Origin of the sequence: Vibrio sp. NC2, from assembly GCF_025195005.1 — a bacterium.
GTDB classification, from domain to species: Bacteria; Pseudomonadota; Gammaproteobacteria; order Enterobacterales; family Vibrionaceae; genus Vibrio; species Vibrio splendidus.
In genome coordinates this window covers 115,343-173,013 of sequence record NZ_JANVFC010000008.1, presented here as the reverse complement: position 1 = coordinate 173,013, position 57,671 = coordinate 115,343, and the positions used below count along the sequence as shown (strand labels likewise).

Here is a 57,671-nt window from a genome sequence, read left to right as displayed (position 1 = left end):
GACCAAACAGCATGGTTTTACCACGCGCTTCCGGTGAGATTTGAGTGAGCGCCTCCATATGGCCCTTCTCCATCACCAAGATCAAATCATACTGAGCGCAAAGCTGTGGCGTGACTTGCTGAGACTGATGATTTTCAACATCGACCCCATTTTCTGCGGCAATTAAAATCGCGGTATCGTCTGCTGGCTTACCAATTAAACGACTTTTCTCGGCTGCAATACCGGCAGAGGCCACTTCTTTGTTGAGGAGCAGCTTTTGAAGAACGCGCTCTCCCGTCGGAGAACGGCAAATATTACCCACGCAGACGACTAAAATTTTATTAAACATAACGGACTTCTAACTGTAATGGGCTTAACGAGATTCAAGTACTTATAAACATAAAAATCAGGTCACACGTAAATGTGACCTGATGACTGCTCTACCTTAGCCTATGGCCAAGTACGGACACGTAACACGCCTTCGGTTAAATCATTGAAGCCGGTAATGGTTGGAACCAATTGTCCAATCACACGGTTCCAACGGCTAATAGGTGCTGCCGTGACATAAACAATGTCATAAGGTTTTAAATCAAACTCGGTGCCAATCACCAATGCTGAAGCATCTTCCATATTCAGTTGGTAGATATCGGCCATGCGTTCTGATTTGTCATCAGAAGTACGAATCACAAACACACCCGTTGCATCGGCTGAAAGTTGGTTGATGCCCCCAACGTTGCTTAACGCTTCTGTTAAGCTCATACCAACGCGATCAATTTTTAATAGTTTAGGCTCATTGACCTCACCCATTACAAATACTTTCTGATTGTCATTACGCGGCACGTGAACAATATCACCGGCTTGCAGTAAGCGGTTTTGCGTTAAGTCACCACGTTGCATCAAGCCATACAAAGACAAACGTTCTTCCACACCATTACGCGTTAGTGAAACATTACGCCAATCAGCGTCTTCAGATAAACCGCCAGAACGGTTCACAGCATCGAGTAACGTTAAAGGGATGTTGGTGATTGCTTGCTGGCCAGGTTTTGACACCTCACCCGTAATGTAGGTTTTCTTAGAGCGGAAAGCCGCGACGTTAACATCAACCTGAGGGCTTTCGATGTACTTTGCTAAGCGATTAGCAATATCAGCACGCACTTCACGAACGGTTTTGCCCGCGACTTCTACTGTACCAATGTAAGGGTAAAAGATGGTGCCGTCTGCATGAACCCAGTTACCTGCTTCTGTGCTGCTACGGTAAGAACCGGCAGGAATCGTCAGTTCAGGGTGATCCCAAATGGTAATGTTTAAGATGTCACCGATACCCACTTGGTATTCATATTTGGCGATATCAATATCAAGCTCAGGGTTGGCTTGTGAAACCGACAAAACATTAGTTTGATAACTCGATACTGACTGAGCCGTCAATGGGTAAAGATTAACCACATCAGAGATGTCAGATTCTTGCTGTTCTTCAGAAGGAAGAATCACATTCTTATTGTCGGTAGAAAGGTGGCTCCCTGGAGTGGTACACCCTGCCAGTAATGCAGGAAGGAGCGCTAAAAGGAGGCGATTTTTATTAATCTTCATGTTTACCAATTCATAGAAACGGAATGTGTCTGGCGCCTAAAAGGACATCCAAAGAATAGAGGTATTTTGATTTCATCAGTTACACAAGAGGGAGTTCGGGGGAAGTAGCAAGATATGACTCCCATTTCAATAAGTGGGGGAAATGCTACCGCCCTTTGATAATCCGCGACATCACACTGCGTAACTTATTTGATTTACTCACTTAGCTGGCCCAAAAAGACGCTGAAAATTGAACAGGGCTATCTAACTAACTGAGCAACTAAACGTCGCAAAAAATACCACTGCACACGGTTAGTTTAATTCGTGAACATTATCCACAATTTATGCTTATTATCAACCTAGTTGAATGGTTTTAGGTGTAGATAAGAGCAGATTCGGGATACGAGATGCGAAGAGCTTAAGAGCGCAAGAGCAGATGCGGGATGCGAGTAAACGAAGAGCCAAGAGCAGGTTAAACCGTAACGGGATGCTTTTAGCTCCTCCCCTTTATCACAGGTGCAGCTTGGCAGAAAATACCAACATAAGGGGAGGCTGGGAGGGGTTGGTAACACATAGTTTAACATCCCCCTCTAACTCCCCCTTTGATGAACATCACCGCTCACAAACGAAAGGCGCTCAAGGGGGAGAACCAAAAGATAGGCTTTCGTAGGCTCAATTTCTCTCACCTACCTTGAAGCTCTTCAAGACCCGATCACCCGAATCTCGTTGCTGATTTTTAGATCTTTGTACCCGTTACTCGATAACCCGATACCGCTCTTTCCCTGCTCTTCGTATCTCGCTACTCGTTACCCGAATCTATCTTTTCTCGCTCTTCGCTACCCGTTTACCCGCATCTCGATACTGCTCTTTCCGCTCTACTTAACGCTACTTGGTCTTTGGAACCAAGGTGAGCGAGCGTCGGTTTGGTCGAACAAGTTGTATTGCTTATTCAAGACTTGTCCACCATCACGAGTCAGCGGTTGCCATGTGAATTGTGAACGGCTTGAGCTCGGCTTAACCGTGATTAGATCGAATGGGATCGATACGTAAAAGCCTTTGGTGTAACTGCCTTCACCGTATTCTTCAGTGGTCATGTCGGTTAAGCTAACAAAGGCACCAGCGATAACACCGCTCTTGAACTGCTTAGAGAAATCAATACGAGTACCAATATCTCCCGCTAAGAATTTACCCACACCCACTTTAAATAAAGTGTCACTTAAGAAATCCCACTGCGGCATGTAGTAGCCGGTAACAAATCCAGTGGTGCCTTTATCAATCACCTTGTAGTAAGCCTGATCTTTTTCATGGTATTGCAGTTCTTCATCAAACGTACCAAACCAACTTTCTGGGTCTCGCTGGCTGATGGCTGTCGCGTCGGCACCAATTGCCCAGTTACTGTTGTATGGGCGGTAAAGTATTTCACCACCTACACCTGCAAACATGCTCTCTAGGTAACCACCGTAAGCCTGAGTGTAGATACCACTGCCATAGTCTTCAAACCACGTCAGCTGCAAGCGGTCTAAACGAACAGGCTCGTCAACGTAAGAACGGAAAAGCGTTCGCACTCGTGGCGTTTGCGCAGTGCCATCTGTTGGAATTTCATAATTAAACTTATCGTAGTTGTCGATCAAGTTGATATACAAAGAACCAGACAGCTCAATGTTGTTGGTCGCCCAGAAAGACGCATTAGTGTATAAGCCTAGAGCATATAGGTAAAAATCTTCCGCTGAGCCAAAAGATTGTGCCAAGTTAGGCGCGACAGACACATCGAAACGTTCTCTGCCGTCGTGATAAGCGATCGCCGATTTCGATTCGACATCACTTGGCTGTGCAGCGTCTTGAATATCCGAGTCCAAATACTGGTATGTAGCGACTTGCTTAAATTGATTGGCATCGATAGCGGTTTGATTTAACTCGCCAGCGTTGCTGGTTTCAACGATCTTATAGGTGTCAATATAGTCAGGGACATGGTTAGCAATAACCGTTGCCCCACGTTCCAGCGCGACCTCTCGATTGCGGTATTTCACCTGCTCGCCTTTCACAATCAACGTATTGTCGTCGACTAAGATCTGCGCTTGCTCATAACCCGCGACGGTATCAAGCTCCTGGGTCAACTGGGCCAGTTCAACGTCATCCATGCTGCTTGCTTCGCTTGGTCGCAAAGTGGCCGCTTCGGTATCTCGCCACACCGAGGCTATTTGATTAAAGTTGGTGGTTAAGTCAAAGCCCATGGTTAAGGTGTCACCACGCTCATAACTCACTTTTGCCGTTGCCCAATCAGTAAAACGGTACACAGCACCCACGTTCCATGGCGTATGTTGTGTCATTTCGACACCACCACGCATAACTGGGAAATCTTGTGAATAGTCATTGCTGTCGTATTCAAGCTTGAACGTTAATGGCTTGTAAGGCGTTTGATATTCTAAACCACCATAAATCGCCGCATCGCCTTTAAACCAACGCTCAAAATCGACCATCCCTCCGTTACCTTTCGTATCTGACTCACGCTCACAGAATTTATCACTGGCTTTACAGAACGGATTGGTAATATTACCACTGGTGCCCATGTAGCCCCAGCCCATGCCTAACGTGACATCAAGTGGGCCAAATTGCTTGCTCGCCGCAACAAATTCACCATCAAACAACCCTGTGCCACCAAAGTCACGCACTCCGACAGAAAGCTCCGGCAAATAGTAGCCTTCTTCCATTAAGCGAACTTTAAAATCGATGCCTTTATCAGTGTACTTAGTACAACCACTGAATGAGTTTTGCGAGCAATCTTGATTCCCGCCACCGCTATAAAGCAGATCTTGAACTTGCGTATAGCGAATGGTGGTTTCTAACCAAGGCATCAATTGCAGGCTAACGTTATAAAAATAATATTCGTTATTGAACGATGCACTTAGGTTGAATTCACCCTCCGGAGCCATACGTGCGGTAGGCATTTGCATTAAGCCCACCCCCCCAAAGTCCGATTGAGAGTGTTTTAGCGTTGGCGCACTAAAGCCAGAAACCTCGACTTGAGAAGGCTGCTCTTGCGTGGTGGCAGAAAAGTCTCGCATGGTGGCAGAAACGTCTTGCGCATTAACAGCAAAACTGCTGACAGCCAGTAAGGTACCCGTAATCGAACTTGCGAGCAGGGTTAATGGAAATGATTGAGTAGCCGACATTACAGATTAACCTTATGACGTAGAAGTTCGACAATGTCTTGATTCAAAGTGGAAAACTCAGAAGGGAGCGAATCAAAGGCGATAAAAATAATAGCACCGGGAGCAAAATAAGCGGGCTTACTGTTCCAGTAGGCATAACTGATTTCATTCACTTGCCCATCGGGTTGGATGACAAATGCCGTGCTGTTATCAGCAATATCTAGCAGCTGGCCTTTTGGCAACCGCGTTAAATAGTTATCTAGCTGAGCGTGTTCAACCAAAGGCAGCGTCTGAGCTTGCTTTACTGCACCAACTACATTCACAGAGGTTGGGCGAGCGGTTAGATATAACTCAAAGTGCTGATGTTCCGCTGATTTAGGCGAAGCTGGCTTTTTTAATGCCGTAGCTTGTTGTTTTGATGCCATAGCTGACTGTTTCGACGCCGTAGCTAGCTGTGTTGATGCCATAGCTGACTGTTTCGATGCAACAGTTGGCTTTTTTGAAACCAATAAGGGATTCTTATCTGCCTGAGACATCACTGCGTTTTGGTCTAACTCAACAAAGTAGCGTGCTTGATAATCAAAAGATTCGAGCTGCTTAATCACAGATTTTGCTTGTGGCTCTTGTAAAGAAAAATGCTTGAGCTTATCCAACACCTGTTGTTTTACGTTCTCTACCTGCGGTTGAGCATTGCGATCAAATAACTGGGCAGACAGCGGGAAGTACCCTAGCGCGCCATTCGTATTGGCATCCGTTAATACTTGTTCTAAGCGCGTAGGTTGCGAATATTGCAGCGTGATACCTTGTACCGGTAACTCGACCGTAAGCACTGGAACTTGGCTTTGAGCCATGACAAGCGGTGGCACTAGAACGCTACAAACCGTAAGTACTGCTGTATACCCTAGTTTTTTTAAATAATTCATTTTATTCACTCACCACTTTGTTCTTTAATTTGATTGGGCTTTGACTTCTTCGTTTGATAAGGCTTTAGCAAGGTCAGCTCTAAACGGGTCATCTCAGGGCCAAGGTATTGAACCGTTTTGACGACCTGTCCCTTGTTGTTTACCCAATATAAATTCTCAATATCTTGTCCTAGGGCCGGGTAACGGATCTGCTCGACAAACTTGCGCGTTGCAATGTTCGCAATCGGGGTTTGTACGGTTTCGTCATTAAGATATGTTCGAACGATGTTTGCACTGTAGCCAAATCGGTAATCGGGTTGCCAATCGTAGGTAGCTTGCCACTCTTGAGCCTTGGGCGTTGCCGACAAATCAAAACTTGGCACCAATGCATTGGCCGGTTTAACGGTTAAACCAGATAGATTTTCATAAGGCAGTAATAAGGTTTGAACCACTCGTCCATTTTCCGTCACGATCATGGCTTTGTCTGATGACATCCATTTGAGTTGCTCAACCCCTGTTGCTGGGTTTTGACCAACAAAAGCCAACACCATGAAAATCTTACCTTGGTCGTTAATTTCGGCATAGATACTAGCGTAAGGCAGATCTTGAATATATTCGGCCGTGGTACTGACGTCGGCATCACCAAAGAGAGCTTCATTGAATGTGGAATTAAGATCTTGGAACTGTTGTGAGCAACCAGTAACTAGCAGCCCTAAAAATACGATAAGCGGTTTGATCATGATTATTTTGCTTCCTAGCGAGGCGATTTAGGACACACTGATATAAAAAAACCATTTTATGCTTTCACATAAAATGGTTTTATACAGACTACAAATAAGAACTATTTAGTTGTAGTTGTAGTTGTAGCGCCGCCGTCGTTAGAAGCAACAGCAACTGCTGCGCCTACTGCGACTGCTGCAGTTGTTACTGCTACTGTTGTTGCTGTACCCGCTGCTGCTGTTGATGCGCCAGCACCTGCTGCTGCACCTTCTGTTGCTGCAAAAACACCGCCAGAGAAGCTAACAGCTAGTGCTGCCGCTAAAGCCATTTTTTTCATAATGATTCCCATTAATATAAACGTTTATATGCTGAGGTTAAGAATGTCCTCAACTGATTGTTCAGCTTAAACAATCAATTGATAATATTAGTGAATAAATGTGTTCAAGTAAATGCATAATTTGTAGGCAGATATCATTTTATATATCCCCTGCCATCACAACCCTATGCTTCCTCTGTATTCTCCTATCCTTTATCGCTATACTCCTGACCTATAGTTTTTCGCCCAATAACGAATAAGAGTTCAAGATATGCAAGAGTTAGTGCCATTTGTTCAAGAGAATATGATTTTAGCCATCGTATGGATCGGCTTGGTTGTTGCCATCATTGCGAACGTTATCAAGACATCAAACGCAGCCTACAAAGAGATCACGGCCGCGCAAACCACACACATGATTAACCGTGAAAACGGTATTGTGGTTGATATTCGTACTAAGGATGAGTTCAAAAAGGGCCATATTACGGACGCAGTTCACATTTTGCCGTCAGACATCAAAGCAAATAGCTTTGGTAGCCTTGAAAGCCACAAAGCAGACCCAATCATCGTAGTATGCAAGACAGGTCAAACTGCTCAAGAAAGCGCTAACCTACTGGTTAAAGCAGGTTTCGAAAACGTAAGCGTACTGAAAAGCGGCTTAGTGGCTTGGAGCGAAGCTAACCTTCCTTTGGTTAAAGGCAAGAAATAGGTTAAAGGCAAGAAGCGGCTGACCGATAAACTAACTTTCAGGCTCTGTTCGATAAATACAATGAACAGAGTCTAATTTAAAATTTTTAAGGACAAGAAAATGGCTGAAGCAGCACAACAAGACGCACAACAAAACTTCGCAATCCAACGTATCTTCCTAAAAGACGTATCTTTCGAAGCGCCAAACTCTCCAGACATGTTTCAAAAAGAGTGGAACCCAGATGTAAAACTGGACCTAGACACTCAAAGCCGTGAGCTTGGCGAAGGCGTTTACGAAGTCATCCTACGTCTAACGGTTACGGTTAAGAACGCAGAAGACACTGCATTCCTTTGTGAAGTTCAACAAGGCGGCATCTTCTCTGCTAGCGAAATGGAAGCTGGTCAACTGGCTCATTGCCTAGGTGCATTCTGCCCGAACATCCTGTTCCCATACGCTCGTGAAACGATTTCTAGCCTAGTGGTTAAAGGTACGTTCCCACAACTGAACTTAGCGCCAGTAAACTTTGATGCTTTGTTCATGAACTACCTACAAAACCAAGCTCAGCAAGCTGAACAAACTGAAGGCGAGCAAGCTTAAGTTTTCAAATAGAGCTTAGGTTTTCAAATAGAGCTTAAGCTTTCAAGTAGAGCTTAAGTTTCGAAATAGAACTACTCTGACTAATGCTCAAATCGCTTATTTTTAAGAAGCTGGGCTTTTATTAGATAGCTAGTTTTCGTTAAATAGTTAGCTTTTAAATGCACATCGTAGCTTCTGCGATGTGCATTTTTTATTTACACTGTACTTTGATAGAGAGATTTTTCTTCTTAGTAGAGCTCTTTTTCTTCTTAGTAAAGAGTTTCTCCCGAACTCCTCGATTTCCCTCATTATTTTTAGGTGGAAGCATGACAGAAACAACTCGCCCGACTCACGCGAAAGACGCTTACGGTAAAGATAGCGCTTACGGTAAAGACAGCGCTTACGGTAAAGACATCGCTATGACAGTGATAGGCGCAGGTTCTTATGGGACATCTTTAGCGATCTCTCTAGCGCGTAACGGTGCCAATGTTGTTCTTTGGGGACATGACCCTGTTCATATGGCTCGCCTTGAATCTGAGCGTGCGAACAATGAGTTTCTACCAAATATCGCTTTTCCAGACAGCTTAATTATTGAGTCAGATATAGAAAAAGCCGTGACTTCAAGCCGAGACCTTTTGGTTGTCGTTCCAAGCCACGTGTTTGGTATCGTTTTAAATAGCCTTAAGCCTCACTTAACAGAGAACTCTCGCATCTGTTGGGCAACCAAAGGCTTAGAGCCAGAAACAGGCCGCCTACTTAAAGATGTCGCGCACGATGTGCTTGGTGATGGTTACTCTCTTGCAGTTCTATCAGGACCAACCTTCGCCAAAGAGTTAGCGATGGGCATGCCAACGGCTATCTCTGTCGCTTCACCTGATGAAGTATTCTTAGAAGAGCTGCAAGAAAAGATCCACTGCGGCAAAACATTCCGCGTATACGCAAACTCAGATTTCATTGGTATGCAGCTTGGCGGCGCAGTGAAGAATGTTATCGCAATTGGCGCAGGCATGTCGGATGGTATTGGCTTTGGTGCCAATGCACGTACCGCACTTATCACTCGCGGCTTAGCTGAGATGAGCCGCTTAGGTGCAGCTCTTGGCGCACAACCAGAAACCTTCATGGGCATGGCCGGGTTGGGTGACTTAGTACTCACCTGTACTGATAACCAATCACGCAACCGCCGCTTTGGTTTGGCACTTGGCGCAGGCAAAGATGTAGATACCGCACAAGAAGAAATTGGCCAAGTCGTTGAAGGTTATCGCAACACCAAAGAAGTTTGGTTATTATCAGAACGCATGGGCGTTGAGATGCCAATTGTTGAACAAATTTATCAAGTGTTGTATCAAGGGAAAGATGCACACTTAGCAGCACAAGATTTACTTGCACGAGACAAGAAGTCAGAAAGATAGAAGAGCAGATACGGGATTCGAGTAATCGAGATACGAAGAGAGTAAAAGCAGATTGAGCGCTTAATTAAAAAAGGCTGCTTTTCGTTACTCGCATCTCGCTACTCTAATCTGTTCTTGTCGCTCTTCGCATCTCTCATCTCTCATCTCGCTACACGTATCTGGTTTAAAGGAATGGATGGTAAAATGAAACACTGTGAACAACAAAAAGTTTGGCAATGCATTGTTAAGGAAGCTCGACAGCAGTCGGAGCAAGAACCTATGCTTGCGAGTTTTTATCATGCCACGATCATCAACCATGAAAGTTTAGGCGCAGCACTCAGCTACATTCTGGCAAACAAGCTTAAAACAGCTTCAATGCCTGCAATGGCTGTGCGTGAAGTAGTTGAACAAGCATTTAAGCAGGACCAATCTATTATTGATGCTGCCGCTTGTGATATTTGCGCGACGGTAAATCGAGATCCTGCGGTCGAGATGTACTCCATGCCTCTGCTTTATCTGAAAGGCTACCACGCCCTTCAAGGTTACCGAGTGGCTAACTGGCTATGGAAGCAAGGCCGTATCGCACTTGCCACTTACTTACAAAACCAAATTTCGGTTGCTTGCCAAGTTGATATTCACCCAGCAGCTCGTATCGGTAAAGCTATCATGCTCGACCACGCGACAGGTATTGTGATTGGTGAAACAGCCGTCGTTGAAAATGATGTATCTATCCTTCAAGACGTAACCCTTGGCGGTACGGGTAAAGAAGGTGGCGATCGTCACCCTAAAATCCGCGAAGGCGTAATGATTGGTGCCGGCGCTAAAATACTCGGCAACATTGAAGTGGGTGAAGGCGCGAAGATTGGTTCTTGCTCTGTGGTTCTTCAGGCAGTTCCACCTCATACTACAGTCGCTGGCGTTCCTGCAAAAATTGTCGGAAAACCGAAAACAGACAAACCCTCTTTGGATATGGATCAAGGGTTCAATGGTCGCTCTCAGAACTTCATCCATGGTGATGGGATTTAAGAGCAGATACGGGATGCGAGTAACCGAGATACGAAGAGCTTAAAAGCAGATTCGGGATTCGAGTAACCGAGATACGAAAAGCTTAAAAGCAGATGCGGGATTCGATTCAGCGAAATTCGAAAAATTAAGAGCAGATGAATACAACTAAATGACGATAATGATGAAACAAATTCGAGCCATTAGCCGGACTCTTCTGATATCTACCAGCCTTTGTGTTGCTCTGTTATCTACATCGTCATTCGCCGCCTCTCAGGGGGAACTGAAAGGCGTATCGAGCGAAATATCTCGCCAACAAAAAAACCTTTCCTCACAGCAGAAAAAACTCGATAGCCTACAGGCAAACCTCAAGAAACAAGAGCTGTCGATTGTGTCGCTTGAAAAGGCGATTCTAGACAGTAAAAAACAACTCAATACGGCCAATGCAAATCTTGCCAACTTAGACACCAAGATTAAAGCGCTTACGGCTCAGAAAAAAATCCATACCGACAAGTTAGAACAACTGATTCAAACTTACTACATGACAAGTCGAGCTAAAGCGTCTTCTCACATCCTCAACACTGGTGTGGAAGAAGATCGCATCAGTCACTACTACCAACACCTTGCCAAAGCGCGCTCCGCAACAATCAAAACGATTGAACAGACGCAACTTGAACTAGAAGAGAGCCATAAGCAGCGTCAACTTGAGCAAGAACAGATAGCAACATTGTTAAAACAGCAAACCACCAAGCGCGATAAGTTATCTCAGACTCAAACGCAGCGTAAGAAAACGGTTGGCAGCATCAAGAAAAACATCTCGGGTGATAAGAGTTACTTGGCGGAGCTTCAGCGCAATGAAACTCGCCTAAAAGCTGAAATAGCGAAAGCGGAAAAAGCTGCTCGCGAGAGACGTAATGCAATCCCTATGGATGGGTTAGCCAAACGTAAAGGCAAACTGCCTTGGCCAATCAAAGACAAAGTTCTGCATAACTACGGCTCACGCCAAACGGGTCAAATTAACTGGAAAGGCATGGTGATCAACGCCAAGTACGGTCAGCAAGTTAAGTCTGTTTATTCAGGTACGGTGGTATTTGCAGAGTACTTGCGTGGTTATGGCTTAGTGGTACTACTTGACCACGGTAAAGGCGATATGACGCTCTACGGCTTTAACCAAGCACTTTTAAAGAAAGAAGGTGACAAGGTTAAGGCGGGCGAAGCCATCGCGCTTGCTGGTGACACTGGCGGCCAAACGCGTCCATCACTGTATTTTGAAATTCGAAGAAACAGCCAAGCTCAGAATCCAAAGAGTTGGTTAGTTCGATAAAGAGCAGATACGGGATGCGAGTAATCGAGATACGAAGAGCTTAAAAGCAGATGCGGGATGCGAGTAACCGAGATGCGGAGAGCTTAAAGCAGTTGCGGGATGCGAGTAACCGAGATACGAAGAGCTTAAAGCAGATGCGGGATGCGAGTAGCCGAGATGCGAAGAGCTTAAAGAGACGCCGGGTTCGAGTCACTTGAATACGAAAAGCTTAAAGCCGACACAAGGTCAGAGTAAAACGTGACATGAAAAACGCTTGCCTAGTCGCCGCTCTACCCTGCTTTTCGTTTACTCGTATCTCGCTACTCGAATCTGCTCTTTCCCGATCTTCATTACTCGCATCTTTCTACTTAGAGTTCAACGCCCTTACACCATCTTCCAATAATGTCAGCTGCTCAAAACCTTGCGCAGTCGCAATCGGTTTAACGGTAGCAATCATCTGTAGCATCCCTTGATGTACAACTTGCTCTGTAATTTGGGCTTTTGGAGACATCGCAGATTGATAAGCTAACCAACCCGATGCGATCAAGTGAAGCGACGTTACCATCGACTTCATTTCCGTATCCGTTGCTTTGAGCAAGTTCAACTCAACGAAGGCTCTCATAATATCCACAAGATTCGTTTGCAGCTTTTCTTGTACGGCCATGTAATCAAGGTGGAGTTTTTCATCACGTGACAATATTTCAGGTAGGTTCGCATAGAAGAATCGGTACTTCCACATCAACGTGAAGATAGAATCTAAGTAGCGCTTTAGTAGCGTCAGGCTTTCTTGTTGCCCTTGAATCGGCGTGAACCTTTCAAGCAACTCTGTTGAATAGAGCGTAAAGATGTCACGTACAATTTCTTGTTTGTTACGGAAGTGGTAGTAGAGGTTACCAGGGCTAATCTCGATATGCTCAGCAATATGATTGGTCGTAATACTACGCTCACCGTGCTCATTAAAAAGCTCTAGAGCAGCGTAAACAATCTTGTCACGTGTTTTCATTAGTTATTAGTATCCCTATCCGTTTAGTGGTTCAGTATATCGCCACTAAGCGGATAGATCGAGCTGATAACATCTGGTCTGCGAAGCTCAATATTCATCCACTCATAAGTCGCTCACCATCTTTATCTTAGACGTCGCATTGGATAGCTAAATTCATGAAGTTAATTCATATACTAATGAATGAGTAACCTGGGTTTGCACTAGCCCGTATTGTTCATTCCTTGCTATACTCGCGATAGTTTTGTATTCAAAAGAGTAGGAAAAGTATGATTATCGTAACTGGTGGTGCTGGTATGATTGGCAGCAATATTGTTAAGGCGCTAAACAAAGCTGGCCACAACGATATCCTGGTCATCGACAACCTCAAAAATGGTAAGAAGTTTAAAAACCTTGTCGACCTAGACATCACTGACTACATGGATCGTGACGACTTCCTAACTCAAGTTATGGCTGGCGATGATTTCGGCCCTATTGAAGCCGTTTTCCATGAAGGTGCGTGCTCTGCGACGACTGAGTGGGATGGCAAATACATGATGCTCAACAACTACGAGTATTCAAAAGAGCTGCTTCACTACTGTATTGAGCGTGAAATTCCCTTCCTATATGCCTCTTCAGCTGCCACTTACGGTGAGACAGAGACTTTCATCGAAGAAAAAGAGTATGAAGGCGCATTAAATGTCTACGGTTACTCTAAACAACAATTTGATAACTATGTTCGTCGCTTAACAGCAGATGCTGTAGCGCATAACGAGACGTTACCTCAAATTACTGGTTTCCGTTACTTCAATGTTTACGGTCCACGTGAAGATCACAAAGGCAGCATGGCCTCTGTTGCTTTCCACCTAAACAACCAAATGAACGCTGGTGAGAACCCTAAACTGTTCGCAGGTAGCGAAACATTTAAGCGTGATTTTGTTTACGTAGGTGACGTAGCAGCCGTAAACCTGTGGTTCTTAGAAAATGGTGTTTCTGGCATTTTCAACCTAGGCACCGGCAACGCGGAATCTTTTGAAGAAGTAGCAAAAGCGGTGATTAAACATCATGGAAAAGGTGAGATCGAAACCATTCCTTTCCCTGAACACCTAAAAGGTGCATACCAAGAATTCACACAAGCAGACTTAACCAAGCTTCGTGCTGCTGGCTGTGATATTGAGTTCAAAACGGTTGCAGAAGGTGTTGCGGAATATATGACTCTGCAAAACCAATAATCACTCTCTTACTTTTCAATGACTGAGAGCTTTCAATGACTGAGAAGCGCAACGACTTCGATCCAGCGGCCTACAATCCCACCTTCAAGTGGGACTTTCTTGCTCCTAAATATTGGGGAACTTGGCTTGGTGTTTTCGTGGGGATACCATTAGTGTTTTTCCCACAAAAAACAAAGTACTGGTTAAGCTGCAAGCTGGCAAAGTATGCGATTAAAAAGCCAAGTCGCACCATTAATAATGCTTGGATTAACTTCGGCCTCTGTTTCCCAGAAAAAAGTGATGAAGAAAAAGAGCAACTACTTGAGAAAACGTTAATCACAGCTGTTTCATTTTTGCTTAACTTCGCATCTTTATCACTGCGCAGCCAAAAGTGGTTAACCCAAAACACAACCATTCATGGTATTGACAATATTCATGAAACGCTGGAGCAAGGGCACAAAGCTATTCTATTAGTGCCTCACAGTTGGGGGATTGATATTCCAGCTATCTATCTGGCATCTCAAGGTTTACCTGTCTCTGCGATGGCGAAGAGACAGAAGAACCCTGTGACGGACTGGTTAATGCATAAACAACGCGTTCAATACGGTGGCCGAGTATACGAACGTGACAATGGCATAAAACCTTTTATCAAATCAGTAAGAGATGGCTACTTAGGTTACTACTTACCTGACCAAGACCACGGTCGCGAGCACAGTATCTTCGTTGATTTTTTCAATGTATCAAAAGCAACGTTGCCGGGGCTTGGCAAGCTTTCTAAAGTAAGTAGAGCAAAAATCATTCCTGTATTCTCAAACTATGACGCTCAAACGGGTCAATTCAGCATTGATGTACTCCCAGCTTGGGAAGATTACCCTTCACAAAGCGATCATCAAGATACACAAAGAATGAATCAGTTTATTGAAGGTGCGGTAAGGAAACGTCCTGAGCAATACATGTGGGTATTGCGTTTTTTGACGACTCAACCCGATCCAGAAAGTACCTATAACCCTTACGAAGACAGAGAGCTGTGGCTCAAGACGTATACACGATGAAGAAGATTCTGATAATAGGTCCATCTTGGGTGGGCGACATGGTAATGTCACAATCGTTGTACATTACACTCAAACAACAACACCCAAATGCACTGATTGACGTAATTGCACCCGGTTGGTGTAAACCGATTCTGGAGCGTATGCCCGAAGTCAATCAAGCGATTGAGATGCCTCTTGGCCATGGTGAGTTCAATTTACTTGGGCGCCGAGCCATTGGTAAAACGCTTCGTGATACGAAATATGACCAAGCTTTTATCTGTCCAAACTCAGCCAAGTCAGCATTGATTCCTTGGTTTGCAAACATTCCAAAGCGTACTGGCTGGAAAGGTGAAATGCGCTACGGGTTATTAAACGATCTTCGCCCAAATAAGAAATCCTTCCAATACATGGTTGAGCGCTATGTGGCTCTTGCTCATCCAAGATCAGAGATGATCGACTCCAGCTCCCTAGGCGGGCTAGAGCATTTGCCTAGACCTGCTCTAACCATTTTGAAAGATGAACAGCTGTCTACGGCTAACAAATTCGAACTGACTGTAGATGCTGCCATTACAGGGCTTTGCCCAGGCGCAGAATTTGGCCCTGCAAAGAAATGGCCAGAAACTCATTATGCAGAAGTCGCAACGGCTATGAGTAAAGCGGGCAAGCAAGTATGGTTGTTTGGCTCTCAAAAAGATCTAGAGACTTGTGACAGCATAAAGGCACTTGTTCCTGATGAGTTACAATCAAAGATTCATGTATTAGCCGGTCAAACCAGCTTGATTGAAGCCGTTGATCTGCTTGGTGCCTGCCAAACTGTCGTTGCTAATGATTCGGGCTTAATGCATGTCGCTGCAGCCGTTGGGTGTAATGTTGTTGCCGTTTACGGTTCAACTTCACCAAAATACACTCCACCCTTGGCTGAAAAAGTAGATATTGTCCATACGGACATCGAATGTCGCCCTTGCTTCAAGCGTGAGTGTGAATTTAAGCATTTAAAATGTCTAACAGAGCTATCACCAAAGCAAGTCATCGAGAGCATCCACAAGTTAGAAGCGATTTCGGTAAGTGCATGTTAATCCGACTTTTCTATACGCTGCTTCTTGCGCTTGTAGCCCCGCTATTATTATTTGGCTTATATAAAAGTAAGCCAAATAAGCCGAAGTTTGGGCGCCGTTGGAAAGAACATTTTGGGATAACACCCCGGATCAAATCGAACCAACGCCCTATCTGGATTCATGCCGTCTCTGTCGGCGAGAGTATCGCGGCTGTACCTCTGATCAAAGAGCTCAAAAAACAAAACCCAGACCAAACTATTGTCGTCACAACGACAACCAGTACCGGTGCAGAGCAAATTGAAAAATTAGGTGAGTTGGTTGAGCACCGCTACATGCCCATCGATTTTAGCTTTGCTGTTAAGGGCTTTCTAAAAGCGGTGAACCCAACACACATGCTGATTATCGAAACCGAGCTTTGGCCGAATACACTTCATCAAGTATCTCAATTTGGTGTGCCAATAACGGTCGTGAACGCAAGGCTATCTGAGAAATCTCGAAATAATTACTCTAAGTTTCAACCCGTCTTCAACATCATCGAGCCTTGTCTGACCAACATACTTTGCCAAAGCCCATCCGATGCTGACCATTTTGAATCACTTGGCGTGCCGAAAAGTAAACTTGCTATCACTGGCTCCATCAAATTTGATATTCAAATTTCAGATGAAGTGAGAGAACAAGGCAAAACACTAAGGAAGGAACTCGGCGAAAGTCGCTCGGTTTGGATAGCGGCTAGTACTCATGAAGGAGAAGATCAGATAATATTAGATGCCCACAAGCATGTTTTAAAAGACCAGCCCGATTCTCTTCTCATCCTTGTACCTAGGCATCCCGAACGATTTGATAGCGTATTTGAGCTTTGCCAAAGTTCAGGGTTTATAACAACTCGTAGAACAAACGCTGATATTGAACCCGATAAACAACCACAAGTTTATGTTGGCGATACAATGGGAGAGATGCTGGTTTTAATCGGATCTGCTGATGTCTGCTTCATGGGTGGAAGCCTAATTGGAGATAAAGTTGGCGGCCATAATGTATTGGAACCAGCAGCTTTAGGTGTACCGACAATCACAGGGCCTAGTTATTTTAATTTCAAAGAGATTACAGAAAGGTTGTTGGCTTCAAGAGGCATATTGATTTGTGAAGGTAATATCTTGGGATCCAAGGTCACCCAATTACTCGAAGATGAGCATAGTGCCACTAACATGGCTAACCAAGCCCTCTCGATCTTTAAAAGAAACAAAGGCTCTTTGGAGCGTTCAATTCAATATTCTGAATTAGGTTAATGAACAAGGTCTTTTATGAACGTATTTCTCGTTACATCCCCATTCCAATATATCTGTGCAAATGAAGCTAGAGATGCTTATCAAACCAACAATAATATCTTGGTATTAGTTCAGCAAGACACAGAAAAAGGTAAACAGCACCTAGCTCAACTGTATGACGAAAATAAATGGGATCATATCATTGAAGTTGGTCGCTCAAATCGTACTTTTGTTATCCCACGAATTCTTAAAGAAGTGAAAAAGCTAGCAAATGGAGAATCGATTGAGCATTTCTTTTTCTCTGAATATACATCTTGGCGTACTCGTATGTTCCAAAGAAATCTACCCGCAAAGAAGCTGGTATTCATTGATGATGGAATGGGCAATCTATACGAATACTTCAAATATATTAAAGACAAAAAAATATTTAGCAGAACACGCTTTCTACAAGATTTCTTGATTCAGCTTCAGGGGTGCAAAAAAATTGGCACGATACCTTATGCTGAAAACTTCGAGATGTTCTCTATTTTCGATATTGAGAATCCAGTGTGCCCCCTAAAACTCAATACGCTCGAGTCTATTAGAAAAAACATAGGGGCTTCAAATTGCTACGACCCTATAGCACCAATTGCTTTTATCGGTGAGGGTGCTATTGGAGATAAGAACCAACCAAGTGTTAGCGCTTATATTTCAAAATTAGAACAGGTTATTGCAAAGAAGAATGTGCCTGTGATCTATTTTCCGCATAGAACCGAATCAGAAGAAGTGACAAGTGCAGTTAAGGCATTACCTAACCTTACCTATCATAAAAGTGAATCTCCTATCGAACTGGAGCTAGCCAATAAGCATATCAAAATATCGTCAATTACAGGCGTAACATCTACAGCGTTATACACTCTTTCTCTGCTTTACAAAGAAGTCCCTATCGATGCGCACACCTATGATTCGCATATAGGTAACGACATGGCTACGTTTCTCGTCAATCACTTTAAAAAACGCGCTCAAAATTTTGATATTTAAGCGCGCATGCTTAACTGATTGATTGCTCAAAGGCTTAACGGCTTAACGGCTTAACTAAGCACTTTCATACCAATGACTTATAGAAGCTTGTTTATCTTTAGGTAAATCATTGGTATCTAGACGAGGTAACAAAAGGGGAGCATCGCACGTTAAATCTGCAACCCGCACCTCTGTGGTAAATGCAACCTTACACCCTTGCTTTTCAAGCTCAGACACCACACTGTCGCTAGATGAGCCATAAGGGTAACATGCTGTCCAGTTCCTCATATCACAACCAATTGAGGCTAAAAAGTCTTTAGAGCGAGTGAGCTCAATCTCCAAGGATTTTTCATCCAATTTATTCCACCAATAATGATCATACCCATGGCAACCAACATGCATCCCGTCGCGAACTAATTGCTCAAGTTGGTACTTGTCCATGTACAGCTCTCGACAAAACGCAGTTTCATCCATACCCACATACTCAGCAAAAAGCTTATCAGAAATAATATTTCTAAGTTCCTCTGGCAATGCATGCTGCAGCATTCTCTTAACAAAAATCACATTCTGGCAATCAAACCTATTCGCAACCGCAAACTCCGCGTAATATTCTTCGAATGACTTTAAGTTGTAATTGCTTTTATAGCACTCAATTTCTATCTGAAGAGAATCTACAAGCTGTTGAATATTGGAGGTTGAAGCCAAGATAAAGTGAATTTTGTTCACATCTAATACTTTGTGTTCGAGTACAGTTTTTGCCGGTACATAAAATGAGCCCTGCATACCCATTTTCTTCAAAATAGGGTAAACGTGTGTAAAGTGTTCGGCATATGCATCATCAAACGTAAGCAACAAAGCTTTCTCGGGCAAAGTTTGGTTGTCGTATTTTGCGGATAACACCTGTTCCATCGTCACAACATTATAGTGCTTTGAAAAGAACTCTAACTGTTCAACAAAAAGGTCGAGTTCTAAGCCTTTAATCTCTGGATATCGTGACTCTTCGATTCGACGAACATAGTGGTACATAACAACGGTTATTGGCTGAGACATGTTGTTCCTCTACATTATATTGGGGCGGTCTTGATCTGCATCGCCTTTGAATAACACGAATGACAGCTCGTCTTCCTGGCTTTGGCGTGCAAAATGAATAGGGATATTTTTTTGTACAAATGGTTGAAAATAATCAGGAATAATTAATTCCCCATCAGTGTCGACCGGCACGAAACCAGCATCGAAAAGGCTCCCTTCATCCATACCATATTGCATGATATCTAAATACTCATGCCCTTCCGTAACAAGTAACTCATATAAATGAGCCGTCACACGACCAATCGAAGTCAAGTCTCCTTGAATATCCACCACTCGCAAGGCGCTAGATTGATTATGAACAACTGAACGAACAACAAGAAAACTCTCTAACTTGTCTCTATTATAAACCCCAAGAAAGCGATACTCGAACTTAGGGTGCTTCAAGAAACGAGTAACAAAATACTGTCCATCTTTCTGTGATTTATGTTGGTATAAGCCATCCTCTGACAACACAGAAACAACCTGCTCTTTCGCAATGTCTACCACTTTATACTGGTCGTTTTTCTGACATCTAGAGAACGTTAATTGCTCCGGAACCTTAGCTATTTGATATTCTGGAAGAGTATTATTGACTAATGCTACTTGATTCATTTTTCCCACAGTAAAACCTAGCGTTTCATACATAGGGAAAACAATCTGGCTGATTCCAATTGAACATATATTCTTTATCGCGAATTCTCGCTTTAAAAAGTTGAGGAGCCCCAAACCTAAACCAATGTACTTAGGGCCTTCGTTTACTTTCCAAATAGCTAACCAAACTTCTTTCTCTGACTCAAGAGCATCAGAAAAATGAGACGTCGGAATAAAACCAAGCACACCACATATCTCACCACTTTTATTATGTCTGGCCATAACAAAATTATAGTTACCTGTATTCACATTTTTATGTTGCCAATCTAATAACTCTCTAGAGGTAACAAGAACGTGATTTTTAGCCCAGTATTCATCAATATATTTAACAAGTTCACTAACCTGATCTTGCTGACAAATTTCAAATGTAAATCTAGCCATTTCAATCTTCCAAAACAACGAAAGCACCTAAAGTGCTTTCGTTTTAATTAAACTGGGCCACCAAGTGATACCCAACGAACTAGGCGATCTAGCGCAAACAGTCCATCCCAAGGTGAATCAAAGTGCGTCATATACCCAATATCAGGGCATCTCATTGCACCTTGCATTAATATTTCGTTGGCAAACTGTAGTTTCTTCTCACCATGCATAGCCAGGCCCACCGTTTGAATGTCTTCATGCACACTATCGATAACATCAAATATGTTATCGACAGCTTTAACGGTGATCACTCGCTGATATGTCGGCTCAACCAAGTCAGTGCCTTCATCAAACAATACAGTCCAACGCAGATGACGATCATTCCAAGATTCACCAATAAAGCCGTATTCAGCAATTTTTGAGCGTATCTTATTTGCCTGCCCAATATCTGGTACTTGTGTTGGTAAACGAACAAGAGCTTTGTCCATGGCTGCCGCTAACTTTTCTGCAAATTCTTTCGGTGATATCTCGCCACCTTTTTCAACAAAAATAGTGTGAGGCGAAGCGCATGCAAACTGATCAAATACACTTGAGTCCGTTGCTGCTCGTCTTATTAATTTTCGAATGGCTTTCTCTGAGTCTAGAGCTTCATTGCCAATAACCATCATCGAGAGCTTAGGGCCAAAAAGTATATCTTGGCTATTATACTTTTTCGGTAAAACACTAACCGCTTCTATTGCTTCTCGTCCGCCCCAAGCAATACGAACATCGGCACTAGCTGAAAATCGCTCTGCTATCTTATTTTGATGACGGTCAAAGTACACCACAGCTAATGTTTCTAATAGATCATCACCGTGAATTGTATAACCTCCAGGCGTGGTATAGCTGATGCCTTTGAAAGTATTCAACAGCATCGGAAGCGCTTGGGATTCATCTGCCGATACTTTAAGAACATTGGCATTCTTGCTCAAAATGCTTTGCACTAGGGCAAACATACCAAGCAGCGGCACATTACCGGATAACCAGTGAGAAACAATACCCCTTGGCATAGCTTTAAGTGAACTGTGACTAATGTCTTTGCGAGGCATAAAGTTGTCGAGGAAGCCTCGCTGCCCATGCAGCGCTGAATCAAGTAAACTGCGTAGACGATTCGGTTCACACCAATCCGCTAAGAAATTAAGACCAGTATGACGATAAGGATCTAATCCTGGATTCTCAGCCCAAGTCTGACGCGCTGTATCGAAAAGACCGAGTATGGCTTCTGCAGGCTGTTTCGCTAACCACTTCTGCTTCAACTTAAGGTGTGAAAGAATGACACTCAACTGTTCAGAAGGTGAATCAGACTCATCCAAATCGACTGGAGAGTGATACACTACCATGTGCTCAGGTTGCTCTAAAGATTGCTTAGACGCTGTCTTTTTAGTGACTTTTTCAGACATCACATCGCCACAACCACGGACTTCTGCTTTTTTAGCTCGACCAATCACCTTAAATCGCTTTCCAACCTGACCACACTCACACGCAGACTCTTCTACAACACCAAGGTCATCCGTCAACACAACGTTGCCAGGGTAAGAGTGCTGTAATGGACTTACAAACTCCAATAATCCCACCACACCATTAGGGCTAGGCGATAGATCCGCTTCATCTCGAATGATAACGTCAGAGTAAGCGTGCACGTGTTTCCAGCCCGCCTTACAATCTGGGTAATTCAATCCCATTTGCTCTGTAAAACCATAAATATCAACAACATTATCAGGAGGAATGCCCAGTACTTGTGCGATATCTTGATTAAACGTTTTCTTGTCTACTTTTTCAGACTCCAATTTTTTCCAGCCACCAATGTGGATGACTTGCGAACCTTCGGGAAGCTTAAAAGAGACCCCCTTTTCTTTTAGGCTCTTGAAAACCGTATGATATAGAACGAAAGTAAAACCAAAAATCACAAGAGGCTCATCACTGTCCAGTTCATTTAAATGATCAACAAATTGTTGCTCCAAGAACTCTAGTGGTGATGAAGGGCTAGATGCATCAATGAAATAATGGGAAGATGACGCAAAGTTCAAATAACCTTTGACGGCTGCAATACGAGCACCTAAGTTACTTGCATTTGGGCTAGTTGGGTCAATATCCATGATACAAAATGGACGTCTCTTCGGCCCTAAAACTTCTTGCATCACTCGAGCCATTGCTCTCGTTTGACGACGAGCAGTGACTTTATCAAGAAGAACAGTGCTGGGTACGCCACTTGTTGCTGAAGATTGAAGCTTGGTCTTGATCGCCGTTTCGCTGACAGACGCTAACTTATGGCCTAAAGCTTTAAAGATGTGTACTGGAATCGCTGGTATTTCTTCCAAGCTCCCACTGAACTGCGTCGGGTTGAACCCATTTTTCAAGCAGAACTTACGGTACATTTCATTGTTGTTATAGTGATGTACTAGTTCTTCAAGCAAATTCTGTTTGAACAATGGTTGCTTTTGCGCTTCAGATAACTCGAAAGGGCGCGCATCCAATACGCTCGTTAAGCTTTCATTCTTTATAGGCATTTCTTCACTATCTCTTTAACGTCATCTTCAACGAAAGCGACTGGGTTTGTCGCAGCTGCAGGGTCAAGCAATGCATTCTTTGCAATGCTGTCTAGCTGTACATCCGATAATTTCAAAGAAACACCTTGCCCCATAGTTAAGCCTTCAAACAGGTCAAGAAGAGCCTGCTTACTCGGTAGACCAGCGTTCTTAATCAATTGTTCATATTTTTGTGCAGTCAACTGTTTTTGATAATTGAATTCAATAACAGCTGGCATCAAGAGCCCGTTTGCTAAGCCATGCCCGATATTAAAGTGACCTAATTGATGGGCGATAGCATGTGAAAGACCCACGACGCAATGATTTTGAACCCAGCCCGCGAGCATTGCTGCATGTTGCAATTCAGAGAGCATATCAACATGCCATTCATCTTGCGCGAGCTGTGACTGATAACGATAAACAATCGATACGGCTTGCTCAGCAAATGTCTCCATTAATGGGTGAGGAATTTTAGAAACATAGCCTTCAATTGCATGTGAGAGAGCATCTGCGACAGTTGTTCTTAAAATACTTAATGGCACTTCAGACACAAGTTCAGGGTCCAAAATCACTAAATCTGGAAGGAAGTCGTGAGTGACGACTGCCTTTTTACTTTGAGTAGTTCTGTCTAACATCACAGCCGCAGACGACACTTCTGACCCTGCCCCTACTGTAGTCGGAATAGCTGCAAATTTTGCTCGTCCACGTAATGGTGGTATTGCAAATGGTCGGAATAAAATATCAGGATCAATTGTTGGACATTCATAAAACAGCCACGCTAGCTTTGCACCATCGATAATGGAACCACCACCAAGGGCTACAATATAATCAGGTTGAAATGACTCAAGTTCACCAACGACACTTGACAGTTCATCTACCGTCGGTTCGCCCTTCCAAGACTTCTCAATAACACGAACGCTTGTCGCATTGACTAAGCGAATAACTTGCTCAAAAAACTTTGACTTGCGAAATGATGGACTGATTATTAATGCGACACGATTTGCCACAAGGCCTTTGAGTGCCATTCTTGCGTTCTTTCCGTTCGCAATTTCATGAGCATTACGAAATACGGGCAAAGGAAATCGAAGTTTTAACATGAAGCTCTCTTACATTTTAGTCAGGTGTAAACGTTGAATTTTACCTGTGGATGTTTTTGGTAACTCATCAATTACTTGGTATTTTTCTGGACGCATATGGACAGGGAGTCGTTGCGCAACACTCGCCCTTAGTCGCATTTCTAGAGTATGGATTTCATCACTAATCGAAGGTTCAACAACGATAAACGCTTGAACTACCTCTCCCATACTAGGGTCTGCATGTGGAACACAGGCCGACTCTATCACACCGTCATCAGAATTCAGCACTTCTTCAATTTGGTAAGGGCTTACTTTCTTACCCCCTACATTGATGATCTCTTTAAGCCGTCCTGTTAAGAATAAGTACTCGCCTTCATGCTTACCTAAATCACCGGTTCGAAAATAACCGTTAGCAAATGCTGCAGAGGTTAAGTCATGATTCTGATAGTACTCTGTTAGCATCCATGGTGCCTTAAATGCAATTTCGCCAATTTCACCCTCAGGTAAGAGCTGTCCATCCTCACCAAGAATAACGAATTCAGCGCCTCGAGAAACATGGCCCACTGCATCTAAGTTGTCGGTATGGAAATGGGTGAATACCGCGCGAGAAATTTCTGTCAAACCATAATGCATAACGATGTGGGTCGATGGGAACCATTGCGTCAAGAGTTTCTTATCTTCAGGAGACAAGTGTGCACTCCCAAACTCAATATAGTTTAGTTGGGATGCATACTTAGTGATACGATTTTTAGACATTGTTGTAATAAATGCCCAAGCTGAGGGAACTAGCCCCAAACCTGTTACCCTATGCTCCTCGATCGCCTTAAAAACACTTTTCAAGCGCTGAAGTGGGTAGCCCAGAACTAATGTACCACCGGAAAAAAGAGTGGTACGCATACGCCCCATTCCAAAAGAATGGCTAAGAGGCATTAATAGAAGCTCTATATCGTCAGATGTATTTCGCACTTCATCTACAATATGCTGAGTTGCCGTGAGCAACTGCTGATGACTTAAAGCGACACCTTTAGGTTCACCAGTGGTACCACTTGTAAACATAAGATCAGCGATGCCTGAAGAAACGTTACTAATGACTTCTAACTCTATCATTTGGTCATTAACATCAGCAATATAGGCTTGGCAATCTTCAATCGATAAGCTCGGATTAACCTTACTATCGATGAACTGCTTATAACTTTCATCTATGTCGGCAGCGAGGTTAACCACTTTTGCACCAATATAATGGATCGCAAAATAAACAGCCACGAAAGCGTAGCTGTTAGATGCAGTAACAAGTACAGCATCTCCTGGTTCTACGTCTCTCATTAATTTAGAAGCAGTGCGTTTGATAGTCTCAGCGAGCTGTGTGTAGGTAACAGCAGTGCTTTTCTCATAGAGAGCTATATGTTGAGGACGAGATGCTGCGTGAGCTAGTATTGTTTCGACTACCGACATAAAGAGTTACTCGTTATTTAAAACTGCGTCAACAATGTCTTCTACATCTTCAATATCTAACGTCTGTTCAATATCTAACACTACGCCTAGATCTGATTCCAATGCAGCAATGATGCGCATGTGAGCAAGAGAGTCCCACTCAGGAATATCACCAACTGCCAACTCGTCATCAATAACATCAACTGACACGTTTAGGACCTTGGCAATAAGTTCTTTTACTGACTCTTTAGTATTCATTTTAGAAATCTCGATATGGAATGTAGTTAAAGCGTGATTTTAACACTAGGTTAGGCGTATGGCGATATATAGGACTTTATTAGAAACAATAATACAATCGTTGTATTGAAAGCATTTAAACCAACTACACATCTATGTTCATAGCCCTATAAGTATGGGCGACTATTCGACAAGGAATAGTACATGAGATTGGCACTCTCAACACCAAACAGCCAGTAGCCAGTAGCCAGTAGCCAGTAGCAAATATTACTTTAATTTGAACTTGAAAGTGCTCACATTTTATCATCCGCTAAAAATATAAGCGAGACTCGATAGCATGCAGTAAGTTATCATTAAGAAAAAGTCCCCCTCCAAAGACACCCTAGCAGGTAAGGCCGTTATGACAGATTACAACCTTTCACAACACGAACGAGCAACCTTAGATAAATATGGACATCTACTTGCCAAACGTCGAGTGGGAAAAAAAACGCTCAATCCTTACCATGCTATCAAACTCAACTACATGAGGAGAAAACTGTGTCGTGACCAACACGGAAAGTTCAAAGAAGGTTATCGTTACATTTCAGAAAAACTTTTTGGCTTTACCGTAGGTAAGTATTCTACAGGCTATGAACAGTTTTGGAGTCAAACACGCTTAATTGAATCTATCGGAGCGTTCTGCAATATTTCAGCAGACAACGTTACTGTCGCTGGGAATCACCCCCTAAGCATGGTATCGACAAATACTTTCACATATAGCAAAAAACCAGGCTTTGTGTCTGAAGATATATCTATTTCTCACATAGCCAATACCCAAAAAATCGTTATTGGAAATGACGTCTGGATGGGAGCTAATGTAATTCTTTTACCCGGAATTGTTATTGGAGATGGCGCAGTAATTGCTGCAGGGGCAGTCGTCAGTAAAGATGTGCCACCTTACGCTATTGTTGGTGGAGTTCCTGCAAAGATAATTAAACATCGTTTTTCTGATGATATCATTGAAGGGCTATTAGACACGCAATGGTGGAATTGGGACGACGCTAAAATCAAAAGCCACATTCCATACATGAACACTCCTGAACAATTTTTACAACAGTTAAAAACGACCAGCAAGTAAAACGACCAGCAAAAAAGGGCCTGTGGCCCTTTTTATTGGTCGTTAAAGACTAAACCCATCATCAACGACAATATTTTGCCCTGTTACATAACGGGACTGCTCAGAAAGTAAGAAGAGTACAGAACCAACGATCTCCTCTACATCCAGCATACCTGCACCATGTGTGTTGCTCTTATAAGCCTCCAAAAAAGCTTCTGGTTGATGATCAAAGATCCCGCCAGGGCTGACACAGTTAATACGAAAACGGCTGTCATTCACATATGCTGCAGCGTATTTGCTTAAATGCTGAATCGCTGACTTAATAGCTGCATACTCAACGGGCATCGTCATTGGAGTATTGTCATAGATATCAAACTTCGGAGCAACAACACCATATATCGATGAAATATTTACCAGTGATAGAGAATGTTCAGTACGTTTAAAATAAGCTGCTGCTTGCTGAACAAACAGAAAAGCACTCCCTAAATGTAGAGATAGGTTGTCATTGAAACTCTCGAAACTCACGTCAAAAAAGTGCTTGCCGTACGCTTTATTTCTTGGGTAGGTTGTGTTTACAGCGCCATCTAATGGTGTATTACAGCCCTCGAAGAAAGCCTTAACTGAGTGCTCACTTGTCACATCCAACTCAATTAAAGACAGATCATCATTATCAAGCTCAACACCCACACCTTCTAAGCGCTGTTTCATCGCATCGACATTGATATCAGCAGCAACCACTTTTGCCCCCTGAGCAAGTACCGCTGGAACCAAGCGAGAACCTAATAAGCCTCCTGCACCAGCAATCAATATCGTCTTACTCTTTAGCAGTTCATTCATTGATCTTCACCCATAACAATAGCTTCAGCTAACTTAAAATCATAAATATCATCGATATCTACCGCTCTTTCCTTCGGCACTTCGATACTGGTGACCTTGCCGCTGAATAATCCGTAATTATCCAAGACAAAGCGGGGGGTTGTTGCGTAAACAACGGTCGTGATATCGAAAACTTCTGGCGCATCCTGTCGTCTCGCCACCTCACCGTTTGGCCTATTAACTAATTCAACAAAGCCTTGTTCATCTTTCTTTACCATATTAAAAAATGGACTACGGCTTGCAGGAGTGACTGAAATACAGATGTCAGCATATTTTTTTTGCAGTTGTAGAATAGACGACTCTACATCTTCAACGCTACGTAACGGGCTAGTCGCTGGCAAGCTAACAAAGTGAGCAAAGTCGCCATACTTGGCTTGTACCCACTCAACCGCATGACGCCATGAAAGCCATTCAGGGCTCGTATCTGTTGCCAGTTCTGGTGGGCGTTCAATTAATGTTGCACCACATTCCACTGCGACCTTAGCTATTTCGCTATCGTCAGTTGAAACAAAAACATCACTAATCGATGCACAGGCTCTAGCTGTCTCAATCGAATATTGCAATAGAGGTTTTCCAGCAAGTGGTTTAATATTCTTACCAGGTAAGCCTTTAGAGCCCCCACGGACAAAAATAAATGCATAGTTTTTCATGGGAAATCTAGCCTTGGGTTTGAGTGTTAGCATGCTGCTTAATAATTTCGATTAACTCTACAGTTTTAGTCGCTTGTTGTAGGTCGATGCAATCATGCTTATTGCCTTTCGTCATATTGATAAAATCTTGCAACATATTGAGGTACATTTTGTTTTTATCCCAAACAGGGTCGCTATAGACAATATTTTCAACTGTATGAGTGATCTGCTTAACCTCATTTTTTATGAGGTCCCATTCAATTGTTCCTTCACTACCAACAAAGCGACAACGTCGATAAGCTTGACGTTGCAAGAAATCTAAATGGATATTGATCAATGCTCCACTCTCGGTGGTTGTGACAATATCGACTAAATCTTCTACTTCCAAACCTAGTTCATCTGAAGAACGTAGATGTGCGTGTTGTAACGTTAAATTTCCAAGAAGCCACTGTGCATAATCTAACTCATGGCTGAGCTCTAACAATGCTCCACCACCGAGCTCTGCGTTAGCGGATACACTGCTTCGATAGTCTTTACTTGGGCGCCAATCGGGTAGGTACTGCCCTATCTCAATGCGCGCATTGTAGATCCGTCCAATTGCCCCTTTATCCAACAATGCCTTTACCTCAAGGCTTGAAGGCAAATACCGTAAGCAATAACCCACGGTAACCGGAGTTTGCGTTTTTTCAACAACAGCTTCTAAACGCTTGGCCTCTTCAACACATGTAGTCACTGGCTTTTCAATCAGTGTTGGAATGCCCGCCTTAAGCAAGGGAATAGTATGCTCAGCGTGAAAAGGGGCTGGGGATGCAACAATGACAAGTTCGGCGCTTGAGCGAATGATCTCATCGATATTAGAGACGACTTCATCGCAATCAGAGACAGGCGCTGTTGGGAACCTTCCACTCGCCGACATTGCCAGTAGTCTGCAGTGTGGAAACAATAGCTTTAAATTTCTTCGATGTCGGGTAGCGATATTACCCAATCCAATGACTGCAACTGTTCTCAAAACTTAGTCCAACCCTAGAGTATGAATGTCTGCTTGCGCGCGATTAAAATCATCCATGCGACCAATGTCCAGCCAATATTCATGAATAGGGAACATTAAAATGTTATCCCGCTCATTCATATGCACTTCAAGCAGTGTCGGCATATCAACTCGATGATTTTCAGGCACCGAAGCAATCACTTCAGGTGACACCACATAAATACCAGCATTCACAAAAAATCGTTGAATTGGCTTTTCAACCATGCTGGTGATTTTATTGCCTTCACCATTAATTACCCCATAAGGAATCTGATAATCATACTCACGAACACACATTGTCGCGTCAGCTTGGTTCTCAGTGTGAAATTCTAACAGTCGTTGAAAATCCACTTTCGTCAAGACATCACCATTCATCATAATCAATGGGAGGTCTTTAGGTAGACTATCTGGCAACAAACCAAGTGCACCGCCTGTGCCTAGAGGGGATTCCTCATACACATAAGTAATATTGATACCTAACTCAGAGCCATCACCAAAATGTTGCTGGATTTGTTCTGGCATGTAGTGAGTCGAAATGTAAAAGTTAACAAAACCTGCTTTGATAAAACTGCGGATCACGGTTTCTAAAATTGGCTTATTACCAATATGCAGCATGGGTTTTGGACACGTATCGGTAAGCGGTTTAAGACGCGTGCCAAATCCACCTGCCATAATAAACACTGGGTTCTGATGTTTAGGCTGGTGAAGTGCACCATGCAAAGTCTCTAGGCCGATAACTTTGCCACTTACGTCAAGTAATGGAACCGACAAAATGTCGAGACTTTCCATCAGACCAATCAGCTCTTCTCGAGAAGAGCCTTCTAGTGCCGTCGTTGGATTAGTGTTCATCACCTTTGATACAGATTCACTCAAAGGCAGGTTGTTTAGCAAACCTCGACGAATATCCCCATCAGTTACAACGCCCAATAAAGACAGTTGTTCATCGACAACCAACACCACTCGCAACGCTTCGTTATTAATGATTTCTAATGCGTCTCGGATTGTGTTGTCTGGTTTAATTAGCACGTTATTCCAACAATGACTCATGGCACACCTAATTTTAATTTCTTGAATGCTTGGTAATTTACAGCAAGCTAATATGGCTTGATTATGCTTCTAAAAGGATAACATATGCTTTGCGATGGTAGGGGCTTCGTTAAAATAGCGCCCGCTCCAACAATTGAGAACGCACCTAAAGTGATACCTTGTATCACAGTCGCATTCGCTCCTATATAACAACCATGTTGGGTTTCTACTTGACCACACAAAGTCGCTTTAGGAGCAAGATGGTTGTAGGCGCCAACCAGGCAGTCATGCTCTACAAGCACACTTGTATTGATAATGCTATGTTGCCCTATGAACGCACCGGTTTGTATAACGGCTCCTTCCATAATTTGAACACCATTTTCTATAGTTGCATACTCAGAGACAAATGCAGTTTCAGCAATTACGTTTTCAAATCGATAGCCTAATTCAATGAAGTAGCTCGCTATTTTTTCCCGAAAATTAGATTTAGGCATCGCGCCAACACCCAACACGAGTCTAACGTCATTGGGAGAAAACTGTTCTACGTCGCTATCTTTGATAAACTGCTTAATCCCCGAGAAAACCCTACGCTGGGAGACATCATCAGGACAAATCACCGCAACTATCTCACGCCCTTGGCGAAGCAATATGTCTGCAAGCACGCTCGCATGTCCTCCGCCTCCAATGAGCACAATAGGCAACATAGAAGCAGCATTATTCAAAGATCAGCTCTCCGGCTTGATAAGCTTTAGAAGAAGAGCGTTCAAGCATATCCCAATAGCGATAAGGTGACATGCCATGACCCGGTCTCTTAATGGTGATATTTTCTGACGAAAACTCCTCACCTTCGGCAATATCACACGCAGCGACCAGGCTTTTCCTTGCGACCGCTTTGTTTTTCACTTCTGATACCGTTGGTGTTTTTACGCGACTTCCTAATGCCAACTCGACCTGTCGAATTGCGCTGACCATGGCCGTTAAGTCTTGAGGTTCAAGAGAAGCTTTGTGATCCGGTCCTTCCATGTTGTTATCTAGCGTAAAGTGCTTTTCAATCAACACCGCACCGCAAGCGACAGCTGCAATAGGAATCGTAATACCTTGACTGTGATCTGAATAACCTGCAGGTAGGTCAAACGCACGACCTAAAGTGTCCATTGCTTTAAGGTTAATCTCTTCCATTGGTGCTGGGTATTCAGTCGTGCAGTGCAAGATTGTGACCTTACTCTTAAGCGCTTGTTGACCTTTATCAGAGGCATAAGCTTCCTGGAAGGCCTGTACTGAAGGTATGTCGTTGTCACCAGCAGTGTAACCAAATGCAATCACACCCAGCGCGATTTCGATTTCCGATAGTGTCGCCATACCAGTGGAGACAATTAAATCACACCCTGTTCGAGCATGTTCTAGTACGAGAGGGGCATTAGTAAGTTCACCAGAAGGCAACTTCAAGCGAGTTAACCCTAGATCGTTCACTAAAAAATCTAGGCTTTCTGAATCAAAAGCGGTTGATAAAAACTCAATACCGAGTTGCTCACAATGCTTAACCAATTGATGGTGAGCATCATAAGAGAGCTCTAAGCGACTAAGCATAGCTAATTGCGACTCTTGTTTCTGCGTGTTGGTAACCTGATATTCCGCCTGTTTCGCGTCTTCAGTTACCAGGTTTTTTGCCTTAAACGTCTGAAACTTTACAATATCAGCACCCGCTTGATAGGCTGCATCAACAAGCTCAAATGCCAGTTTTTCATCACCATTATGGTTTACGCCTGCTTCGGCAATAATCAGAGTCATACCGCTCTCTCTTTCGTTATTTGTTACTAAAAGCTAAATGTATAGCTCTCAGTTTGGTAAATCGTGGAAGGTTTTGCATGGATTGAAATCCAGAGTTTTGATCATCTCGATCACTTTTTCACTGGTGTTTCCTTGTCCGTACGGATTCTCTATCTCTTCCACAGTTTCCTTATACTCACGTTCATTCGCAGATCTGATAGCTCGCTCAATATCAGCTCTGTTCGACTCACAATGCAGCACGCTTTTTGCTGCCAAGCGACCTTTCTGGCGAGATCCAATATTAACAGTGGGAACATCAAATGCCGGTACTTCAATAATACCGCTAGAAGAGTTGCCAATCACAGCCGCTGCATATTTAACTGCACTGAGGTAACGCACTTGCCCAAGCGAAGGAATTGCTAATACGCGATCAGGTTGGCTCGCGGCGTAAGCTTCTAGCATTGGGATAATGCGGCGACCACCATCATCAGCATTTGGGTAAGTGAGGATAACTTGATGCTCTGGGAAACAGTTTAAAGCATCCAATAAAGCTTGGAATGCCTCTTCAGGTGCTTCATTGCCGAGTGTCACCGGATGATAAGTCACCAAGAAAAACGGTTTAGTCAAAGAAAAGTTGAGAGATTCCCCCAACTCGCCCAATGACATGAAGTCAGCACGTTTAAGGTGGTCAAGGCCTATTGCACCGACATTTCTTACTCGCTCAGGTGCCTCACCCAATTGAATCACGCGCTGACGATATTCGTCTGTCGACGTACCATGCAGGTAGCTCAGTTTGGTAATTGCATGACGAATCGCATCATCGTATGCGCCTTCTGTAATTTCACCACCATGCAAGTGAACAATAGGAATACGCAAAATCATCGCCGTTTGAGCAGCGGCTAATGCCTCAAAGCGATCGCCAAGTATAACCAATACATCAGGCTGTAGACGAGCTAAAGAGTCCGAAAATCCAAGGACACCAAGGCCCATACTTTTAGCTGTTCCTACGGCAGAATCAGACGAAAGCAGGATTTCAATTTTTTCATCAATCTTAAATCCATCTTTTTCTATCTGCTGATAGGTCTCCCCAAACTCCGGCGAAAGGTGCATCCCCGAAACGAGAAGCTGCAGTGTTAAATCGGGATCACTTTGAATATCTTTCAAAAGCCAAAAGAGCAGACCATACTCTGCTCTTGTTCCAGTAAAAACCGCTACTTTCTGAATTTTGTTTTCCATTAAGCGCCTTTAGACAGTTGAATGGGTGTGCTCGGAATGTTGATCAAATGCGCTTCAATAAACTCAGACTGCGTCAAGTCACCACGCAATGCGTTCTCGAACATAGGAAGACGATGCATCAACTGCCAAATAGGACGCGTCATGACACCCGCAGAGTTGGTTTCTTCCAAAATTTGTGCTCGTGATGCTGTGTCTGGGCAAATAATCGCATTCAGCCAATAATTCGATGTCGCGTATTCTGGCTCTGTCACGAATGTAAATTCTGAACCTGAGAAAAAATGTTGGTATTGTTCAGCCAATTGGCGCTTCTGAACTAGGTATGATTCGAGCACTTCCATTTGTGCACAACCCAATGCGGCATTCAAATTTGGCATTCGATAATTGAAGCCAGGCTCATCATGATAAAACTCAAAAGGGTGTGGGACCTTAGCTGTCGTGGTCACGTGCTTAGTACGAGCACCCTGCTCTTGAGTTTTACACAGAACCATACCACCGCCACCGGTTGTAATAACTTTATTGCCATTAAAGCTGATCGCAGCATAATCACCGAATGTACCTGTATGTAGGCCTTTATAGAAAGAGCCCAAACTTTCTGCTGCATCTTCCACTAAGACCAGTTGCCACTTTAAACATACGGCGACTAACTCATCGAGTTCGACAGGGTGGCCGAAAGTATGCATCGGAACCACAGCGCGGATGCGTTGTCTTGTTTGTCTATGGATACAACCTTTTTCAGTCAACTCAGCGTGTTGTGTTAGATAGTGGTCAACCGCTTTAGGGCACAAGCCTAAGCTTACCGGAGATATATCAACAAAAATTGGCTCTGCACCCATGTGATACAGGGCATTGCAAGTCGCAACGAAGGTCAAAGCTTGTGTAACAACCAAATCACCGCGTTGTACGCCCGCCATATAGAGTGCTGCATGTAGAGCTGCAGTGCCATTGACAGCAGCTACCGCCTTAGCACTTCCGGTGTAAGCTTCAATCTTCGATTCAAACTGATCCACAAATTTACCAACACTTGAGACAAACGTACTCTCAATGGTTTCTGTGACGTAAGCTTTCTCGTTGCCATTGAATGTTGGCGCATGCAAAGGAACAAACTCATTGGTTTGGTAAGTATCACGAACAAATTCAACTAATGATGCAGGTTTCATGTTCTCTCCTACATTTTACTGTCTAGATATTTGCCTGTTTCTTTGTGTCCAAAGTCAGGAATCATGGTAAAGAATAGCTCGACGATTTGCTCTTTGCTCCACTCTCGATCTGATTTCATTTGACCAATTGTACTTTCAAATAAATTCAGTAACTCTTGCTGATACAAAGGGTCGTTTTTAATAATGCCTAGGTTTGCAAAACGCTCCATATCGAGTGTTTCTTTATCGGTAAAAAACTCTTCAAAGTCTTTCTCACCAGTAGTGTCACTAGACGTAAACAAACAAGGCCACTTGCCTTGTGATGGAAGTGTTTTCGCCAACTCACGGGCTTCATCTTCGCTTTCACAAAGATGAGGTTCGTAACCGCGTTGCTCAAGGTACTTCACAGCAATATCTGCAAATGAGATTAAGTGAAGCGCTTCACTAAGTTTAGGGAAGAAGATGTCTCTGTTTTCACCAAAAATACACGACATTAAGCATAACTCACCAGACTCTTGAGGCGTGACGAAGTAGCGTTTAATGTCATTTGGCGCCACGATAGGTTGGTTTTTCAATAGGCGTTGGTTAAAGCCGTGTAATAGGGAACCATCAGAGAATGCCACGTTAGCAAAACGTGCTGTCGAGATAGCCATCTCTTCACTTTTACGCATTAGGAACATCTCCATAATACGCTTTGATGCTCCCATCATATTCACTGGATTTGCCGCTTTATCTGTCGATACGCAAAAGTACTTCTTCACACCTGCATCGATAGACTGTTGAATGGTCTTGTCAGTATTAAACACATTCACATCGATCATACGCATTAGTGTATACGGGTCTTTTTCACTACGGACATGTTTAAGTGCCGATAGGTTCAATACATAGTCATATTGTCCATCAGCTTTAATAAACGCATCATACTCAATCGAACCAATATCTAGAGCAAATGTTTGGAAGTCACCATTGATGTAACCAAAAGAACTACGAATATCTCGTACCACTTCAACCATATTGTTTTCACTGATATCAACAACATGCAACTTCTTAGGGCTACGTTTAAAGATCTCTTTTGTTACAGCTTGGCCGATCGAACCAGCGCCACCTAAAACAAGAAAGCGAGATTCAGAAACAATGCGAGATAGCTCAGCTTCATGCTGACCAATGTCCTGAGTAAACAAAGCATCGGTACGACCGATGAGAGGCAGAATTGAATTCATATATGGCTACTTTTGTTAATCATAGTAGGATTTTAAACTAAGGTTACGAATGACGAAACCTCAGTTCCTGTAAAAAAACAATTAAACAGGGCTGGATCATTTTACGCAAATACTTATCTAGGGTGAATCCTGAATTCACTGTTCAGAATAATCAAAAATATGCGTGCGTGGTAAAGTACATCGACAAGCTTAATCCATCCTTTCCGCAGAAACCACGTAAGTGATCTTACAAATCTCATGCTGATCGATCAGGATTTACCACTTTTGCATGATATCGCATTGCAATATCAATTTCCCCTTGGGTAGAGACCTAGATCTTATTAGGGTTCGGTGATTAGAATACGGTGTTCATGATACGCATCTGGACGCATCTTCTTGTGCAAGTAAAAAATCAATGCGGACGACATATGACGAACTCTTGAACGATATATTTTACAAATAAAAAGTTAGTTAATTCAAACTATTGTATATAATCCCTGTCATTAACAATCCTGAAATGGATCGGAATTATTGGAAAACGATATATCCTAGGTAGATATAATAATTACATCATCCACTTATTAATTCTATAGACAAAATTTAAATAGTCATTTTAGCTAAAAACCATTATGAAAAATAAAGTTTTCTTAACACATCTATCGAGCGTTTTTCTTCCGCTATGGTTTTTCCCGCATTCAATTGAACATCTATCTGTGAGTTCAACATTCCTAAAATTAATTCATCAGAAGATTCAAAACTAACGATATCTAGACCTAATGCATCTTTAAATCCAAGTTCATTCTCAGAGTTTGTTGGGACACAAATAATACCTTTACCTAATTTCAGATAAGAACGAACCGTACTCGCTCCACCTCGGCGCTGGAGTACAATATGTGAACATGACGAGATAAGGCTAGTATATGCAACAGGAGATAAAGCAGTAACGTAAGAGATATCTATCGTTTGCCTTTTTATATGACGCAACCATGTGATATACAGGTCAAGTAACATTCTCTGCTTCCTGTGCTTCTTATGCCACATAAGGAGTATTTTGTGACTGTCTCCTGCGTTATATCGACAAAGTGAAAGCAAAATCGATTTAATTTCATTTAAATTAAATGATTTTTGTTTTGTTCCAATAAGGATTTTTTGCTCTTTTCCTGCCGACAGTTCACTCTTTAATATCGCGTCATTAAGGGGGGTTATAATATGGCTAGATAAAGTATCAAAAATCACACCAGCATTAATGAACTCAATATCAGTTCTCCCAAGTGCCGTTGTAACTCTCGTATAAAACGTCTTTTCATGACCAATAAAATTAATAATACGCTCAGAGACATATATATCATTTTTCGCAATCGCCAACTTCTTCGACGGTACAATTTTACCGTGTTTATCGATACTACGATGCCAACGATCAATTTCGTCATCTGTAAGGAATATATACGTTTTTTTCAGAAGGGCTGCCGAGTAATCAATAACGTTTCTTACCATCGTTGAATTGACTTGGTTTAAAGACATGAACGTAATGGTTCGAGCCTCGTCAAGCGAGCTTAAGGTTTTCTCATCATAGTTGAGGTAATCAACACCCGGAACTTTATCAATACTTCCATTATCCACACAGTCAAAAACTACAACTTTAATGCACTCAGGTGCAATGCTGGCCTTATTAATCAGAGCGTCAGCATAAAGATAGAAAAAGCGGTCGCTCTTAGTAATAAAAAATACGTTCTGGTCTTTAAACATCATTGCTTTTTTGACTCCGATAGGATGTTAATGATTTCTTGATAGACCAGTGTTTGCTCTTCATCTGTCAAAGAATAAAACAGTGGTAAGCGCAGCAATCTTTCACTTTCCTGGGTTGTGAACTGATCTTGACCATCAAACCTTCCAAGTTTTACCCCTGCTGGTGATGAATGTAACGGTATATAATGAAAGACTGCCATTATACCGTGACGGCTGAGCTCATTAATTAACGTTTCACGCTGAGTTAAGTCGTTTAATTTAATGTAAAACATATGTGCGTTGTGTACACAATCTACTGGAATCAGAGGTAACTCGATAACCCCAGAATTTGCCAAGGGCTGCAAAGCCTTATAGTAATTATTCCAGACTGACAAACGCTTTTGGTTTATTTCATCAGCTAATGTAAGTTGTCCCCAAAGATAAGCCGATTGAATTTCACTTGGTAGTAAGCTACTCCCAATATCAACCCACGTGTATTTATCAACCATACCTCGAAAGAACTGACTTCTATTTGTGCCTTTTTCACGAATTATTTCTGCTCGTTCTACCAACTTTTCATCATTAATAAGCAGTAAACCGCCTTCACCCCCACTGGTATAGTTTTTAGTTTCATGAAAACTATACGCAGCTAAATGACCAATCGAGCCTAGCGATCTTCCTTTGTAAGTGGACATCACACCTTGGGCAGCATCTTCGATCACATAGAGTGAATGCTTGTCTGCAATCGCCATGATCGTATCCATTTCACACGCCACACCCGCGTAATGAACAGGTACAATCGCTTTAGTTCTTGACGTAATGGCTTGCTCGATAAGGTTTTCATCAATATTCATTGTATCCGGGCGAATATCGACAAATACAATTTTTGCACCACGTAGAGCAAACGCATTGGCAGTGCTCACGAAGGTATAGCTTGGTATGATGATCTCATCACCAGGCTGAACATCAATGAGAAGTGCAGCAAGTTCTAGAGCATGAGTACATGAAGGCGTTAAGAGAGACTTTACACAACCGGTTTTTTCAACAAACCACTGCTCGCATTTTTTTGCGAAGTAACCGTCTCCTGACAACTTACTTCCTGATAAAGCTTCCTGTATATATTGAATCTCTTGACCAGTCACAGGGGGCTTATTAAAAGGGATCATAATTATACTACTCATAATGGGTGTTGAGTTTATCAACGCATAACTCGTGAAAAACGATATTAATAACTGCTATTATAACAGCATCTAACTATGCTGGCATAAACCTAATCATAATGAAAACAAACATCTCTAACGTATATCACTTTTCACTGCGTGAATGGGACTCTCAGTTTTTTAGCAAAAAAATTGGTGATGTTCAGTGGGGTATTGAAAAGACTCAACTCGCTTCCGCAAACAGTTACGACCTCATTACGACTCGCGTTGGTTCTTTAGAACATACAAAAATCGAAGTGCTTCAAAATCATGGGTTTGTATATTGTGACGGTGATGTTCAGCTGACCAAAGATATCCATTCAAATGATTCTGAAATAGACTTTCAAATGGCTACTCAAGAACAGTTACCTAAACTCTTAACTATGCTTGATAACATGTACCAGATCAGCCGCTTCAAAGCACCTTGGTTTGCGACACAAGATAGAGATAGGTTTTATAAAGAGTGGCTAACTAAAGCGGTATACGGCACATTTGATGATTGCTGTTTGATGATTGCTGAAGAAGATAAGATATGCGGCTTCGTAACCCTTAAAGAGTTCTCGGATTACGCACAAATCGGCTTGATTGGTGTTGGCTCTGAGTATCAAGGAAAAGGAATAGGAAAGAAGTTGCTCTCTGTCGCCGAGCAATATCTAAAGCAACGAAACTGTACAACCTTAAATGTCGCCACTCAAACAAGTAATATTCACGCTTTGAATTTGTATACAAGATTTGGTTTCCGATTAACGGAAACCAATCTTTGGTTCTACAAGAGTGACCAATAGTTTAATCACTCACAACCATGTTATTTAGGTAAGACCCATAGTCATTTTTTAACATAGGTGCGGCTAGCTTCACCACTTCACTATCAGTTAACCAACCATTACGCCAAGCAATCTCTTCTAAACAAGCAACCTTCAATCCTTGCACATTTTCAATAGTTTGAACAAACGATGATGCCTCATGAAGACTAGCGTGAGTCCCTGTATCTAGCCACGCAAAGCCTCGCCCTAATAGCTGAACATTTAGGTTACCTTGCTCCAAATACATTTGATTCAGTGTTGAAATTTCTAGCTCACCACGCTCGGAAGGTTGAACTTTTTTCGCTAATTCAACAACATTGTTGTCATAGAAATAAAGGCCAGTCACAGCATAATTCGACTTCGGATATTGTGGTTTTTCTTCAATTGACACTGCTTGCATCGATTCATCGAACTCTACAACACCAAAGCGCTCTGGATCCTTCACCTGATAACCAAATACGGTAGCACCAACATTGCGGCTAGCGGCTTTCTGCAGAATAGGAGTAAAACCTTGTCCGTAAAAAATATTATCACCAAGCACCAAACAAACTGAGTCATCACCGATAAACGCTTCACCAATAATAAAGGCTTGCGCCAATCCATCAGGAGAAGGTTGAATTGCAAACTCTAATGAGACACCAAAATCAGAACCATCACCAAGAAGACGTTTAAAGCCATCTTGATCTTCTGGTGTCGTGATAATCAGAATATCGCGAATACCAGCCAGCATGAGTACTGACAGCGGGTAATAAATCATCGGCTTATCGTAAACAGGTAACAGTTGCTTAGATACACCACGTGTTAATGGATACAAGCGGGTTCCTGAGCCACCCGCTAAAATGATCCCTTTCATTAACTACCCTGCCCTAGTCGTTCCATACTGTACGAGCCGTCTAATACTCGGCTCCACCAAAATTTGTTGTTCAAGTACCACTCAACAGTTTTACGAATACCCGTCTCAAAGCTCTCTTTTGGTGTCCAACCGAGCTCGCGCTCAATCTTAGATGCATCAATTGCGTAACGAACATCGTGCCCTGGACGATCGGTTACATAAGTAATCAAATCTTGATATTGGTTCACACCTTCAGGCTTATTCGGTACAAGCTCTTCTAGTAGTGAACAAATCATTTTCACTACTTCAATATTGGCTTTCTCGTTATGTCCACCGATATTGTATGTTTCACCAACTTCACCTTCAGTGGCGACTTTATAAAGCGCTCGAGCATGATCTTCTACATACAACCAATCGCGAATTTGCATACCATCGCCATACACTGGCAACGGTTTACCATCGAGCGCATTTAAAATCATGAGCGGTATTAACTTCTCTGGGAAGTGACAAGGACCATAGTTGTTTGAACAGTTGGTCACGATTGTCGGTAAACCATAGGTTCTTAACCAAGCGCGAACAAGATGGTCACTAGAAGCTTTGGAAGCTGAATACGGGCTAGAAGGCTCATAAGATGTTGTTTCGGTAAACAGGTCATCAGTGCCTTCTAGGTCACCATAAACTTCATCTGTTGAGATATGATGGAATCGAAACGCTTGTTTTTCAGCATCTGCTAACTGAGACCAATAGACTTTTGTCGCCTCAAGTATAGTGTAAGTACCGACAATATTAGTCTCAATAAATGCCGCAGGACCATCTATAGAGCGATCAACATGAGACTCTGCCGCCAGGTGCATCACGGCATCAGGCTTGTGCTCAGCAAATACACGTTCAAGTTCAGCACGGTTGCAAATATCGACTTGCTCGAAAACGTAACGGTCGCTAAATTCGACATCAACAAGAGAATCTAAATTACCGGCATATGTGAGTTTATCGACATTCACTACCGAGTCAGATGTATTTTCAACGATATGTCTGATAACTGCAGAGCCAATAAAACCCGCGCCACCAGTGACAAGTAACTTCATTCATTTTCCTTATCTCACTAGAGACACAATCGACGTGAGATTCTATTTCTTAAGGTTTTTAGTTTTAAGCTCATCTTGTTATTGGGGTGTGAATTAGTACCTCACCCCCAATTAACTGGCTACTTACTAAATCGACTTATCTGCTCTAGAGCACCTTGAAGGTGAGCAAAATTAGGCTGCTCCTCTTTGACTTGACGATTCGTTTTATCCATAAATTGATACTGACCACCAGCACCAACTTCTAGAATATGATCATCCGAGATGATCGCATAACCACTGTAATTAGATGAGATGATCCAGTCTCTTTCAACGTGGTCACTCAGTAGGTCTTCCCCTACAGAGTAGTCTTTGATGTCATTGGTTACACCTAAATAGTGCTTCATTAGCGTTGGCACAACATCTTGGTGACTCGTTAAGTTTTCAGGAGACCATTTGATATCTGATTTATTGATACCAGGTCCAAAAATAGCAAACGGCACCTTAACTTGAGCATCGGTAAAGTTGCCGTTGTGTCCCCAGAAATTCAGCTTGTTATCATTCAATTCTTGGCCATGATCACCCGTAATAATTACAACTGTATTCTCTAGGTCGCCAGTTTCCTTAAGTTTGTTCAAGACCTGTGCAGCAACAGTATCAACATAGCGCACGCTTGTCTTATAGCGGTTGAAGAATGGCTGAGGATTGGTTTCATTATTCAACTTCAAGTAGTTAACTACTTGCAGCATTGGCTCATAACGAGGTTCAAAGCCTTTAGGAAAGTCATAACCATGTGGTGCATCATAAAATAGGAATGAAAATGCAGGCTTCGATTGATCTCTGTTTTCATACCATTCAAGCCAATCTTTCGTTAAATCCGCATCAAGGGCTGAAGGGCGATTACCCTTTGAACCAATGCGAAGGTTCTTAACATTAGTAAAAACAGTTTGATCAAACTCGGGTTTCTTCAACTGAGCTGCGGTAAATATGCCCAAGTCGTAGTTCAGCTCTTGTAAGCGATCGATAAAAACAGGGCTCTGTTGATTTGCCAAGAAACCGTGCCAGTACGTCCCCGGAACACCATAGAACAACCCAAAGATACCAGTACGAGTCGCATTACCTGTCGCAATATGGTTGTTAAATACCAAACCAGATTGCGCATAGTTCCACATTACTGGAGTATTATCAGCATTGAATGTGTCATATCTCCATGAGTCAACAACCAAAAACATGATATTTACTGGTTTTTCAACATCTAGTGTCTTAATTGGAGAAAGTGGATAATTAAGATCACTCTTGCGATCTAATGTTAATGCTTTTTGTCGAGCTATGGCTTCTTCATCAATCCAACCATACTTTTTCATCATGCTATTTGAAGTCGCTGGATAAAAAAGTGGTAGATAACGTTTAATCATAGTAACCGGCTGATAAGCATGAGCAGCGGACCAGATATGGATACTATGTGTTGCTAATAGAGCGAGGAAAGTAACACAAGTAAACTTACGCCCAAGTCGGTATGAACGTATTGGTGCACCACTTTCTAACCAACGAATTAAACCCCATTGGAATCCTAATAACAACGCGATACCACCAATCACCATAACCCACGTAATAAGTGGGAAGCTGACAATTTGTCCTGAAAGCACTAGCTCAAGAACGACTGCATTGATATGAAAACGATACTGCGCAAAAACAATCGTATCAATGAAGAGTGTCGCGACACCAATTGAAGCAATCACTGCTTGTAAGAGGTTTCGCGGGCTCTTTGGTAAGAGCAGGCTAGGTAAAGAGATAAGACCAACTAAAGCTGCAATCAATGTCATCTGACCAAAGATGGACACTACAATGAAAATAATCGCTAAAGGCTCAGATGGAAATTCAGGCAAAAATGAGAAATAACGACACGCAACCAACATGGCAACGAGAGAATTGACGAGAATAAACCACCCGTGTGCGTGCAGCCTCTGTTTCAAAGACATATTTACTATCCTAACTAATTTTATAAGCGATTATTTCGTTGAATAACCATTGTATCCCTCAAGAAGAATATTGAAATCCTCTTCTTGCCAATGTATCTGACGCTTGTTGAGTTCCTTTACAAAAGAACGCTTCAAGCGATCAAGGTTTGATTGTTTCCAATAACTTCCTTTACCGTAACCGCATTTATCAAAATCGATGAGCCAAACATCCTCACATTTATCAATGAGTATGTTATGAATATTTAAATCGGTATGATTGACTCCTGCCTGATGCATGATGGCGATTTGATACCCAACCTTTCGGTACAAGTCAGCAGAGATAGACTCACCAGATAGAATATCAACAAGGTCTGTCGCATCCGCAACTTTTTCACTTAACAAGTCCGCTTTATATGTGGTTCCACTTTTGACAGCTCTTGCCGCAATAGGTTTCGGTACATTAACACCCGCTTCAATCAGTTCACTAAGAAGCATCATTTCCATAAAGCTACGTGTTTTTTCCCAACCACTAAACCAGTAGCTATCTTGAATTACCTTTCCAAATAGCCCACCACGTCGATAATGCCTAAAGGCTGCGGGAAGATGACCAGTATCAACAAACCACGTTGTGCCACGCCCGGTTGCACTGCCAATTACACGGTTTTGAGCTTGCCAGTATCTAATATCAAATATCTGCTCCGGCGGATGCTCTAATAGTTGGTCGTCAAACCAAATTACAGAGTTATTTGATTGGATAGTTTTGATCATTAGTCATTGTTACCAATAGTGATTGAACAGAATAAAAGCCCAAGTGAAACTGGCAAATAACAATGCAACTAATACCGCAGCCGAACCAATATCTTTCGCCCTACCACTGAGCTCATGATGTTCAACGCCAACCCGATCGACAACCGCTTCTATCGCAGAATTAACCAACTCAATAATCAAAACCAACACAACAACGCCCAGCATTAGAATTGCTTCTATCATGCTAACATCTAACCAAACTAACGAGACGATCGCGGCGCACAACAAAACCAATTCTTGCCGAATTGCAGCTTCATGTTTGAAAGCAGCTTTTAAGCCCTGAACGGAATAACCCGTTGCTTTCAGGATCCGGTTAAGGCCGGTATTTCCTGGTTTTCCTTGGTTTTCTGTCGTCATATGTGAGTCATCTGCTATTTGGTAAGTATAAAACGAGCACTATTTTACATTTATCGGCGCTGTCTGCATAATCTTAGACAATTAAGTTTATGAGCGTTTTTTATGCCCCTTTTTTCTCAACCACCTGAATCTGTTTGTTTTTTGCGTTTGTCAGCGATTGGTGACGTTTGCCATGCGGTAGCAGCTATACAAGCTTTGCAAAAACAATGGCCTACAACGAAGGTCACCTGGATTATCGGAAAAATTGAAGCTCAACTGTTAGAAGGGCTAGAAGGCGTCGAGCTGGTCATATTTGATAAAAAGGCTGGGCTATCCGGAATGCAATCCGTATGGAAGCAACTATCTGGTCGAAAATTTGATGTTTTAGTTCATATGCAACTCGCCTTAAGAGCTAGCTTGCTCACTCTAGGAATCAACGCAACGTATAAGGTCGGCTTTAACTTTAAACGAGCAAAAGAAGCTCAGTGGCTATTCACCAATAAAAAGATAAATGATAGCAAATCTCAACACGTTCTCGACAGCTTCTACTCTTTTATTGAATATCTTGGTGTGCCGCATTCTGCGCCCGAGTGGAGCTTACCAATCAATGAAGGAGACACTCTGTTTGCAAAAGAATCTCTAGGTTCAACCCCTACAGTTGTCATTAGTCCAGCAGCAAGTAAAGATGAGCGCAACTGGTTACCAGAGCGCTATGCAAAATTTGCGGACTACGCTGTATCTCAAGGTTATCAGGTCGCAATTTGTGGCTCTCCGGCTGAACGAGAGGTAACCTTAGCGAAATTGATCACAGAAAAGATGACTCAACCAGCTCTAAACCTTGTTGGAAAAACCTCGTTAAAACAACTAACGGCTATTCTAAAAGAAGCAGCTGTTGTTATTGCTCCCGATTCAGGGCCCGCTCATATTGCCACAACTCAAGGAACGCCTGTCATAGGTTTATATGGGCATAGTAACCCTTTGAGAACCGGTCCCTACAACAACTTATCCTCTGTCGTCAGTGTCTACGAAAAACACGTTGAACAGCAGCATAAAAAACCTACCTCTGCGTTACCATGGAGTACTCGGGTCAAAGGCGACCATATTATGGCAGATATTTCTGTCGCATCTGTTGTGCAATCTTTCGAACAAATTACACAAGGTAAATAACATCATGCCAAGCTCAACAAAACCAACATTAGCCGTTGCTTTAATAGTGAAAAATGAAGCAAAAAACCTCGATGCTTGTTTGAAAACTGTCGCCGACTGGGTGAATGAAATTGTTATTCTCGATTCGGGTAGCACAGATGAAACAGAACAAGTTGCTCGTAAATATACAGATCAGTTCCATACCAATATTGATTGGCCAGGATTTGGTCCACAAAGGCGAATCGCCCAACAATATGTTGAATCTGACTTTGTTCTGTGGCTTGATGCCGATGAACGTATCACTCCTGAATTACAAAGCAGCATCCAAGCCGCAGTTGCTGAAAATGAGCCGAATACCCTCTATAACATCTGTCGATTAAGCTGGGTGTTTGGCCGTTACATTCGTCATTGTGGTTGGTACCCAGACCGTGTTGTACGTTTATACCCGACGCAACTGACTCAATATGATGATTCACTCGTTCATGAGAAAGTTGAAATTAATGCCGACATGAAAGTAAAAGAGCTTTCTGGTGATGCTATTCACTATACCTATAACGATTTGCACCATTATTTAGTTAAGTCTGCGGGATACGCTAAAGCTTGGGCAGAGCAAAGAGAAAAACGTGGTAAGAAAAGCAGTATTTTAGAAGGCATGGGGCATGCGATCGCCTGCTTTGTGAAAATGTATATTATTAAAGCGGGCTTTTTAGACGGAAAGCAAGGCTTCTTACTTTCAGTGTTATCAGCGCACTCCACCCTTGTGAAATACGCAGATCTTTGGATCAGGACAAGTACTGATAAGCCCAAGGATTAAGCTTTTCTAGAGTCGTATCTACACTGATACGGCTCATATCTGCTTCTTGCTCAGCACCCCCGCCTTTCGGTGGGCAAAAGGCTAAGTGACGCCCATCAGAGTTCAATGGCAACCAGCGAAGTGGCGTTGATGAACGTTTGCTTGGAAAAAAGCCTACTGTCGGAACATCAATCGCAGCTGCAATATGCAATGGTCCTGTTGAACCAGCAATAAACAAACTAGCGCAAGCTATCGAGCGAGTGAAATCAATCAACCCATCATTTTTCGAGTAGACCACACCATTACCATTACCATTACCATTACCATTACCATTACCATTATTAACGAGTTCTAGTAGCTGTTGCGCTTTTTCTTCTTCTCCAGGCCCCGCGGTAATAATAAGTTCATGCCCATAATCTAATCCAACCAGCATCGTTGCATACTGTTCTAACGTAAGGTTGTTTGCCGAGCCTCCCGTTCCTGCATGCACAAATAACCACGGTTTGTTTTGATCAAGGTGGAGCAAATTAGTTAGCTTCTGTTTCTGTTGCGCCAATTCGTCCTTAGGAAAAGATAAATAAGGTGCTTGAGGTTCAACCACTGGAATGGATTGATCACTTAAAAAAGCTCTAATGAGATCTAGATTATATTGATATTCTGCTTTTTCAGACAAAGAACGCCTTTGTTTTATTCGGCGGTTATAAAATACTTGTGCGAACTTGGTTGCCGGGGCAAGTCGATATTTTATTCCAGCTTTCCAGACGAGAAGCGCATTGTATGTCGTTGAGAATAGATTTATTGATGCATCAAAATTTCTAGATTTTATCTCAGCGACTAACGCTTTTTTTTGAGATTTGTCTGCATTCGCTGTGTAATCAACGATCACATCATCAATCCAAGGGCACAGTTTAGCGAGTTGGACTGTATATTGGGGAACTAAAGCCGTAATACGACATTGAGGCATCGATAACTTCAGCATTGCAAAGCTTGGCCAAGCTAGCATAAAGTCACCAATCTTATCATTACGAATAACTAGAATTTTTTTCATTTCAGTGCATACCATCTATTTCTATCTCTCAATCATACCGACTAAATTAGTGAAATAGGAGGGTATTTGTTAGCATTGCAACAGATTAATTATTTGAGAAAAAATCGTGTCTAATAAAACTCTATCACGTGTAGTTTACCCAGGTACCTTTGATCCACTCACAAATGGACACCTTGACCTGATTGAGCGAGCATCCAAGATGTTCGATGAAGTGATCATTGCTGTCGCAGCGAGCCCTAGTAAAAACACTATGTTCACTCTCGAAAAGCGCGTTCAGTTCTGTAAAGAAGTGACTCAGCACCTTGATAATGTTACCACCCAAGGATTCAGCGGGTTAATGGTGGACTTTGCAAAAGAAGTGGAAGCGAATGTTTTGATTCGTGGATTACGAACCACTGTCGACTTTGAATATGAGTTCGGTCTAACGAATATGTACCGAAGACTGATGCCGGGGTTAGAAAGTGTCTTTCTTACTCCTGCGGAAGAGCATTCTTTTATCTCATCTACCATTGTACGAGAAGTCGCCATTCATGGAGGAGACGTTACGCAGTTTGTCCCAGACATAATCGCCGAAGCGCTTCACAGTAAAAAACACGTCTAATTGATATCAACCCTCAGGTTGAGAGCTGCTATCAATTATCGTTATTCCTGGGCAGAAGTGACCTGATAGCGCAGGAAGTAGTTTTGTAGTTTGCGATACTCTTGGGCCCAGGTTAAATCTGGATTTTCAATAGAGCTTGCTTCATTTAACTGTTTATCATCAAACCAAGGATATAACTGGCTTGGATCAGAGTTTGAAAATGCTCCCATTTTCGTGATTGTACGAGAGGCGTTGTAGCCAACATCAATCACACCTTCTTTGGATAAAATGTTCTCCCCGCCTAAAGATGTATATTCTTGGTTCGATAAGCTAAAGTGATATAGCGTTGGATAGATATCTCGATGTGAACCAATTCGATTCTGATCATATTCGTAACCTGTATTATCTAAAATCTCTGCCGGAACATACATATAGAAAGGTACACCAAACGTAAGACCGAACTCTTCCATAGTATCCGTCGCTAGATAGCGAACACGATGATCTCCCGAAGCCGCAATCACCGTTTTCTTACCTAAACTAGATGACTTGACCCCATCAATAAATTTGCCCAGTGAATCATTAGCATATTGATAAACTTGAAGTAAATCTTCTGCTTGCTCCTCCATTGGCCCTAGCAAGTCTTTCAATCTACTACTTACTTGGACAGGTTGCGGTTTATAGCTTGAAGGTACTCTAAATGGTGAATGGTTAGTCACCGTCATGATATAAATCATCAGCGGCTTGTCAGCTTCATCTAGCAACTTGCGCGCAAACTTGAACGTGAATTCGTCCGGCACTCCCCACGTATCAGCTTCCTCTCTTGCTTCAGGAAAAGCCTTAATAATGCTGTTTTCATCGTAAACCGTATCAAACCCTTGACGTGGTAAGTAGTTCGCTAAGTTGCGCCACATGCTGTTTCCACCATATATAAACACGACATCATAACCGGCTTCTTTATAGGGCAAGACAGCTGAACTTGGGAACTCGACTCGTTGTACACTGGAGTGGCTTATCGTTGGTACATCGCTATGAAATAACATCATAACAATGCTATCTATGGTGGCTGATGTCCCAGCCATAAAGCGTTCAAAGATAAAGTCTTCCTTAAAGTGTGGTCTTAGAGATCCCAGCAAGTCATTACTTATCGCGTCATCTTCCACGAGAACATTGTTTCCAAGCCCTTCCATTAATGCCATTACAACATGGGGTTGATGAGAAGCTAGATAATCATTGGCTGGTGTCGTATATACTGGTGTCGATTGCCCTAACACCTTCATCATTTGTTCTTCTACTAATTGCGCTGAAATGGGTTCGAACCTAGACTGTTTGTTATAATCACTCTTAGCCCAATCAAGTGCCATAAACGCATTCGGGGTAATATTATTTAGAGGTGCGTATTGTGAAACATTTGCATGATAGCGCTTCAAAGGTAGCGTCCCGATAGAACCACGAGCTATCACCACCGTGACCCCAATGACCATAACGACTGACACTACAACTTGCCACCATCTACGACCAGCCCACTTTTTCTCATTAAAATAGGTGGTTAATTTACTTGAACCCAAATAGCCTAACAATCCGGCGAAGATAGCGGTAAGAAAAGAGCGAAATATCGGATAGTCTGCCCAAGCATTCTCAAGAACGGCCTCTGTATCGTCATCTACAAGACCAAAAACAAAGACATCAATATAAGTCCCATAAGTGACATAGTAGTAATAGTTGGCAATAGACATTGCTGAAAGTAGAAAAAATATCAATGCGCTGTAGCTAGGTATAAACCGGATGAATTTTTGATATAGATAAGAAAAACTAGAAAGGATAAGTCCAACAAGTAACAGTGGTGCAAAACCTATTGCAACAACTTTAGCATCAAAACGAAAACCAACCCAAAAGGCGCGCCAGACATCCGCCTCAATACCTATCAGTTCTGAAGAGTCAACGATCTGAAAGTAGAACATTGCACGAGAAAGCGATAAGAGTGCAATGCCAGTAAAAAAAAGCACTATGAGGGTGCGAGTTAACTTACGATAGTTTTGGTCAAAATCCATATGATATGCTTGTGGATAAAGTGGTTTGAAATATAACGGAGCATGTTACCACAGCCGAGTTCTACACTCGGCTCATTAATCAAAAAGTGACCTTTCCAAAACAGCTAGCTTTGACAGTGTTCACAAAAGAACGTGTTCCTCTGCCCTATTTTTAACTCTTGGATTAGCTCTTCACAATTAGGGCATTTTTCACCTGCTTTCCCATAGACTTGCAGCTCTTGAGCAAAATACCCCGGCTTACCATCCGCTTGTGCGAAATCTTTTAGCGTGGTGCCGCCTTGTTTTATCGCAGTCGCGAGTACTTGTTTTATCTCTTTGGTCAGTAAAATCCACTCGGCTTGAGTTATCTTGTTAGCTGGGCGCAAAGGGTTAATACGTGAAGAAAATAGTGCTTCATTGGCATAGATGTTTCCCACGCCCACCACCACTTTATTGTCCATAATAAACTGTTTAACAGCGACTTTTCGTTTTGCGGCTTTTTCAGCAATGTAGTCAGTGTTGAAGTCATCAGTTAATGGTTCTGGACCTGACCCAAGTAACACAGGATGGACTTCATTAGGAGCCGACCATAGCCAAGCACCAAAACGACGCGGATCGTTGTAGCGCAATACTTTGCCATTGGTGAGTTTGAGATCCACGTGATCGTGCTTTGCTGCAGGAAAATCGGCATCTAATACGCGCAGTGAGCCAGACATACCAAGATGAACAATGGCCGTTCCCATACTGGTTTCAATCAAAAGATACTTAGCACGGCGTGAGATAGAACGAATCACCTGCCCTTCTAATCGCTTAAGTTCTTGAGGGATATCCCAGCGCAGCTTGGGGGTACGAAAGGTAAGCGTTTTAATCATCTCGCCAACTAAATGAGGCGAGATCCCCATGCGGCTTACTTCAACTTCGGGTAACTCTGGCATATCATTCTCTTTTCATTCATTGCACGCTATTAATTATATCTGATCTATCCTGAATAAATTTACAACTCAAATGTTAAGCCTAAAGAGAGCCACATTAATTCCTCTCCAACTTTTGCTTCAGCGAAATATTTATCATTGTTGTAACCTGCCAAAATAGACGCATCATCTTCGACCAAGGCCGTTGTAGTCGTATCAGTCGCCACTTCAAAACCAAAGTAAAATGGGTAATCCTCACTTTCTAAATTGTATTGATAACGAGCAATAGCAAACGTCCCCCACTCACCATTTGTGATGGCATTTTGATGGTTTGGGTCTAATACTCTATCATCTACTTCATACTGTTCTTTTGCATACAGGCCTTTGTATTCAGCAGAAATCCAATGTTGACCATTAACCCGATAACGAACACCACCTACATATGTTTTTGAATCACGAAAGTCTGAGTTCCCCATTGCGTACCTAGCAAATATATCCCAGGTTTCCAATTCGTATATAAAACGAATACCTAAGCCTCCCTCAACGCTATTTTCAGTGTGGTAGAAACTAGGCTCTCCAACATAAGTACCATCTAATAGGTTAGTGCTGACTTCAAAAGTGTGTGCCTGAACTAAAAATGGTAAAAAAGTCGATAGAGTAAAGGTAAACTTCTTCATGTTACTACTCTCAAAAATTAATTCTGAATCTAGAACTCTTATTTAAGTGTAGGAAGAAAACTCCATTCTCAGCAAGATAAATTGCTAAAACTATTAGTGTTCTGAGCCAAAGCTTGGAAACAAGTAGCTCTCTTCAATAGACACCGCCAACCACTGATCATTCCAGTTTTTTAGCAGCCAGAACTGAGGCAGTTGATAATAGGTAATGCGTTGTGGTTCTTCTTGATCTTGATACCACACCTCGATGGTGTGCGGGGTATTCAGTTGTGGTGAGAGGTCGGTATAGGTTTGAGAGTCGACTTCGGTACCCACAAGCTCTTTCCATCGCTGCGACAACTCTTGTGCACTGGTAGCTTGAGGAAGTGTTGTCTCTTTAAATTGATAAACCCAATGATCGTCTTCTAGCACAACTGACCAATGAGCAAAGTGCAAAGCTTGAAGCTCAGCTGCTGGATTTAAAAGAGAAGGATAAGGACTGCTGACCGTAACTTCAGGTTCGGGCTCGATCAAATAAGCTTTGATCAATGTTGGAAGGTTTAACACCCCAATAAAAGCAATCACACTGAACATGAGTATGTTGTTCCATCGGCGTCCACGATATCTCATCTGATTCTGCTCATCTAACCTATTGAGTGTTCAGTATATCGTGAAAAAGGCGATGCTTTCTATGTTGCGCTATTTTCTATCACATAAGCCCATCGGCAAGTGTAATGTCTGTGCGGTAGGTGCCAAATTGAGCCAATGAAACTTACGTCTATCAAAAACACTTAGTCTTCTCGAAAAAGCTTAGGCTTATCAAAAAACCTTAGACCTCTCAAAACAATGGGGCTTCCCAAATTTTGGACATAAAAAAACCCAGCTATAAGCTGGGTTTTTAATTTATTCTTCTATAAAAGAAGAGACAAAGGGGCTATCAATTACTTGATTTTAGCTTCTTTGTACATAACGTGCTGGCGAACTACTGGATCAAACTTTTTGATCTCAAATTTGCCTGGCATGTTACGCTTGTTCTTGTCAGTTGTGTAGAAGTGACCAGTTCCAGCAGAAGATACTAGACGGATTTTCTCACGAATGCCTTTAGCCATTGCTTAATTCCTCTTAAACGTTTTCGCCACGTGCACGGATATCAACAAGAACAGCATCGATGCCTTTCTTATCAATAATACGCATGCCTTTAGCAGTTAGACGTAGTTTAACAAAACGTTTTTCGCTCTCTACCCAGAAACGGTGAGTTTGTAGGTTCGGCAGAAAACGACGCTTGGTAGCATTGCGTGCGTGTGAACGGTTATTACCCGTTACTGGACGCTTACCAGTTACTTGACATACTCGGGACATGAATGTCTCTCCAAATCGTTTCAGCTCGATATCAACCTTGGTGGCCGAACCTCTCTATCAATTCTGAAAATAGAGGTAAAAACCATAATGGAAAATCCATTCAAGGCTATCAAAGGTCGCGTATTATACTAACTTGACATGCATTGCTCAAGACCCGAACAGATCCTTTTTAAGGATTTCGTGATCTTTTTTTGAACAGGGCAGCTATTTGAGTAATCAGAGCTGATTTAAGGTTCTAAAATGTGGGCGGAATGATAGCAGATTTAACGCAACTAACAACCTAAAATGTGATTCAAATCCATCCGCGTTCTGCAAAAGAGATAACTTCGCCATCTCCAACCACAAAATGGTCGAGAATTCGGATGTCCACCAGCGCCAATGCGTCGGTTAATCTGCGTGTAATTCGCCTATCTGCTTGGCTTGGCTCCGCAACACCAGAAGGATGGTTGTGCGCTAGGATTAATGCTGCTGCATTATGATGAAGTGCCCGTTTCACTACTTCTCTAGGGTAAACTGATGCGGCATCGATGGTTCCTTCAAACATCACTTCATCCTTTATTACCCTGTTTTGATTATCTAGGAACAAGATATAGAAGGCTTCTCGCTGGCGATCGCGCAATATACTCGAAAGATACAACTTGGTATGGCTTGGGCTAGTGAGTGCATCGCCTCGAGATAAAGTTTCGGCCAAATAACGTTGCGTCATCTCTAAAACGGCCTGCAACTGGACATATTTCGCCTGCCCCATCCCTTTATGAGCACAAAACTCAGTCTCGGTTGCAGAAAAAAGTTGGCGCAACGAACCAAAATCTTTGATCAACTTGTCAGAAAGCTCTAAAACGTTCATTCCTTGTGTGCCCGTTCGAAGAAATATCGCTAACAACTCCGCATCACTTAAAGAATCTGGCCCTCGACTCAGTAACTTTTCTCTTGGCATCGACTCAACAGGCATCTTACTTATAGGCATATAAAGGCTATTTAGGGTCATGAATACGATCCGTCAGCTTAATGAGCTTGCCACCAGAGATCCTTTGATAAAGAGAAAAGGAAACGAGTCGCTAGCAAAACCGTGTAATTGATAAGTTTGATAACACCAATTTGATGAGCATCAAGTCTGTTCGAATTCTGCTTCTAGGCACTAATCCTTTGTTCTGATATCGTAAGTCCCAGAGAAATTAAGGAACAGAATCATGCAAACATTGGTTAATCAACTGGATAACGCTGACCTACAAGGCCTAGCTGGGAAAAAAATCCTACTTGGCATTAGTGGTGGTATCGCTGCGTATAAATGTGCCGAACTGACTCGACGCTTAATTGAACGTGGGGCGCAAGTACAAGTCGTAATGACGAATGCAGCCAAGGAGTTCATCACTCCTCTCACCATGCAAGCCGTCTCTGGAAGGCCCGTGTCTGATAGTTTGCTTGATCCTGCGGCTGAAGCTTCCATGGGGCACATTGAGCTAGCAAAGTGGGCTGACTTAGTATTACTAGCACCAGCAACCGCTGACCTGATTGCTCGCATGACGGCAGGTATGGGCAACGACCTGCTGACCACGCTGCTTTTAGCAACCGATGCGCCAGTTGCGGTATCTCCGGCAATGAACCAACAGATGTACAGCCACCCGGCGACTCAAGAGAATATCGCGACGCTAAAACGTCGTGGCTGTGAAATCTGGGGCCCTGCCGCAGGCGAACAAGCGTGTGGTGATGTCGGCATGGGTCGTATGCTAGAACCAATGCAGCTCGTGCACCGTTGCGAAGACTTCTTCCAACCTAAGCCGCTTGCTGGCCGTTCGGTGTTGATTACTGCGGGTCCAACTCGTGAAGCCATCGACCCGGTGCGTTACATTACTAACCATAGCTCAGGCAAGATGGGCTATGCACTGGCTGAAGCGGCCGCTAAACAAGGTGCAACAGTGACTCTAATCAGTGGCCCTGTTTCACTTGCGACGCCAAACAAGGTCACTCGCATTGATGTCGACAGCGCACAACAGATGTTTGATGCCGTTACTGCCAACGCAGCTCAACACGATATTTTCATCAGCTGCGCCGCGGTGGCCGATTACCGCCCTGAGACCATTGCAAACCAAAAGCTTAAAAAGGTCGACGGTAAAGACGACATGACCATTCAAATGGTTAAGAACCCAGACATCGTCGCTTCTGTCGCCTCAATGTCCGAAGGTCGCCCATTTACTGTTGGCTTCGCTGCAGAAACTCAAGATGTTGAGAAGTACGCGCGCGGCAAACTGGAAAGAAAGAACCTCGATATGATTTGTGCTAATGATGTCTCTGTCGAAGGACAAGGCTTCAACAGCAGCAGTAATGAATTGCACCTTTATTGGAAAGACGGTGATAAATCTCTGCCACTGGATAGCAAAGACACACTTGGTTTCCAGATCCTCGATCAGATCCAACAGCTTATTGGTGCATAAACGCACAAATTTGCTCTGACAATCTGCTGACACCTCTCGATTCTGTTGACCTAGGGCTCACAAAACTAGGAAACAGAATTGAATGGTGTTTATAATCCTGCTTCACTCAATCCTCATCTTTAGGAAAGGAAGTAAATAGATGGCTGGTACTCGAAAATCAAACCGTCGTGAAGAAATCCTACAAGCTCTCGCACAAATGTTGGAATCGACCGAAGGTGCTTCTCGTATCACAACGGTAAAGTTGGCCAAGCAAGTCGGCGTATCTGAAGCTGCGCTCTACCGCCACTTCCCAAGCAAAGCTCGCATGTTTGAAGGCCTGATCGAGTTCATTGAAGAAGCGTTGATGTCTCGAATCAACCGCATTCTCGATGAAGAAAAAGACACTCTTGAGCGTATTCGCTTAGTCATGCAGCTTATCTTGGTCTTTTCTGAGCGCAACCCTGGTTTGACTCGTATTTTGTCGGGCCATGCCCTAATGTTTGAGAATGAGCGCCTGCGTGAACGCATCAATCAGCTTTTTGAGCGCATTGAGACTCAACTTCGCCAGATCTTGCGTGAAAGGAAACTTCGTGAAGGGAAATCGTTCCCTGTTGATGAGAAGATCTTAGCGGCTCAACTGCTCGGTCAGGTTGAAGGCAGCTTGAATCGATTTGTACGTTCTGACTTCAAATATCAACCGACAGAAAACTTTGATGCTTATTGGGCACTACTGAGCGCTCAAATTAAGTAGCAATCAAATTAAGTAGCAATCAAATCTTAAGTGATGGTTATGACGACGAAAACTTCTCCGACAAACAGCACGGCACAACACGTTATTACTAAGCCACCTTTTACTCTGGCACTACTCCACCCTAAATACTGGGGAGTGTGGTTCGGTTTTGGGCTATTGGCGCTTATCGTTAATGTTCTCCCTTACCGTATATTATTACTGCTAGGTCGTTCATTGGGCTCTCTTGGGGCTCGCTATGGTAAAAAGCGCGTAGCGGTCGCAACACGTAACTTGGAACTCGCCTTCCCAGACAAGCCTGCAGATGAAGTCGCTGCCATGGTCAGTGAGAACTTTAAGAATACTGGTATGGCGCTGATCGAAACCGGCATTACATGGTTCTGGCCAACGTGGCGTTTCAAGCGAATCCTCGTCGATAAAGACACCCAAACACTACGAACTCACAAAGCCAACGGTAAAGGTGTTTTGTTGTGCTGTGTACATGCCTTGAACCTAGAGATCACTGCGCGAGCAATGGCCGTTCTTGGTATTTCTGGTTTAGGTGTTTACCGCCCGCACAACAATCCAGCTTATGAATTCATTCAATACCGTGGTCGTACTCAGAACGGCAACCGTCTTATCCACCGTAAAGATGTGAAGCGTATGATTCGGGTCCTGCGTCAAGGTGAGATCCTTTTCTATCTACCTGATCATGACTACGGCCGTAACAAGTCTGTGTTCGTGCCTTTCTTCGCTGTAGAAGATGCATGTACCACAACAGGCACCAGTATTCTGGCTTACACCAGCCGATGCGCACTTGTTCCGGGTTCTGGTTTTAGAAATACCGATGGTAAGTATGAAATCATGGCGGATGAGTCCATCGAAGATGACTATCCACGCAAAGATGAAAAAGCCGCGGCCGCTTATCTAAACCGCTATCTTGAGAAAATTATCTTACGAGCTCCAGAGCAATGGATGTGGCTGCACAAACGCTTCAAAACCATGGAAGACCCAGAAATTGAGCGCGGTATTCGTTATAAATAGATAAGAAAGCAGCTCATCCCAATAGAAAAGTAAAAGGCCCGAAAGAGTTATCTCTCTCGGGCCTTTTTGCTTTTTCGATTCTTAACCTAGAGCGCTAAACCATCAGGTTCAACTTCTTCAGTTTACGAATTAGATACCATATTGAGCGCGGTACGCTTTTACAGATTCAAGATGTGCTGCGTCGGTGCCTTTCTCTTCAAGGAAAGTCACAAGGTCAGTCAGGCTAACGATTGAGATAATCGCACAACCGAAGTCACGCTCTACTTCTTGAATCGCAGACAACTCACCTTTGCCTTTCTCTTGACGGTCGATAGCAACAAGCACACCCGCTAAGTCAGCACCGTTTGCTTGGATGATTTCCATCGACTCACGAATCGCAGTACCTGCAGTGATCACGTCATCCACTAGCATGATGCGACCTTCAAGTTCGCTACCCACTAGGTTGCCACCTTCACCGTGGTTCTTCGCTTCTTTACGGTTGAAGCAGTAAGGCGTGTCCACATCGTGGTGATCAGCAAGTGCAACCGCTGTTGTCGTTGCAATTGGGATGCCTTTGTACGCAGGACCAAATAGTACGTCGAACTCAATACCTGAATCTGCCAATGCTGCTGCGTAGAAGCGACCTAAACGCGCTAAGTCACGACCTGTATTAAACAATCCAGCATTGAAGAAGTAAGGGCTCTTACGGCCAGACTTTAAAGTAAACTCACCAAACTTAAGTACTTCTTTCTCTAGTGCAAATTCAATAA

56 protein-coding genes (2 of these 56 running past the window's edge) are annotated in these 57,671 nt (G+C 42.9%); 18 read left to right on the top strand and 38 right to left on the bottom strand.

From position 1 onward, the window contains the following. The 6 genes from NX845_RS13090 to yjbE form a co-directional block, all read right to left on the bottom strand. Window positions 1–328, bottom strand: partial view of a low molecular weight protein-tyrosine-phosphatase gene (locus NX845_RS13090; protein WP_065682067.1) — the 5' portion only. The gene continues 113 nt to the left of window position 1, outside the view; 328 of the gene's 441 nt are visible here — the first part of the coding sequence; its start codon is at window positions 326–328; its stop codon lies beyond the left edge, outside the window. Window positions 329–429: 101 nt separating this feature from the next. Beyond that, the gene (locus NX845_RS13085) at window positions 430–1,566 is read right to left on the bottom strand and encodes a polysaccharide export protein (RefSeq protein ID WP_065682066.1); all 1,137 of its coding nucleotides are present in this window, start codon (window positions 1,564–1,566) and stop codon (window positions 430–432) included. 854 nt (window positions 1,567–2,420) lie between these two features. Beyond that, a complete protein-coding gene (locus NX845_RS13080; RefSeq protein ID WP_260256873.1) occupies window positions 2,421–4,715 on the bottom strand; it encodes a YjbH domain-containing protein in 2,295 nt (764 codons plus the stop codon). Next, window positions 4,715–5,617: a capsule biosynthesis GfcC family protein gene (locus NX845_RS13075; protein ID WP_260256872.1), complete on the bottom strand. Its 903-nt coding sequence runs from the start codon at window positions 5,615–5,617 to the stop codon at window positions 4,715–4,717. The genes NX845_RS13080 and NX845_RS13075 overlap by 1 nt, the downstream gene beginning before the upstream one ends. A gap of 5 nt (window positions 5,618–5,622) precedes the next feature. Further along, complete coding sequence (locus NX845_RS13070) at window positions 5,623–6,336, bottom strand: YjbF family lipoprotein (RefSeq protein ID WP_208775537.1); 714 nt, start codon at window positions 6,334–6,336, stop codon at window positions 5,623–5,625. 101 nt (window positions 6,337–6,437) lie between these two features. Beyond that, window positions 6,438–6,653, bottom strand: a complete 216-nt coding sequence (gene yjbE, locus NX845_RS13065) for an exopolysaccharide production protein YjbE (protein WP_020477202.1) — start codon at window positions 6,651–6,653, stop codon at window positions 6,438–6,440. A gap of 250 nt (window positions 6,654–6,903) precedes the next feature. Here yjbE and NX845_RS13060 point away from each other — a divergent pair, with 250 nt between their 5' ends. From NX845_RS13060 to NX845_RS13040, 5 genes are all read left to right on the top strand, one after another. Then, window positions 6,904–7,338, top strand: a complete 435-nt coding sequence (locus NX845_RS13060; RefSeq protein ID WP_012603060.1) for a rhodanese-like domain-containing protein — start codon at window positions 6,904–6,906, stop codon at window positions 7,336–7,338. 99 nt (window positions 7,339–7,437) lie between these two features. Then, a complete protein-coding gene (gene secB, locus NX845_RS13055) occupies window positions 7,438–7,914 on the top strand; it encodes a protein-export chaperone SecB (RefSeq protein ID WP_004733234.1) in 477 nt (158 codons plus the stop codon). 305 nt (window positions 7,915–8,219) lie between these two features. Further along, on the top strand, window positions 8,220–9,302 hold the full coding sequence (gene gpsA / locus NX845_RS13050) for an NAD(P)H-dependent glycerol-3-phosphate dehydrogenase (RefSeq protein WP_260256871.1): 1,083 nt from the start codon (window positions 8,220–8,222) through the stop codon (window positions 9,300–9,302). Between the two features lie 183 nt (window positions 9,303–9,485). Then, window positions 9,486–10,307, top strand: a complete 822-nt coding sequence (cysE, locus tag NX845_RS13045) for a serine O-acetyltransferase (protein WP_009847961.1) — start codon at window positions 9,486–9,488, stop codon at window positions 10,305–10,307. Window positions 10,308–10,455: 148 nt separating this feature from the next. Then, window positions 10,456–11,607, top strand: coding sequence for a murein hydrolase activator EnvC (locus NX845_RS13040; RefSeq protein WP_102496958.1), 1,152 nt, complete (start codon window positions 10,456–10,458; stop codon window positions 11,605–11,607). Between the two features lie 343 nt (window positions 11,608–11,950). Here NX845_RS13040 and NX845_RS13035 read toward each other — a convergent pair whose 3' ends face one another. Further along, a complete protein-coding gene (locus tag NX845_RS13035; protein ID WP_004733226.1) occupies window positions 11,951–12,589 on the bottom strand; it encodes a TetR/AcrR family transcriptional regulator in 639 nt (212 codons plus the stop codon). A 266-nt stretch (window positions 12,590–12,855) separates the two neighbouring features. Here NX845_RS13035 and rfaD point away from each other — a divergent pair, with 266 nt between their 5' ends. From rfaD to NX845_RS13010, 5 genes are read left to right on the top strand one after another with little or no spacing between them, the layout of a single operon-like run. After that, the gene (rfaD, locus tag NX845_RS13030; RefSeq protein ID WP_017085179.1) at window positions 12,856–13,797 is read left to right on the top strand and encodes an ADP-glyceromanno-heptose 6-epimerase; all 942 of its coding nucleotides are present in this window, start codon (window positions 12,856–12,858) and stop codon (window positions 13,795–13,797) included. Window positions 13,798–13,832: 35 nt separating this feature from the next. After that, window positions 13,833–14,828: a lauroyl-Kdo(2)-lipid IV(A) myristoyltransferase gene (lpxM, locus tag NX845_RS13025; RefSeq protein ID WP_017085180.1), complete on the top strand. Its 996-nt coding sequence runs from the start codon at window positions 13,833–13,835 to the stop codon at window positions 14,826–14,828. After that, window positions 14,825–15,883 carry a lipopolysaccharide heptosyltransferase II gene (gene waaF / locus NX845_RS13020; protein WP_260256870.1) on the top strand — a complete coding sequence of 353 codons (1,059 nt, stop codon included), beginning with the start codon at window positions 14,825–14,827 and terminating at the stop codon, window positions 15,881–15,883. The genes lpxM and waaF overlap by 4 nt, the downstream gene beginning before the upstream one ends. After that, window positions 15,877–17,145, top strand: a complete 1,269-nt coding sequence (waaA, locus tag NX845_RS13015; protein WP_260256869.1) for a lipid IV(A) 3-deoxy-D-manno-octulosonic acid transferase — start codon at window positions 15,877–15,879, stop codon at window positions 17,143–17,145. Before waaF ends, waaA begins: the two co-directional genes overlap by 7 nt. Before the next feature lie 15 nt (window positions 17,146–17,160). Next, a complete protein-coding gene (locus NX845_RS13010; protein ID WP_065682056.1) occupies window positions 17,161–18,144 on the top strand; it encodes a polysialyltransferase family glycosyltransferase in 984 nt (327 codons plus the stop codon). Window positions 18,145–18,198: 54 nt separating this feature from the next. Here the strand turns inward: NX845_RS13010 and NX845_RS13005 are convergent, their stop codons facing one another. From NX845_RS13005 to NX845_RS12980, 6 genes are read right to left on the bottom strand one after another with little or no spacing between them, the layout of a single operon-like run. Then, window positions 18,199–19,173: a polysaccharide deacetylase family protein gene (locus tag NX845_RS13005; protein ID WP_017085184.1), complete on the bottom strand. Its 975-nt coding sequence runs from the start codon at window positions 19,171–19,173 to the stop codon at window positions 18,199–18,201. A 9-nt stretch (window positions 19,174–19,182) separates the two neighbouring features. Continuing rightward, a complete protein-coding gene (locus NX845_RS13000) occupies window positions 19,183–20,223 on the bottom strand; it encodes a hypothetical protein (protein ID WP_017085185.1) in 1,041 nt (346 codons plus the stop codon). A 47-nt stretch (window positions 20,224–20,270) separates the two neighbouring features. Beyond that, a complete protein-coding gene (locus NX845_RS12995) occupies window positions 20,271–22,748 on the bottom strand; it encodes an acyl-CoA reductase (RefSeq protein ID WP_260256868.1) in 2,478 nt (825 codons plus the stop codon). After that, window positions 22,739–23,863, bottom strand: coding sequence for an iron-containing alcohol dehydrogenase (locus tag NX845_RS12990; protein WP_017085187.1), 1,125 nt, complete (start codon window positions 23,861–23,863; stop codon window positions 22,739–22,741). Before NX845_RS12990 ends, NX845_RS12995 begins: the two co-directional genes overlap by 10 nt. 9 nt (window positions 23,864–23,872) lie before the next feature. After that, window positions 23,873–25,294 (bottom strand): class I adenylate-forming enzyme family protein, encoded by a 1,422-nt coding sequence (locus tag NX845_RS12985; RefSeq protein ID WP_017085188.1) that lies wholly within the window; start codon window positions 25,292–25,294, stop codon window positions 23,873–23,875. Window positions 25,295–25,300: 6 nt separating this feature from the next. Next, on the bottom strand, window positions 25,301–25,531 hold the full coding sequence (locus NX845_RS12980; protein ID WP_017085189.1) for an acyl carrier protein: 231 nt from the start codon (window positions 25,529–25,531) through the stop codon (window positions 25,301–25,303). Between the two features lie 379 nt (window positions 25,532–25,910). Between NX845_RS12980 and NX845_RS23425 the strand changes: the two genes are divergently transcribed. Next, window positions 25,911–26,627 carry a CatB-related O-acetyltransferase gene (locus tag NX845_RS23425; RefSeq protein WP_311319412.1) on the top strand — a complete coding sequence of 239 codons (717 nt, stop codon included), beginning with the start codon at window positions 25,911–25,913 and terminating at the stop codon, window positions 26,625–26,627. A gap of 42 nt (window positions 26,628–26,669) precedes the next feature. Here the strand turns inward: NX845_RS23425 and NX845_RS12970 are convergent, their stop codons facing one another. The 11 genes from NX845_RS12970 to rffA form a co-directional block, all read right to left on the bottom strand. Beyond that, the gene (locus NX845_RS12970; protein ID WP_017086709.1) at window positions 26,670–27,443 is read right to left on the bottom strand and encodes an oxidoreductase; all 774 of its coding nucleotides are present in this window, start codon (window positions 27,441–27,443) and stop codon (window positions 26,670–26,672) included. Continuing rightward, window positions 27,440–28,132 (bottom strand): cytidylyltransferase domain-containing protein, encoded by a 693-nt coding sequence (locus tag NX845_RS12965; protein WP_260256867.1) that lies wholly within the window; start codon window positions 28,130–28,132, stop codon window positions 27,440–27,442. The genes NX845_RS12970 and NX845_RS12965 overlap by 4 nt, the downstream gene beginning before the upstream one ends. 7 nt (window positions 28,133–28,139) lie before the next feature. Next, entirely contained in the window at window positions 28,140–29,120 is a 981-nt protein-coding gene (locus NX845_RS12960; protein WP_029222181.1) for a Gfo/Idh/MocA family protein, read from the bottom strand. A 3-nt stretch (window positions 29,121–29,123) separates the two neighbouring features. Next, a complete protein-coding gene (locus tag NX845_RS12955; RefSeq protein ID WP_017086712.1) occupies window positions 29,124–30,185 on the bottom strand; it encodes a nucleotidyltransferase family protein in 1,062 nt (353 codons plus the stop codon). Window positions 30,186–30,232: 47 nt separating this feature from the next. Next, window positions 30,233–30,886, bottom strand: coding sequence for an acetyltransferase (locus NX845_RS12950; protein WP_017086713.1), 654 nt, complete (start codon window positions 30,884–30,886; stop codon window positions 30,233–30,235). Then, the gene (neuB, locus tag NX845_RS12945) at window positions 30,879–31,952 is read right to left on the bottom strand and encodes an N-acetylneuraminate synthase (RefSeq protein ID WP_260256866.1); all 1,074 of its coding nucleotides are present in this window, start codon (window positions 31,950–31,952) and stop codon (window positions 30,879–30,881) included. The genes NX845_RS12950 and neuB overlap by 8 nt, the downstream gene beginning before the upstream one ends. A gap of 48 nt (window positions 31,953–32,000) precedes the next feature. Next, window positions 32,001–33,167, bottom strand: coding sequence for a UDP-N-acetylglucosamine 2-epimerase (neuC, locus tag NX845_RS12940; RefSeq protein ID WP_260256865.1), 1,167 nt, complete (start codon window positions 33,165–33,167; stop codon window positions 32,001–32,003). Further along, the gene (locus NX845_RS12935; RefSeq protein ID WP_260256864.1) at window positions 33,167–34,324 is read right to left on the bottom strand and encodes a LegC family aminotransferase; all 1,158 of its coding nucleotides are present in this window, start codon (window positions 34,322–34,324) and stop codon (window positions 33,167–33,169) included. Before NX845_RS12935 ends, neuC begins: the two co-directional genes overlap by 1 nt. Window positions 34,325–34,332: 8 nt before the next feature. Next, window positions 34,333–35,523, bottom strand: a complete 1,191-nt coding sequence (locus tag NX845_RS12930) for a UDP-N-acetylglucosamine 4,6-dehydratase (protein WP_017086717.1) — start codon at window positions 35,521–35,523, stop codon at window positions 34,333–34,335. 606 nt (window positions 35,524–36,129) lie between these two features. After that, complete coding sequence (locus NX845_RS12925; RefSeq protein ID WP_065682049.1) at window positions 36,130–37,251, bottom strand: hypothetical protein; 1,122 nt, start codon at window positions 37,249–37,251, stop codon at window positions 36,130–36,132. After that, window positions 37,248–38,393 carry a dTDP-4-amino-4,6-dideoxygalactose transaminase gene (gene rffA / locus NX845_RS12920; protein ID WP_065682048.1) on the bottom strand — a complete coding sequence of 382 codons (1,146 nt, stop codon included), beginning with the start codon at window positions 38,391–38,393 and terminating at the stop codon, window positions 37,248–37,250. The genes NX845_RS12925 and rffA overlap by 4 nt, the downstream gene beginning before the upstream one ends. Window positions 38,394–38,506: 113 nt before the next feature. On the opposite strand from rffA, the gene rffC reads away from it, so the two are divergent. Next, window positions 38,507–39,211: a dTDP-4-amino-4,6-dideoxy-D-galactose acyltransferase gene (gene rffC, locus NX845_RS12915; protein WP_017086720.1), complete on the top strand. Its 705-nt coding sequence runs from the start codon at window positions 38,507–38,509 to the stop codon at window positions 39,209–39,211. A gap of 1 nt (window position 39,212) precedes the next feature. On the opposite strand, the gene rfbA is transcribed toward rffC, so the two are convergent. From rfbA to NX845_RS12890, 5 genes are all read right to left on the bottom strand, one after another. Next, complete coding sequence (gene rfbA / locus NX845_RS12910) at window positions 39,213–40,082, bottom strand: glucose-1-phosphate thymidylyltransferase RfbA (RefSeq protein WP_017086721.1); 870 nt, start codon at window positions 40,080–40,082, stop codon at window positions 39,213–39,215. After that, window positions 40,082–41,146, bottom strand: coding sequence for a dTDP-glucose 4,6-dehydratase (gene rfbB, locus NX845_RS12905; RefSeq protein WP_065682047.1), 1,065 nt, complete (start codon window positions 41,144–41,146; stop codon window positions 40,082–40,084). The genes rfbA and rfbB overlap by 1 nt, the downstream gene beginning before the upstream one ends. A gap of 119 nt (window positions 41,147–41,265) precedes the next feature. After that, window positions 41,266–43,101 (bottom strand): DUF3413 domain-containing protein, encoded by a 1,836-nt coding sequence (locus NX845_RS12900; protein WP_017086723.1) that lies wholly within the window; start codon window positions 43,099–43,101, stop codon window positions 41,266–41,268. 30 nt (window positions 43,102–43,131) lie between these two features. After that, on the bottom strand, window positions 43,132–43,848 hold the full coding sequence (locus NX845_RS12895) for a 3-deoxy-D-manno-octulosonic acid kinase (RefSeq protein ID WP_017086724.1): 717 nt from the start codon (window positions 43,846–43,848) through the stop codon (window positions 43,132–43,134). A 9-nt stretch (window positions 43,849–43,857) separates the two neighbouring features. Then, window positions 43,858–44,244, bottom strand: a complete 387-nt coding sequence (locus NX845_RS12890; protein WP_065682046.1) for a diacylglycerol kinase — start codon at window positions 44,242–44,244, stop codon at window positions 43,858–43,860. Window positions 44,245–44,346: 102 nt separating this feature from the next. Between NX845_RS12890 and NX845_RS12885 the strand changes: the two genes are divergently transcribed. Beyond that, a complete protein-coding gene (locus NX845_RS12885) occupies window positions 44,347–45,390 on the top strand; it encodes a glycosyltransferase family 9 protein (protein WP_017086933.1) in 1,044 nt (347 codons plus the stop codon). 4 nt (window positions 45,391–45,394) lie between these two features. After that, window positions 45,395–46,183, top strand: coding sequence for a glycosyltransferase family 2 protein (locus NX845_RS12880; protein WP_017086934.1), 789 nt, complete (start codon window positions 45,395–45,397; stop codon window positions 46,181–46,183). Here the strand turns inward: NX845_RS12880 and NX845_RS12875 are convergent. Next, window positions 46,152–47,210: a glycosyltransferase family 9 protein gene (locus NX845_RS12875; protein WP_065682045.1), complete on the bottom strand. Its 1,059-nt coding sequence runs from the start codon at window positions 47,208–47,210 to the stop codon at window positions 46,152–46,154. The two genes, NX845_RS12880 and NX845_RS12875, sit on opposite strands and share 32 nt — an antisense overlap. A gap of 106 nt (window positions 47,211–47,316) precedes the next feature. Here NX845_RS12875 and coaD point away from each other — a divergent pair, with 106 nt between their 5' ends. Then, window positions 47,317–47,811 (top strand): pantetheine-phosphate adenylyltransferase, encoded by a 495-nt coding sequence (gene coaD, locus NX845_RS12870; RefSeq protein WP_065682044.1) that lies wholly within the window; start codon window positions 47,317–47,319, stop codon window positions 47,809–47,811. Window positions 47,812–47,852: 41 nt separating this feature from the next. Here the strand turns inward: coaD and NX845_RS12865 are convergent, their stop codons facing one another. The 7 genes from NX845_RS12865 to radC all read right to left on the bottom strand — a co-directional run bounded on the left by NX845_RS12865 (window position 47,853) and on the right by radC (window position 53,707). Beyond that, window positions 47,853–49,838: an LTA synthase family protein gene (locus tag NX845_RS12865; RefSeq protein ID WP_065682043.1), complete on the bottom strand. Its 1,986-nt coding sequence runs from the start codon at window positions 49,836–49,838 to the stop codon at window positions 47,853–47,855. Window positions 49,839–49,942: 104 nt separating this feature from the next. After that, the gene (gene mutM, locus NX845_RS12860) at window positions 49,943–50,752 is read right to left on the bottom strand and encodes a bifunctional DNA-formamidopyrimidine glycosylase/DNA-(apurinic or apyrimidinic site) lyase (protein WP_017086938.1); all 810 of its coding nucleotides are present in this window, start codon (window positions 50,750–50,752) and stop codon (window positions 49,943–49,945) included. 59 nt (window positions 50,753–50,811) lie between these two features. Then, entirely contained in the window at window positions 50,812–51,405 is a 594-nt protein-coding gene (locus NX845_RS12855; protein ID WP_065682042.1) for a hypothetical protein, read from the bottom strand. 93 nt (window positions 51,406–51,498) lie between these two features. Further along, complete coding sequence (locus NX845_RS12850; protein ID WP_260256863.1) at window positions 51,499–52,011, bottom strand: hypothetical protein; 513 nt, start codon at window positions 52,009–52,011, stop codon at window positions 51,499–51,501. A 311-nt stretch (window positions 52,012–52,322) separates the two neighbouring features. Beyond that, a complete protein-coding gene (gene rpmG, locus NX845_RS12845; RefSeq protein WP_002535344.1) occupies window positions 52,323–52,490 on the bottom strand; it encodes a 50S ribosomal protein L33 in 168 nt (55 codons plus the stop codon). Between the two features lie 13 nt (window positions 52,491–52,503). Further along, entirely contained in the window at window positions 52,504–52,740 is a 237-nt protein-coding gene (rpmB, locus tag NX845_RS12840) for a 50S ribosomal protein L28 (RefSeq protein WP_004728407.1), read from the bottom strand. Window positions 52,741–53,032: 292 nt separating this feature from the next. Then, on the bottom strand, window positions 53,033–53,707 hold the full coding sequence (gene radC, locus NX845_RS12835; protein ID WP_026012282.1) for a DNA repair protein RadC: 675 nt from the start codon (window positions 53,705–53,707) through the stop codon (window positions 53,033–53,035). A gap of 223 nt (window positions 53,708–53,930) precedes the next feature. On the opposite strand from radC, the gene coaBC reads away from it, so the two are divergent. From coaBC to lpxL, 3 genes are all read left to right on the top strand, one after another. Next, entirely contained in the window at window positions 53,931–55,172 is a 1,242-nt protein-coding gene (gene coaBC / locus NX845_RS12830; RefSeq protein WP_065606507.1) for a bifunctional phosphopantothenoylcysteine decarboxylase/phosphopantothenate--cysteine ligase CoaBC, read from the top strand. A 139-nt stretch (window positions 55,173–55,311) separates the two neighbouring features. Next, window positions 55,312–55,902, top strand: a complete 591-nt coding sequence (slmA, locus tag NX845_RS12825; RefSeq protein ID WP_016768952.1) for a nucleoid occlusion factor SlmA — start codon at window positions 55,312–55,314, stop codon at window positions 55,900–55,902. A gap of 39 nt (window positions 55,903–55,941) precedes the next feature. After that, a complete protein-coding gene (lpxL, locus tag NX845_RS12820; RefSeq protein WP_102448470.1) occupies window positions 55,942–56,922 on the top strand; it encodes an LpxL/LpxP family Kdo(2)-lipid IV(A) lauroyl/palmitoleoyl acyltransferase in 981 nt (326 codons plus the stop codon). Window positions 56,923–57,051: 129 nt separating this feature from the next. Here the strand turns inward: lpxL and pyrE are convergent, their stop codons facing one another. Then, on the bottom strand, window positions 57,052–57,671 hold the 3' portion of the coding sequence (gene pyrE, locus NX845_RS12815; protein WP_004735727.1) for an orotate phosphoribosyltransferase. It continues 22 nt past the right edge of the window; only the last 620 of its 642 coding nucleotides appear in the window; its start codon lies beyond the right edge, outside the window; its stop codon occupies window positions 57,052–57,054.

Excerpts from the sequence above, each read along its gene's own strand:
- NX845_RS13085 (WP_065682066.1), bottom strand. The coding sequence starts at position 1,566 with ATGAAGATTAATAAAAATCGCCTCCTTTTAGCGCTCCTTCCTGCATTA.
- NX845_RS13080 (WP_260256873.1), bottom strand. The coding sequence starts at position 4,715 with ATGTCGGCTACTCAATCATTTCCATTAACCCTGCTCGCAAGTTCGATT.
- NX845_RS13075 (WP_260256872.1), bottom strand. The coding sequence starts at position 5,617 with ATGAATTATTTAAAAAAACTAGGGTATACAGCAGTACTTACGGTTTGT.
- NX845_RS13070 (WP_208775537.1), bottom strand. The coding sequence starts at position 6,336 with ATGATCAAACCGCTTATCGTATTTTTAGGGCTGCTAGTTACTGGTTGC.
- yjbE (WP_020477202.1), bottom strand. The coding sequence starts at position 6,653 with ATGAAAAAAATGGCTTTAGCGGCAGCACTAGCTGTTAGCTTCTCTGGC.
- NX845_RS13060 (WP_012603060.1), top strand. The coding sequence starts at position 6,904 with ATGCAAGAGTTAGTGCCATTTGTTCAAGAGAATATGATTTTAGCCATC.
- secB (WP_004733234.1), top strand. The coding sequence starts at position 7,438 with ATGGCTGAAGCAGCACAACAAGACGCACAACAAAACTTCGCAATCCAA.
- gpsA (WP_260256871.1), top strand. The coding sequence starts at position 8,220 with ATGACAGAAACAACTCGCCCGACTCACGCGAAAGACGCTTACGGTAAA.
- cysE (WP_009847961.1), top strand. The coding sequence starts at position 9,486 with ATGAAACACTGTGAACAACAAAAAGTTTGGCAATGCATTGTTAAGGAA.
- NX845_RS13040 (WP_102496958.1), top strand. The coding sequence starts at position 10,456 with ATGACGATAATGATGAAACAAATTCGAGCCATTAGCCGGACTCTTCTG.
- NX845_RS13035 (WP_004733226.1), bottom strand. The coding sequence starts at position 12,589 with ATGAAAACACGTGACAAGATTGTTTACGCTGCTCTAGAGCTTTTTAAT.
- rfaD (WP_017085179.1), top strand. The coding sequence starts at position 12,856 with ATGATTATCGTAACTGGTGGTGCTGGTATGATTGGCAGCAATATTGTT.
- lpxM (WP_017085180.1), top strand. The coding sequence starts at position 13,833 with ATGACTGAGAAGCGCAACGACTTCGATCCAGCGGCCTACAATCCCACC.
- waaF (WP_260256870.1), top strand. The coding sequence starts at position 14,825 with ATGAAGAAGATTCTGATAATAGGTCCATCTTGGGTGGGCGACATGGTA.
- waaA (WP_260256869.1), top strand. The coding sequence starts at position 15,877 with ATGTTAATCCGACTTTTCTATACGCTGCTTCTTGCGCTTGTAGCCCCG.
- NX845_RS13010 (WP_065682056.1), top strand. The coding sequence starts at position 17,161 with ATGAACGTATTTCTCGTTACATCCCCATTCCAATATATCTGTGCAAAT.
- NX845_RS13005 (WP_017085184.1), bottom strand. The coding sequence starts at position 19,173 with ATGTCTCAGCCAATAACCGTTGTTATGTACCACTATGTTCGTCGAATC.
- NX845_RS13000 (WP_017085185.1), bottom strand. The coding sequence starts at position 20,223 with ATGGCTAGATTTACATTTGAAATTTGTCAGCAAGATCAGGTTAGTGAA.
- NX845_RS12995 (WP_260256868.1), bottom strand. The coding sequence starts at position 22,748 with ATGCCTATAAAGAATGAAAGCTTAACGAGCGTATTGGATGCGCGCCCT.
- NX845_RS12990 (WP_017085187.1), bottom strand. The coding sequence starts at position 23,863 with ATGTTAAAACTTCGATTTCCTTTGCCCGTATTTCGTAATGCTCATGAA.
- NX845_RS12985 (WP_017085188.1), bottom strand. The coding sequence starts at position 25,294 with ATGTCGGTAGTCGAAACAATACTAGCTCACGCAGCATCTCGTCCTCAA.
- NX845_RS12980 (WP_017085189.1), bottom strand. The coding sequence starts at position 25,531 with ATGAATACTAAAGAGTCAGTAAAAGAACTTATTGCCAAGGTCCTAAAC.
- NX845_RS23425 (WP_311319412.1), top strand. The coding sequence starts at position 25,911 with ATGACAGATTACAACCTTTCACAACACGAACGAGCAACCTTAGATAAA.
- NX845_RS12970 (WP_017086709.1), bottom strand. The coding sequence starts at position 27,443 with ATGAATGAACTGCTAAAGAGTAAGACGATATTGATTGCTGGTGCAGGA.
- NX845_RS12965 (WP_260256867.1), bottom strand. The coding sequence starts at position 28,132 with ATGAAAAACTATGCATTTATTTTTGTCCGTGGGGGCTCTAAAGGCTTA.
- NX845_RS12955 (WP_017086712.1), bottom strand. The coding sequence starts at position 30,185 with ATGAGTCATTGTTGGAATAACGTGCTAATTAAACCAGACAACACAATC.
- neuB (WP_260256866.1), bottom strand. The coding sequence starts at position 31,952 with ATGACTCTGATTATTGCCGAAGCAGGCGTAAACCATAATGGTGATGAA.
- neuC (WP_260256865.1), bottom strand. The coding sequence starts at position 33,167 with ATGGAAAACAAAATTCAGAAAGTAGCGGTTTTTACTGGAACAAGAGCA.
- NX845_RS12935 (WP_260256864.1), bottom strand. The coding sequence starts at position 34,324 with ATGAAACCTGCATCATTAGTTGAATTTGTTCGTGATACTTACCAAACC.
- NX845_RS12930 (WP_017086717.1), bottom strand. The coding sequence starts at position 35,523 with ATGAATTCAATTCTGCCTCTCATCGGTCGTACCGATGCTTTGTTTACT.
- NX845_RS12925 (WP_065682049.1), bottom strand. The coding sequence starts at position 37,251 with ATGATGTTTAAAGACCAGAACGTATTTTTTATTACTAAGAGCGACCGC.
- rffA (WP_065682048.1), bottom strand. The coding sequence starts at position 38,393 with ATGATCCCTTTTAATAAGCCCCCTGTGACTGGTCAAGAGATTCAATAT.
- rffC (WP_017086720.1), top strand. The coding sequence starts at position 38,507 with ATGAAAACAAACATCTCTAACGTATATCACTTTTCACTGCGTGAATGG.
- rfbA (WP_017086721.1), bottom strand. The coding sequence starts at position 40,082 with ATGAAAGGGATCATTTTAGCGGGTGGCTCAGGAACCCGCTTGTATCCA.
- rfbB (WP_065682047.1), bottom strand. The coding sequence starts at position 41,146 with ATGAAGTTACTTGTCACTGGTGGCGCGGGTTTTATTGGCTCTGCAGTT.
- NX845_RS12900 (WP_017086723.1), bottom strand. The coding sequence starts at position 43,101 with ATGTCTTTGAAACAGAGGCTGCACGCACACGGGTGGTTTATTCTCGTC.
- NX845_RS12895 (WP_017086724.1), bottom strand. The coding sequence starts at position 43,848 with ATGATCAAAACTATCCAATCAAATAACTCTGTAATTTGGTTTGACGAC.
- NX845_RS12890 (WP_065682046.1), bottom strand. The coding sequence starts at position 44,244 with ATGACGACAGAAAACCAAGGAAAACCAGGAAATACCGGCCTTAACCGG.
- NX845_RS12885 (WP_017086933.1), top strand. The coding sequence starts at position 44,347 with ATGCCCCTTTTTTCTCAACCACCTGAATCTGTTTGTTTTTTGCGTTTG.
- NX845_RS12880 (WP_017086934.1), top strand. The coding sequence starts at position 45,395 with ATGCCAAGCTCAACAAAACCAACATTAGCCGTTGCTTTAATAGTGAAA.
- NX845_RS12875 (WP_065682045.1), bottom strand. The coding sequence starts at position 47,210 with ATGAAAAAAATTCTAGTTATTCGTAATGATAAGATTGGTGACTTTATG.
- NX845_RS12865 (WP_065682043.1), bottom strand. The coding sequence starts at position 49,838 with ATGGATTTTGACCAAAACTATCGTAAGTTAACTCGCACCCTCATAGTG.
- mutM (WP_017086938.1), bottom strand. The coding sequence starts at position 50,752 with ATGCCAGAGTTACCCGAAGTTGAAGTAAGCCGCATGGGGATCTCGCCT.
- NX845_RS12855 (WP_065682042.1), bottom strand. The coding sequence starts at position 51,405 with ATGAAGAAGTTTACCTTTACTCTATCGACTTTTTTACCATTTTTAGTT.
- NX845_RS12850 (WP_260256863.1), bottom strand. The coding sequence starts at position 52,011 with ATGAGATATCGTGGACGCCGATGGAACAACATACTCATGTTCAGTGTG.
- rpmG (WP_002535344.1), bottom strand. The coding sequence starts at position 52,490 with ATGGCTAAAGGCATTCGTGAGAAAATCCGTCTAGTATCTTCTGCTGGA.
- rpmB (WP_004728407.1), bottom strand. The coding sequence starts at position 52,740 with ATGTCCCGAGTATGTCAAGTAACTGGTAAGCGTCCAGTAACGGGTAAT.
- radC (WP_026012282.1), bottom strand. The coding sequence starts at position 53,707 with ATGCCTATAAGTAAGATGCCTGTTGAGTCGATGCCAAGAGAAAAGTTA.
- coaBC (WP_065606507.1), top strand. The coding sequence starts at position 53,931 with ATGCAAACATTGGTTAATCAACTGGATAACGCTGACCTACAAGGCCTA.
- slmA (WP_016768952.1), top strand. The coding sequence starts at position 55,312 with ATGGCTGGTACTCGAAAATCAAACCGTCGTGAAGAAATCCTACAAGCT.
- lpxL (WP_102448470.1), top strand. The coding sequence starts at position 55,942 with ATGACGACGAAAACTTCTCCGACAAACAGCACGGCACAACACGTTATT.